52 protein-coding genes (2 of these 52 cut by a window edge) are annotated in these 57,671 nt (G+C 60.7%); 18 read left to right on the forward strand and 34 right to left on the reverse strand.

All coding sequences use genetic code 11. From position 1 onward, the window contains the following. The 16 genes from NKI49_RS01325 to tssA all read right to left on the reverse strand — a co-directional run. Positions 1–522, reverse strand: the 5' portion of a protein-coding gene (locus NKI49_RS01325; protein ID WP_352598121.1) for a DUF4150 domain-containing protein. 414 nt of this gene lie to the left of the window's left edge; 522 of the gene's 936 nt are visible here — the first part of the coding sequence; the start codon lies at positions 520–522; the stop codon falls past the left edge of the window. After that, entirely contained in the window at positions 522–1,577 is a 1,056-nt protein-coding gene (locus NKI49_RS01330) for a beta-ketoacyl synthase N-terminal-like domain-containing protein (RefSeq protein ID WP_352598120.1), read from the reverse strand. The genes NKI49_RS01325 and NKI49_RS01330 overlap by 1 nt, the downstream gene beginning before the upstream one ends. Next, the gene (locus NKI49_RS01335; RefSeq protein ID WP_352598119.1) at positions 1,574–2,632 is read right to left on the reverse strand and encodes a DUF2169 family type VI secretion system accessory protein; all 1,059 of its coding nucleotides are present in this window, start codon (positions 2,630–2,632) and stop codon (positions 1,574–1,576) included. The genes NKI49_RS01330 and NKI49_RS01335 overlap by 4 nt, the downstream gene beginning before the upstream one ends. 66 nt (positions 2,633–2,698) lie before the next feature. Further along, positions 2,699–3,241: a type VI secretion system-associated protein TagF gene (tagF, locus tag NKI49_RS01340; RefSeq protein WP_352598118.1), complete on the reverse strand. Its 543-nt coding sequence runs from the start codon at positions 3,239–3,241 to the stop codon at positions 2,699–2,701. After that, positions 3,223–6,759, reverse strand: a complete 3,537-nt coding sequence (gene tssM, locus NKI49_RS01345; protein WP_352598117.1) for a type VI secretion system membrane subunit TssM — start codon at positions 6,757–6,759, stop codon at positions 3,223–3,225. The genes tagF and tssM overlap by 19 nt, the downstream gene beginning before the upstream one ends. A gap of 1 nt (position 6,760) precedes the next feature. Further along, positions 6,761–8,083 carry a type IVB secretion system protein IcmH/DotU gene (gene icmH, locus NKI49_RS01350; protein ID WP_352598116.1) on the reverse strand — a complete coding sequence of 441 codons (1,323 nt, stop codon included), beginning with the start codon at positions 8,081–8,083 and terminating at the stop codon, positions 6,761–6,763. A gap of 4 nt (positions 8,084–8,087) precedes the next feature. Further along, positions 8,088–9,422: a type VI secretion system baseplate subunit TssK gene (gene tssK, locus NKI49_RS01355; RefSeq protein WP_352598115.1), complete on the reverse strand. Its 1,335-nt coding sequence runs from the start codon at positions 9,420–9,422 to the stop codon at positions 8,088–8,090. Positions 9,423–9,461: 39 nt separating this feature from the next. Then, complete coding sequence (gene tssJ / locus NKI49_RS01360) at positions 9,462–9,914, reverse strand: type VI secretion system lipoprotein TssJ (protein WP_352598114.1); 453 nt, start codon at positions 9,912–9,914, stop codon at positions 9,462–9,464. Between the two features lie 3 nt (positions 9,915–9,917). Continuing rightward, positions 9,918–11,390 (reverse strand): type VI secretion system-associated FHA domain protein TagH, encoded by a 1,473-nt coding sequence (tagH, locus tag NKI49_RS01365; RefSeq protein ID WP_352598113.1) that lies wholly within the window; start codon positions 11,388–11,390, stop codon positions 9,918–9,920. After that, the gene (gene tssG / locus NKI49_RS01370) at positions 11,387–12,454 is read right to left on the reverse strand and encodes a type VI secretion system baseplate subunit TssG (RefSeq protein ID WP_352598112.1); all 1,068 of its coding nucleotides are present in this window, start codon (positions 12,452–12,454) and stop codon (positions 11,387–11,389) included. The genes tagH and tssG overlap by 4 nt, the downstream gene beginning before the upstream one ends. Then, a complete protein-coding gene (tssF, locus tag NKI49_RS01375; RefSeq protein ID WP_352598111.1) occupies positions 12,418–14,292 on the reverse strand; it encodes a type VI secretion system baseplate subunit TssF in 1,875 nt (624 codons plus the stop codon). The genes tssG and tssF overlap by 37 nt, the downstream gene beginning before the upstream one ends. 1 nt (position 14,293) lies before the next feature. Beyond that, positions 14,294–15,043, reverse strand: coding sequence for a type VI secretion system baseplate subunit TssE (gene tssE, locus NKI49_RS01380; protein ID WP_352598334.1), 750 nt, complete (start codon positions 15,041–15,043; stop codon positions 14,294–14,296). Then, entirely contained in the window at positions 15,030–15,491 is a 462-nt protein-coding gene (locus NKI49_RS01385) for an Hcp family type VI secretion system effector (protein WP_352598110.1), read from the reverse strand. The genes tssE and NKI49_RS01385 overlap by 14 nt, the downstream gene beginning before the upstream one ends. Before the next feature lie 44 nt (positions 15,492–15,535). Further along, positions 15,536–17,038, reverse strand: a complete 1,503-nt coding sequence (gene tssC / locus NKI49_RS01390; RefSeq protein ID WP_352598109.1) for a type VI secretion system contractile sheath large subunit — start codon at positions 17,036–17,038, stop codon at positions 15,536–15,538. Positions 17,039–17,041: 3 nt separating this feature from the next. After that, positions 17,042–17,581, reverse strand: coding sequence for a type VI secretion system contractile sheath small subunit (tssB, locus tag NKI49_RS01395; RefSeq protein WP_352598108.1), 540 nt, complete (start codon positions 17,579–17,581; stop codon positions 17,042–17,044). Positions 17,582–17,587: 6 nt separating this feature from the next. Beyond that, positions 17,588–18,760: a type VI secretion system protein TssA gene (tssA, locus tag NKI49_RS01400; protein ID WP_352598333.1), complete on the reverse strand. Its 1,173-nt coding sequence runs from the start codon at positions 18,758–18,760 to the stop codon at positions 17,588–17,590. Positions 18,761–19,091: 331 nt separating this feature from the next. On the opposite strand from tssA, the gene tssH reads away from it, so the two are divergent. Both tssH and NKI49_RS01410 read left to right on the forward strand, forming a co-directional pair. Further along, a complete protein-coding gene (gene tssH, locus NKI49_RS01405; RefSeq protein WP_352695504.1) occupies positions 19,092–21,866 on the forward strand; it encodes a type VI secretion system ATPase TssH in 2,775 nt (924 codons plus the stop codon). Positions 21,867–21,907: 41 nt separating this feature from the next. Beyond that, positions 21,908–22,549: a hypothetical protein gene (locus NKI49_RS01410; RefSeq protein ID WP_352598106.1), complete on the forward strand. Its 642-nt coding sequence runs from the start codon at positions 21,908–21,910 to the stop codon at positions 22,547–22,549. 40 nt (positions 22,550–22,589) lie between these two features. On the opposite strand, the gene NKI49_RS01415 is transcribed toward NKI49_RS01410, so the two are convergent. From NKI49_RS01415 to NKI49_RS01460, 10 genes are all read right to left on the reverse strand, one after another. After that, positions 22,590–23,162 (reverse strand): hypothetical protein, encoded by a 573-nt coding sequence (locus NKI49_RS01415; protein ID WP_352598105.1) that lies wholly within the window; start codon positions 23,160–23,162, stop codon positions 22,590–22,592. Next, on the reverse strand, positions 23,159–23,749 hold the full coding sequence (locus NKI49_RS01420) for a L,D-transpeptidase (RefSeq protein WP_352598104.1): 591 nt from the start codon (positions 23,747–23,749) through the stop codon (positions 23,159–23,161). Before NKI49_RS01420 ends, NKI49_RS01415 begins: the two co-directional genes overlap by 4 nt. Further along, positions 23,733–24,896 (reverse strand): CpaE/TadZ family protein, encoded by a 1,164-nt coding sequence (locus NKI49_RS01425; protein ID WP_352598103.1) that lies wholly within the window; start codon positions 24,894–24,896, stop codon positions 23,733–23,735. Before NKI49_RS01425 ends, NKI49_RS01420 begins: the two co-directional genes overlap by 17 nt. Further along, the gene (locus NKI49_RS01430) at positions 24,893–25,420 is read right to left on the reverse strand and encodes a TadE/TadG family type IV pilus assembly protein (protein ID WP_352598102.1); all 528 of its coding nucleotides are present in this window, start codon (positions 25,418–25,420) and stop codon (positions 24,893–24,895) included. Before NKI49_RS01430 ends, NKI49_RS01425 begins: the two co-directional genes overlap by 4 nt. A 46-nt stretch (positions 25,421–25,466) precedes the next feature. After that, complete coding sequence (locus tag NKI49_RS01435; protein ID WP_352598101.1) at positions 25,467–25,994, reverse strand: TadE/TadG family type IV pilus assembly protein; 528 nt, start codon at positions 25,992–25,994, stop codon at positions 25,467–25,469. After that, on the reverse strand, positions 25,975–27,441 hold the full coding sequence (locus NKI49_RS01440) for a pilus assembly protein TadG-related protein (protein WP_352598100.1): 1,467 nt from the start codon (positions 27,439–27,441) through the stop codon (positions 25,975–25,977). The genes NKI49_RS01435 and NKI49_RS01440 overlap by 20 nt, the downstream gene beginning before the upstream one ends. A 71-nt stretch (positions 27,442–27,512) precedes the next feature. Further along, positions 27,513–27,785 (reverse strand): hypothetical protein, encoded by a 273-nt coding sequence (locus NKI49_RS01445; protein ID WP_352598099.1) that lies wholly within the window; start codon positions 27,783–27,785, stop codon positions 27,513–27,515. Positions 27,786–27,789: 4 nt separating this feature from the next. Beyond that, positions 27,790–29,235 (reverse strand): type II and III secretion system protein family protein, encoded by a 1,446-nt coding sequence (locus NKI49_RS01450; RefSeq protein ID WP_352598098.1) that lies wholly within the window; start codon positions 29,233–29,235, stop codon positions 27,790–27,792. A gap of 54 nt (positions 29,236–29,289) precedes the next feature. Then, on the reverse strand, positions 29,290–30,330 hold the full coding sequence (cpaB, locus tag NKI49_RS01455; protein ID WP_352598097.1) for a Flp pilus assembly protein CpaB: 1,041 nt from the start codon (positions 30,328–30,330) through the stop codon (positions 29,290–29,292). Between the two features lie 86 nt (positions 30,331–30,416). Beyond that, a complete protein-coding gene (locus tag NKI49_RS01460; protein ID WP_352598096.1) occupies positions 30,417–30,605 on the reverse strand; it encodes a Flp family type IVb pilin in 189 nt (62 codons plus the stop codon). Positions 30,606–31,194: 589 nt separating this feature from the next. Here NKI49_RS01460 and NKI49_RS01465 point away from each other — a divergent pair. The 8 genes from NKI49_RS01465 to NKI49_RS01500 all read left to right on the forward strand — a co-directional run bounded on the left by NKI49_RS01465 (position 31,195) and on the right by NKI49_RS01500 (position 39,091). Next, a complete protein-coding gene (locus NKI49_RS01465) occupies positions 31,195–32,229 on the forward strand; it encodes a phosphatase PAP2 family protein (protein ID WP_352598095.1) in 1,035 nt (344 codons plus the stop codon). A 126-nt stretch (positions 32,230–32,355) separates the two neighbouring features. Then, entirely contained in the window at positions 32,356–33,738 is a 1,383-nt protein-coding gene (locus NKI49_RS01470) for a TadA family conjugal transfer-associated ATPase (RefSeq protein ID WP_352598094.1), read from the forward strand. Further along, positions 33,738–34,709, forward strand: coding sequence for a type II secretion system F family protein (locus NKI49_RS01475; protein ID WP_352598093.1), 972 nt, complete (start codon positions 33,738–33,740; stop codon positions 34,707–34,709). The genes NKI49_RS01470 and NKI49_RS01475 overlap by 1 nt, the downstream gene beginning before the upstream one ends. Positions 34,710–34,727: 18 nt before the next feature. Then, on the forward strand, positions 34,728–35,678 hold the full coding sequence (locus tag NKI49_RS01480; RefSeq protein WP_352598092.1) for a type II secretion system F family protein: 951 nt from the start codon (positions 34,728–34,730) through the stop codon (positions 35,676–35,678). A 65-nt stretch (positions 35,679–35,743) separates the two neighbouring features. Continuing rightward, positions 35,744–36,283 carry a tetratricopeptide repeat protein gene (locus NKI49_RS01485; protein WP_352598091.1) on the forward strand — a complete coding sequence of 180 codons (540 nt, stop codon included), beginning with the start codon at positions 35,744–35,746 and terminating at the stop codon, positions 36,281–36,283. Position 36,284: 1 nt separating this feature from the next. Beyond that, a complete protein-coding gene (locus NKI49_RS01490; RefSeq protein WP_352598090.1) occupies positions 36,285–36,824 on the forward strand; it encodes a prepilin peptidase in 540 nt (179 codons plus the stop codon). 685 nt (positions 36,825–37,509) lie between these two features. Next, on the forward strand, positions 37,510–37,791 hold the full coding sequence (locus NKI49_RS01495; protein ID WP_352598089.1) for a methyltransferase family protein: 282 nt from the start codon (positions 37,510–37,512) through the stop codon (positions 37,789–37,791). A 541-nt stretch (positions 37,792–38,332) separates the two neighbouring features. After that, positions 38,333–39,091 carry a LuxR C-terminal-related transcriptional regulator gene (locus NKI49_RS01500; RefSeq protein WP_352598088.1) on the forward strand — a complete coding sequence of 253 codons (759 nt, stop codon included), beginning with the start codon at positions 38,333–38,335 and terminating at the stop codon, positions 39,089–39,091. A gap of 136 nt (positions 39,092–39,227) precedes the next feature. Here the strand turns inward: NKI49_RS01500 and NKI49_RS01505 are convergent, their stop codons facing one another. Next, on the reverse strand, positions 39,228–40,394 hold the full coding sequence (locus NKI49_RS01505; protein WP_352598087.1) for a hypothetical protein: 1,167 nt from the start codon (positions 40,392–40,394) through the stop codon (positions 39,228–39,230). Positions 40,395–40,872: 478 nt separating this feature from the next. Here NKI49_RS01505 and NKI49_RS01510 point away from each other — a divergent pair, with 478 nt between their 5' ends. Next, positions 40,873–41,460: a sugar transferase gene (locus tag NKI49_RS01510; protein ID WP_352695506.1), complete on the forward strand. Its 588-nt coding sequence runs from the start codon at positions 40,873–40,875 to the stop codon at positions 41,458–41,460. Between the two features lie 23 nt (positions 41,461–41,483). Here NKI49_RS01510 and NKI49_RS01515 read toward each other — a convergent pair whose 3' ends face one another. Next, positions 41,484–41,720 carry a hypothetical protein gene (locus NKI49_RS01515; protein ID WP_352598085.1) on the reverse strand — a complete coding sequence of 79 codons (237 nt, stop codon included), beginning with the start codon at positions 41,718–41,720 and terminating at the stop codon, positions 41,484–41,486. A 394-nt stretch (positions 41,721–42,114) separates the two neighbouring features. On the opposite strand from NKI49_RS01515, the gene NKI49_RS01520 reads away from it, so the two are divergent. From NKI49_RS01520 to NKI49_RS01550, 7 genes are all read left to right on the forward strand, one after another. Next, positions 42,115–43,395, forward strand: a complete 1,281-nt coding sequence (locus tag NKI49_RS01520; protein WP_352598084.1) for an O-antigen ligase family protein — start codon at positions 42,115–42,117, stop codon at positions 43,393–43,395. A 40-nt stretch (positions 43,396–43,435) separates the two neighbouring features. Next, positions 43,436–44,269 carry a hypothetical protein gene (locus tag NKI49_RS01525; RefSeq protein WP_352598083.1) on the forward strand — a complete coding sequence of 278 codons (834 nt, stop codon included), beginning with the start codon at positions 43,436–43,438 and terminating at the stop codon, positions 44,267–44,269. Positions 44,270–44,277: 8 nt separating this feature from the next. Then, positions 44,278–45,282, forward strand: a complete 1,005-nt coding sequence (locus NKI49_RS01530; protein WP_352598082.1) for a hypothetical protein — start codon at positions 44,278–44,280, stop codon at positions 45,280–45,282. A gap of 102 nt (positions 45,283–45,384) precedes the next feature. Then, a complete protein-coding gene (locus NKI49_RS01535) occupies positions 45,385–46,338 on the forward strand; it encodes an aldolase (protein ID WP_352695508.1) in 954 nt (317 codons plus the stop codon). Positions 46,339–46,387: 49 nt separating this feature from the next. Continuing rightward, entirely contained in the window at positions 46,388–46,546 is a 159-nt protein-coding gene (locus NKI49_RS01540) for a hypothetical protein (protein WP_352695509.1), read from the forward strand. Further along, positions 46,546–47,538, forward strand: a complete 993-nt coding sequence (locus NKI49_RS01545) for a nucleotidyltransferase family protein (RefSeq protein WP_352598080.1) — start codon at positions 46,546–46,548, stop codon at positions 47,536–47,538. Before NKI49_RS01540 ends, NKI49_RS01545 begins: the two co-directional genes overlap by 1 nt. A gap of 79 nt (positions 47,539–47,617) precedes the next feature. Then, on the forward strand, positions 47,618–47,860 hold the full coding sequence (locus NKI49_RS01550; protein ID WP_352598349.1) for a hypothetical protein: 243 nt from the start codon (positions 47,618–47,620) through the stop codon (positions 47,858–47,860). 271 nt (positions 47,861–48,131) lie between these two features. Here NKI49_RS01550 and NKI49_RS01555 read toward each other — a convergent pair whose 3' ends face one another. From NKI49_RS01555 to NKI49_RS01580, 6 genes are all read right to left on the reverse strand, one after another. Further along, entirely contained in the window at positions 48,132–50,666 is a 2,535-nt protein-coding gene (locus NKI49_RS01555) for an RTX toxin (RefSeq protein ID WP_352598079.1), read from the reverse strand. Positions 50,667–50,814: 148 nt separating this feature from the next. Continuing rightward, positions 50,815–52,320 (reverse strand): lipopolysaccharide biosynthesis protein, encoded by a 1,506-nt coding sequence (locus tag NKI49_RS01560; protein WP_352598078.1) that lies wholly within the window; start codon positions 52,318–52,320, stop codon positions 50,815–50,817. Positions 52,321–52,480: 160 nt separating this feature from the next. Further along, positions 52,481–53,359: a sulfotransferase family protein gene (locus tag NKI49_RS01565; RefSeq protein ID WP_352598077.1), complete on the reverse strand. Its 879-nt coding sequence runs from the start codon at positions 53,357–53,359 to the stop codon at positions 52,481–52,483. Positions 53,360–53,484: 125 nt separating this feature from the next. Beyond that, on the reverse strand, positions 53,485–54,927 hold the full coding sequence (locus tag NKI49_RS01570; protein ID WP_352598076.1) for a polysaccharide biosynthesis/export family protein: 1,443 nt from the start codon (positions 54,925–54,927) through the stop codon (positions 53,485–53,487). Positions 54,928–55,075: 148 nt separating this feature from the next. Further along, the gene (locus tag NKI49_RS01575) at positions 55,076–56,278 is read right to left on the reverse strand and encodes a glycosyltransferase (RefSeq protein ID WP_352598075.1); all 1,203 of its coding nucleotides are present in this window, start codon (positions 56,276–56,278) and stop codon (positions 55,076–55,078) included. A gap of 195 nt (positions 56,279–56,473) precedes the next feature. Further along, positions 56,474–57,671 carry the 3' portion of a hypothetical protein gene (locus NKI49_RS01580; RefSeq protein ID WP_352598074.1) on the reverse strand. The gene runs 437 nt beyond the window's last position, so only the last 1,198 of its 1,635 coding nucleotides appear in the window; the start codon falls outside the window, past its right edge; its stop codon occupies positions 56,474–56,476.

Here is a 57,671-nt window from a genome sequence, read left to right on the forward strand (position 1 = left end):
GTAGTTCGCGATCTTTCCGCAGATTTCTTCCTTCTGGCACTTGCTGAGTTCTTCGCCATCATAGCTTGCGTTCGCGCAATCGAGGCATAAATTGCCGTCGTCGTCAGTCCAGGTCGATGGGTCCAGATTGCCGCCCAGATCGACCGTGTTCTTGTCGTTATGAAACTTCTTATCAGTGTGGCGGCAGGCGTTCTTGCCATCCATCTTCACGTCGAAGGAATAGGTGATCCAATCCGTCGCCTTCTTGAACACGTTGGACTTCACGCCACCAACCGTGCCCGGTTCGTCGCCGGTGCTCATTCCGTATTGCGAGCCCTTGATGGCGATCATCTTGCCGCCCTTGGCAAGGACGGTCGTCGTTCCATCCTTCAGCGTTCCCTGGTTCGCGAAGTTGGGGTAAGGTAACGGCACCGGGCCACCGGGGGTCGGCGTCTTACAGACATCGGGAATCGTCGCGATCGAAATGCCGATTGTACCCTTGTAGGTCAGGCCGAGGCTGTTGACGACGATATGACTGGGCATCAGGCGGCTCTCCTTGGTCCGCCCAGCAGCACGGCGGCGCGGGAGCCTTTTTCGGAACTAGCCCAGATCAGCGACAGCGGCCCATTCTGGTAGTTGCGCGCTTCGGCCTCGGCTATCAAGCTCACGAACAGCGGACCGGACGCAGCGCCGACATCGCCCCAACAGTCGGCTGGCGTCTCGAAATCCGCTGCATCCTTGAAGTGCCCGGGGTCGCGGATAACCGCGAAACCATACTCGTTGCCGCGATAGCGTTCACCGTTCATGTCGCAGATGATGCGATCGACTGGATCGATCGGCCCATCTTGGAACAGAAAGCGGAAGGCCGCACCAAGGCCTTCGCCCAATACCACCGTCTCGGTCTTGATCCTGTTTTCCTCACTCGCAATCGAGGAGCCGACGATTTCGAGCAGCGGGTGAAGCCCAGAGGCACGCGCCGTGGCCAGCGTCGTCAGCAGGGTAAACCCCGCCGCCTCGCCTGGACAGAAGCCATAGATATTGCCCTCCGAATGAAGCTGCTCGTTTTCGTCAAGCCACTCCAATGTTTCGGGTTCGAGATATGTATCGACTCCACCAGCGAGGCAGAATTTAGCCCTGCCTTCGCGCAACGAGTTGCAAGCGTGATAGATCGCGAGCAAGCCTCCGGCATGGCCGCCCGCGGTCGAGCCCCCACCTGTTAGAGCGACATGCTGCGCCAACCGCTTACGGAGCCGCGTATCGACTTGCGCGGCGAAACCATCCGGCTGACCAGGCCGGGACTCACCTGTCGACAGGATGAGCGTAACCTCGGCACGGCCCGATCCCAGAAGCGGCCCTAGCGCTTGAATGGCCGGCGATACTGCAATCTCAACAGCCCGGTCAGGTCCGCGCAGATCGACGTCGACGCCAGTATCGCGAGTTACCTTCATCCGCTCGCCGAACCGGTCGATCATATAGGGATGGTCCTGAATGGCGGAAATTCCGGCGCGGACTGCCGCAGCACTTGAGGTCGCGTCGAAACCCAGTGGTGTACGCGCCCCCACGCCCACGACGACAATCGTGTCTCCCTTGACCATCATTCGTCTTCGTCCGCTAGCCAGATCCCGGTCGCCGCGATTGTTGGCGAAATGCCGGTACGCTCACGCACCCTGAGGGTAGTCATCTTCAGGCGCTCCTCGTCGTAAGGCACTGCCAGGGTCGACATCCACGTGATCGAGAACTGCCTGAGGTCAGGTTTGATGCGCAGCGTATGGATAGTGGCTTCACCGTTTTCGCGATCCGGACGATTGTAGAACTGCGTTGTGATTTCGAAGGTGATCCGTGGCAGAAGGAACTGCCAAAAACCATTCTCGGTGAAGTTACCTAGCCGCACATCCTCATAGCCGATGAGCGGCGTCTTGGTTTGTTGGTCCTCTGGCGCACATTGGTAATACATGCGGCTGAAATCGCGGGGCAAAAGCGGATCGCGCGTTTTCTCCCAGTCATCACCATAAGTACCGGCATACTTCATACGCGGCTGCCAGTGTCGTGCCACTGGCCCAAAACCTGCCGGTTTGCCGCTTCTGTGGTCGCGATAGGGAGCATCTGGATACTCAAAGTTGGGCCCGGTCTTGCTGATCAGCCGCTGTGGATCGACAGCAAAGCCGGCGCCGACCGGATTACGCTGATCCCAATCCGGCTTCGATGCCTCCATGTCCGTCCCGCCATAAGTTCGCCGCCAGCTGATCGGGATTTTCGTGAAAGGTTCAGGGCTGCTCATCCGCACCGAAATCGGGCCCGGCATGAAAACTCGATCGCCGATTACTTTCACCGTCTTGTCGATGTCACCGATTTTTATGCGTGCGGCACTCTCGATGCTGGGGCGCCCACCGGGCGCATGGACGTGCCCTTCGATCAGGATGTCGGCGTACTTCTTCTCCAGATTGAGGTCCGTGTCGTCGAGAAGCTCATTCGGATCCGCGCCATAGAGGGGCGCCAGGTTGACCGGCGTCTGCTCCTTCAACAGCCGCTGTTTGCCGTCGGGATCGATCTCGAACGACGCCTTGATTGCGATCAGCCAGACCTCATGTCCGCGCTCGTCACGCGTCCAGCTTTCCTGGGCGGCAAATGGCGTCTCGTTGGACAGTATCCACATTTGAAACCACGCATCCTTACGCAGTGGTGAAACAGCGGGCCTTCAACTGTCTCGGCAATATCTGCATCAACTGGTCCCCCAACTGGCCGCAAAAACCTGTTCCAGCGTCACTTGCGGCGATTGCGGATCGATGTCGAAAACATCCGACCGGGCGGTCCACATCACCATATCGATGATGACTTCTTCGCCCGCCTCGACGGTCGGCACGGGAAGGGCGCCCAGCGCGGCATCGAGTTCGTCTGGCGTTAGCTCGCCATGTTGGGCGGCGATGGCCGCCTCTTCGATGTTGGAAAACCACGCCTCGGCTTTAGTCAGCCGAACGGGAGCCTCAGCAAGCTGCGCGACGACAGTCAAAGGGAATTGCCTGCCGACCCTGTCGGCGCTCTGCACGATGATGCCCGCCGATGCGCCGAAGGAAGCCGGGCCAGCCAGGAAACGCAGCGCGGTTGTGCTTGGCCAAAATTCCGAGCCGATCAGCGGGACGAGATGCTGCGCCAGCCAGCGGTCCCAGCTGCGGACAAAGTCTCCCGGCAGTCGCCGCGCCACGAAATCCCCGGTGGCGGGCATTTTGCCGTAGAAGCCGGGCACATTCATATCTGCGGCGGGCATGAGAATTTCTTGAACATTTGCAGATTGTAGGGATTCTCGACGCTGGCGGCCTTGAGCTCGAAATCGGCGTACATGCCTTTCGTGCCCAGGCGCAGGCTGTAGACATCGGTCAGCGACGTGCCGGCGAAACGGCCGCTGCGCAGCATCCTCAGCCACGCCCAGCTGCCGGTCTCGTTGAGCATGATTTCGGGCGAACCGTCGATGGGCTGGAAGGCGAGCGAGATGACCCCGGTGCCGTCCTTGCCGGGCCAGGTCATCGGTTGCGGCCGCGTCGCGTTGTTGAAGTAGACGAGGCTCTGGCCATCGAGATTGAGCGTCACGCGCGTGACGTTCGGAGACAGGTCTTTCGGTTCGAGCGTGAAGCTCATCATCGGGCCAGTGCCACCAGGAAAGAGATCGTCGCGGATCCGCCTGGCCTGCTCGAACGCCGCCAGCGCCGACGGGTCGAGGCCGAAGTCGGCACGCCATTTCCACGGCTGGCTGGCCGTGTCCACATAGCTGATCAAATGGTCGTTGATGAAGGCATCGATCAGACCCGCCGGGCCGAACAGGCGGGCGAAATCGCGGACATTGACGTCCACCGCGCTTTCGGGGCTGAACGGATAGCGATCGTTGAGCGCCGCCTGGCAGAAAGGCAGGATGTCGGCACGCCAGATGGCGTTGAGCTCCGAGGTGACCGCCTTTTGCGTCAACCCGCTGGTGTCGCCGGCGACACCGCCGAGCCAATCGTCGATCGGATCGGGCAGGATCTGCGCTTGCCTGGCGACCGCTCCCGTCAGCTCGGCGAGGCCGCCCTGCTTCTTGATGGCGTCCTGAGGGTCGGGATTGGCCGTGACCGTCTGCAGCACGTTGGACAGCGCCGTCAGAGCCACCACCGCGGCGTCGAGTGCCGGCGGCTGGCCGTCGACCTCGGCGATTGCACCCTTGAGTGGCTTGAAGTGCTCGGCCACCAGATTGCCGGTAAGATCCACTTCATCGGCCGAGCCCGCGCGTGGAAGCAGCTTTGCCCCCGTTTTCACGATCTTGCCAAGCTTGCCGAGTTTGCCGAGCAGTTTCGAGCCGCCCTTGGCCGCGGCTTTGTCGTCGGCCGGCGCTTCATCGGACCGGGTAAGGTCGGTCTCCTGAACGACCGCGGTAAGCAGGCGTTTCAGTGCTGAATCGGCGCTGGAGAGATCCTTCAGATTTTCGCTGGCCACATTGAGATCGGTCAACGGCGCCAGCCTCATATCACGCAGGAAGCTGTCCCATTGCGCGATATAATCGTCGTAATAGAGCTTCAGGATATCCTCGGACAGCGCCGACACCGACGTTTCCGAGTTCTCGGAGCAGCCCCCGGCGAAGACCGCCCGATCGAGCGCCGCTTGTGCGGCCACATCCTCGATCCGGTCGAGAACGGCATCGTGGAAGCCCGCATAGGTGAAGGCTCCCGAAACGCCGACACGAAGCGTCTTGTCGGAGCGGCGCGCAAAAACCTTGGCACCGTTCGGGCCGGCGAAATTCGCCGGGATCCACTCCTTGAGCCCGGCCACCGCCGGATCGGCCAGCAACTGCTTGTAGGCACGTGCCGGCAACGAGATCGTGCACACCGTTTTGAGCGCTTCGGCAACCAAGGCCTGGTCGGGCTCGATATAGCTTGCGTCGACGGTCATCCGGCGGATGGCGGCAAGCTGATGCTCTTCGGCATCGGCGGTTGGAAACGGTGCCGCGACGGCGAATTCGGGCAGGCTGTTTACCCACCAGTTCTGGGCGAAATCCGTGTCCATCTGCGACAGACCCGTCATCATGCGATAGGCCTTGAGCGCGCCGAGCATGAAATCCGGATCGCGGATCTGCCGCCACATGGTGGCCTCAAGAAGCGCCACCATGTGCGGCTCAAGCACGTTGCGCAGGGCGTGGTCGTACGTGTCGGTCTGGGCCCGCACCAGTTCCGCCGAGGCTGATGGCCCGAGCAGATCCTGGACAGCGCCCGGCGGTGGTGTCCGGGCACTTGCGACAGCGTCCATCGCCTCGAGCGCGCGATCCATGGCGGGTTGCTGCACCGATGCCGGGTCCGCGGCGGCCGAGGTCAGCGGGGTTTGCAGGGCCTCGAACTGGCTGGCCTGGGCCGTAATTGCGTTGCGGTTGTCAAGATAGGACCAGGTGAAGAGGCCGCCGGCCAGCAGCGCCGCTGCCGCACAAGCAGCCGCCGCACCCCGCCAGATCCAGGTGCGTCGGCGTTGCGCAAGGGGGTCGAACGTACCGAGACCTGCTTCCTTGAAGATGACTTCGGTGAGCAGGTTCTTCAGGAAGAAGCTGCGTTTCTCGACCCTTTGCGCGGGCAGGGCCCGCCGTGGCGGAAGACCGAAGGACGACGACAGCGCCGCGGTCAGCCGATCGATCGGTGCCCCTTCCTGCGTCGCCGATGTCAGGTAGAGGCCGCGCAGCCAGGCGGCCTCTTCATACCGGCTTTCGCCGAACATCGCCTCGACCAGCACCTGGATCGGTTCGGACAGGCTTGCGAGTTGGGCGGGAAACCTGAAGATTTCGGCACGGGCGGCGAGTTTTTCCTCATCCTCCAGGCGCGGCACCAGCCGCCACTCGAGTTGTGTCGCCAGCGTCGAAATTTCGCGCTCGATGGTCTTGGCATCCACGCGCGCATCCAGCGCGAAAGTCGTTCCCCATACCTGCTCGCGTGAGGCGGTGGACAAGCCGCCGAAGAAGGCCTCGAAGCCCTTGATCAGATCGGCCTTGGTCAGCATCAGATAGACCGGAAGGCGGATTTCAAGCCGGTCGTTGAGCTCGGCCAACCGTCGGCGGATCTTGCGGCCGTGCGCCTTGATGGCTTCGTCACCCTCCGAAAGCACGTCGATCGAAAGCGCGACGATCACGCCGTTAAGGGCGCGGCGGCCGCGATGCTTCTTCAGAAGATCAAGAAAGCCCAGCCATTCCGCCGCGTCGACGTCTGGCTGGCTCTCCTGCTGCACATAGCGGCCGGCGGTGTCGATCAGAACCGCGTTCTCGGAAAAGAACCAGTCGCAGTTGCGCGTGCCGCCGACACCTTGCAGGTCGTCGGTGAGGTCGATCGGAAAGTTCAGTCCGGACTGCCGCAGGGCCGTGGTCTTGCCGGTGGCCGGCGGCCCGACGATCACATACCACGGCATCTCGCGCAGAAACTTGCGTCCGCCCAGCTTGCGACGCCTCAGTTCGGCCATGACCTCGGCGAACTTGGCCCCTACGGCAGCGACGTTCTCTTCGCCGGGGCTCAGCGGCTTTTCCACCGCAGGCGCGGCAATCTCGGCGATGAACAGGCGGTTGGCGCGGATCGCCCGGCGCTGGGCGACGATCAGCCAGATCAGCCAGAAGATGACCAGCAGCGCGACGATGACGATGCGCACATTCTCGGAGGCGAACGGTTCGTAGGGACCGACCCTGACGATCGGACCGAACACCCAGACGACCAGGGAAAGCAGCGTGATGCCGATCAAGGTCCACAGCCAGCGCGATGTCAGAACCGCCCAGAGGAAGCGCAGGATGAACATCTCACAGCCTCTTTTCGACGAGCACCTCGACGCGGCGGTTCAAGGCTCGCCCCTCGCGCGTGCTGTCGCTGGCCACTGGATCGGTTGCGGCGCGGCCCTCGGAATGGACGCGGTCCCCCGGCACCCCATTCTGGACCAGCATGTCGGCAATCGTCTGGGCGCGAGCCTCGGACAGTCGCTGGTTGGTCGACAGCGGATTGGTCTTTTGCAGAGGAACGCTGTCCGTATGACCAACCACCGTGATGTTCCCGATCAGCTCCTGATTGGCGAGGATCACCTTGGCAATCGAACCGATCAGGGGCTCGAAGCCTTCGGTCAGTTGCGGCCGCGACGACTGGAACAGTTCGGGATTGGAGGCCTGGATGATCAGCTTGGCCAACGAGACGCTCTCGGTGCCGCTGAGCGCGGATTTGAGCTCGGCCGGCGCCCCGGCTTGAAATTCAGGCAACAGCGCAAAATCCACTTTTTCCGGGGGCGGGGCATCGACCTTGGGCGACGTACGGCTGACGTCACCGCGCGCGGGCGGCGGCAGCGCCCGCACAAGGGCGGAAAGCTCGACCGCCTGGCTGCTCAGTCCCATCGAGAGCCCGATATGAATTGCCGTGGCAACAACCGCCGCACCGAGTGCCATGACCCAGATCGGAACGATGAAGCGCTGCGGCTCGTCGGATGCGATCACGCCCTTCCAGTTTGGCGACAGCGGCGCGCCTTCGGCATCGGCATCGCGCAGGAAGCGGGCTGCCGCCACGCGAACCGCATTGAGCGAGCGATCGCCTGACCGGCCAGGCACGCGATATTTGCCGCGAAAGCCGAGCGCCATGCAATCATATTGCAGCTCCAGCAGTTCCCGATCGCGGTTGGGATGGCGTTCCAGTTCGTCGAGACGCGTGAAGAACTGCGTGCCGGCATCGACATCGCCGCGCAGCATGACCACAAGCGGCTGCCGCGGCCAGGCGCTGGCGCCGCCCCATGGCGTGTTCAGGGCCAGATCGTCGAGCAAAGCCGCCACGACCCAGGCTGCCTGGTCGGCCCTCTCCATCGAGGACCCCGTCGACATTGCCGTGTCGCGTGCCCGAACCAGTTCTTCAAGCAGCCGGGTGCGCAGCGCTTCCGGGTTCTCCGGCGGCAGCGCGCTTTCAAGCTCGGGAGCGAATTCGAGCAGGGGCGCGAATGCGTTGACCAGCGCGTTCGGGTGGGTGCGAGACCGTTTTACCGCCGCGCCCGGCAACAGCGGCGCCATCGGCCGCGGCACCGGCGCTCCGGTCAATCGTATGCGAGTGCGTTCGCGATCCTCCGACAGTCCGAAAGGATCATCGCGGCTCATGATCTCACCTGTTCACCGAATAGCAGTCCACCTGCGGCTCGCTTGGCAACACGCCCGAAACCCCGATGACGAAGCCGGGAGCATCGAGCAGTGACGCCCAATGCTCGCTTTTCTGGTCCAGCTCGAGGCATAGCCGATCGCCATCGTAAGGGATCTCGCGCGGTTGGGAATGAAGCGGTTTCAGCGGAATACCGGGCAAACGGGACTTCCACAGGCCCTCGAACTGGTCGGCCGAGCCGACAGTCGCCTGATTGACGAATATCTTGCGCAGCGCGTCCTCCGACAACTCCGAACCGACCCGGATGACGATCCGGCTGGCCACCAGCAGCTTTGGATTGTCGATGCGTATTTTCCAGACATTGGTCGAATGCCGCATGACAGGCAGCGCACGCGATTTCGGTTCGATGTAACGCAGGCTGAGGATGAGCGAGCGCAGCGCATCCGCCAGCGCCGAATAGGCGGGGCCGGGCGCCATATGGTCGTAAGCGGGCAATTCGCCCAGCCGCCGCGCGCTCGATCCGTAGGTCGCCATCGAACCGGCGAGCCCGGCGAGTTCAAGGTAAAGCTCGGCCGGATGGAAGACATCCTGCGCCAGCATGTGGGCCAGCCGCGGACGCGCCGCATTGGCGAGATTGAGCATCAGCAGATCTTCGACACTGCGCCCAGGCCCACCCATGACCATCTTGCCATGCGCCTCGGCGATCTGGTCGAGGCCTGTGACGACTTCCAGAAGCAATTGCCGATACCAGGTCACCGCGCCGGTAACCAACGCGGGTGGCAGGAAGGTCTCGTCCAGAGAGACGCCGCCGTCAGCTCGAACCCCCTTGAGGTCGGCAATCGGCAAGCCTGTGTAGCCACCGACCGACTTGCCAGGCGCAAGCAGCAGCGCTTGCGGCCGGGCGATCTCGATCTCTTCAGGATCTGAACCGCCCTGGACGGCGTCACGCACCGAAACGATCCGCCCGTGATATCGCGCTCCCGAGGCGGCGGCGTGCGCTGGATCGAAACCGATGCCGCCCGGAGGCTCCAGCGGCAGGGCGACCAGCACCCGTCCGGCGGCCGTGTCCGGGGTGACCGGCAATGGTCGCGGCGCGTCCATCATGTCTGGAATGGAAAAAGGCGTCCCATCCGGAAAGATGCCTCGTGCGGACAGGATCGAGATCTGGCCGGCGTCCAGCAATGCCTGGTCCAGCGTCAGCTGCTGAAAGCCGAACGTATGCAGTTGCCCGGCCTGCAACGCGCCGCGCACCGTCGCCTCGAAAAAACGATCCTGCTGCTGGAAATGCTGGGTCCGCAGGAAAAGGCCCTCGGACCACAGCACCCTGTTTGCATCGCTCATGCCGCTACATCCTGCATTGAGCTCCCCTTGCCCTGGCCGCTAGGCGGAAATGCCGCCGCTGCCAATCGTGACGTTGACCGTAAACTGTGATCCTGCCGATACCGATTTGGTTGTTCGCCAGTTCCGGCCTCCGGGCTCGCGGATAAGCGCAACGAAGCCCAGCGCCGTCGCGTCCGGCTCGACCGTGATGGTCTTGGACGCGGTCTTCCCCGGCCCGACGGCGATCTGGTCCGATCCGATGAGGTCGCCCCCGAGCGCCGAGCCGGCATCCCCCTGCAGCGCAAAATAATCGGCTGAGTTGAATTTCCCGGTGCTGCGCAGACGCATCACGAGGACCGTCACCGGACGGTCACCGCCCCCTGGTCCCGGATTCATGCCGGCCCCGCCGGTCACGTTGACGGTGATCACCGATGGTTTCGGCGGACCGCTCTGGCAAGCGGCGAGCAGTCCGGTCGCACCTAGGGCAACGACGAATTCACGTCGATCGATCATGTCTCACTCCTCCTCATATGCATCCCGAAAATCGGCGCCGATTTCGCCAAGAAAGCTTTTTTCCGCGCTCTCGGCGATTTCACGATGGCGTTTCTGGTAAAGCTCCCACAGCTTGGCGCCGCGCCCGCCTGAAAGCAGCGTGCCGATCGCGGAATTCGATTTCAGCTCTTCCTCGATCGCTGCCGGGTCAAAACGGTCGATCATCCGCCGCAAGGCAGCCTGTACGCCACGCCAGGCGCGCACGTGATGTTGAGCGAGATCGCGAACCGCATCGGCGATTGCCGCTTCGCCGGCGAGAAATCCGGGGCTGCGCTCGGCGATAAGGGTGACGATGGCGTCGTCGACCGTCGGCAGAAACTTGAGCGGATTGACCTCAGAGGCCCCGACCACGGTCTGGGCGACGCGCGCGTTTCCCTTCTCCTCGGCCCGCTTGCGCAGAAGCTGCATCAGGCCTTCCATCATCAGCCGATATTCGCGGCCAAACTTCTCCATTTCCGCAACGGTGTCGCGCCCGGGGAAATCGGCTTCCTCGACCCCCATGCCGTGCAGGAATGCGGAGCGAAGCGTGATGTCCCCCAGCTGCGCCGCTGCCGGCAGGCGGGCGGGTTTGGCAGCGGCACCTGTCCGCGCTGGAGGCGGGACATCCGCCGCTTGCACGGGTAAATCCCAGGGGTTGGCGGATTGCGGTCGTTTGGCGATGCGCTCGCGCTGCACGGCCGAGCCCTTGCCGTTTGCCGCACCGGTCGCCGGGGCTGGTCCGAAACCAAAATCATCGCTGAAATCGGACGGCTTTCCCTGGGCAGATTGGGCTCCGCTGCCGGGGGACGGCACGGGGTCGAGGCTGAATGGGTCCGCCTGGTTCGCCGCGCCGCCCGGTTCAAGGTAAGGGGCGGCGTCTTTCGACACAGGTGTTGAAACCGGATCGAGGCTGAACGGGTCATCGAAAGCAGGCGAGTTGCGCTGGCCGGAGGCGACACGCTCGAATGCGCCCGGAACCGGCTGCTCGAACGGGTTTGGCAGATCGGCCGGACGCGGCCGTCGCGGCTCTTCTTCGACCGGGGCGGAAAAGAAGTCATCGCGGCCGATGCTCACCGGCGCCCGGGATGCCGGCGGCAGGCGTTCCGGGACCGGCTGGCCGGCCGCTTGTGCCTGGGCGGTTGGCGTCTGCAGGTCGACATGTACGACGTAGTCGCCCAGTCTCAGCCGCATGCCGCTTAGAAGGCGCGTTGACTTGCCGGCCCCGAGCGGGCTGTCGGAGTCGTTTATGAACAATCCGCTGCTTGACGTATCGGTGACGAAATATCCATCTCGCCCGCCCGAAATCTTGCAATGAGCGCGCGAAACGAACATGTCGGGATCGTCGATCTGCCAGCCTGCGTCCGCGCTGCGGCCGATCACCAGCTCGCCATCGTCCAGCCGGGTCTGCCGTACCGCCTGGGTACGCGGCCCTTGCTCCAGCGTCAGCAGCAGGCTCATGCCGCGACCCCCGCCATTTCCGGCCGCCATCCGACGATTGTCCGCAGCCGCATGTCGTCAGCATCGCCCCTTTCAGTGGGCCGCGCAAGCCAGGCGGTCCGGCCGAGCTGTACCGCTCCGATACGGGGCTGCGGCACTGCTTCACGCGCAAGCACGATGCGCAGGTCGACGTCGAGCGATTCCCCGACCATGTCGCGAACGGCTTGCTTGAAGAGTTTGAGCCGCTGGCCGCCAGGCAGGAACGCTTTGAAGGCCTCGTACCCCAGCGGGCCGACACGCAGTTCGATCCTGCTTTGGCGATTGAAAACGCGTGGGCCGATCGTCGCCCCTCGGCCGAGTCCTGCATAGGCTTTGGCAAGGCGGGTCTGGAGCCCGGTTGGTATGATTATCCAGGAGGCGATGAACTCTTTGATCTGAACCGGCACCTTGAACGCCTCCGCCAGGAACAGCGTCAGCCGTTCCGGGCCATCGACCTGGCTGGCGAGCGAAGCCGCCTGGCGAAGCTTCACCGTATCGAGATCGGTGTTCTGGGTGCCCGGGAGTCCGAGTCCCGCCATGGCTTCAAGCATGGCGCGAACGCGCCCGCCGACCGCGCGCTCGACCTGTACCGCCGGATGCGCATCCGCCCACGCCCGATAATACAGGGCGATCATGCGGTGTTGCAGCACGTTGACGAAGTCCATGAATGTCGTGTCACTGGTTTGCTGCGCGTCAGCGCCGGTGAACCAGCGCTGCGAAAGGCGATCGAGCACCCAGCGCGTCAAATGCAGCGGCATGGGACCTTCAGGTCCCATCAGGCCGAGATTTGCCACGGTGACCCTGGCGGGGGCCTTGTCGTTCGCGTCGCGGAATTCAACCACGTCCCTGGCCGAAAAACTCAGGCGCACGTGCTGTCCGAGCCTTGCCGGCTCGCGTTCCGGCGAGCCGGAATAGCCGAACAGCCCGCCCCGCCGTTCGAGCCGGCGCAACAGCTCGAAGAAGTCGAACGCTTCGGACAATCCCTCAGCCCAGTTCGGGTCGACTGCCTCTAGATCAGGTAGCGATTGCCGGGCGTCATCGGCCATGGCACATCCTCCTGCTTCTGCAGCAGCCGCGTGCGGGTCCGCACAAAGCCGTTTATTCCGGCATGACGGGCAAACAGCCGCGCCAGCAACGCCGAAAGCAGCAATGTGCTTTGCCCTGCCAGGACCGACTGGTCCACATGCAATGTCACTTCGGTGCCGCGCCCGAAGCACATCGGCCCGTCGATCTGCAGCCGTTCGATGACCGACCGCGAGTCGATACGGACGATCGAATGTACGTTGCGGGCAAGGCTCGGATCGCCGCGGTCGGCATAGAGGTCGAGCAGCGCATGCAGCGGATCGACGCCGCGGCCCTCCTTGGCAAGGCTGAGAAAGTTGAGCGCCAACTGTGCCACGAGCCGCCAGGCGAGATTGTCGGCCCGGGATTCTCCCGCCGCGCCCGCCGGCAACGCCGCGGGAATGGCCGGGCGAGGCGGACGCAGCGCGCCGAGAAGCCGCACCGTCTCGACCGGATCGCCGGCCTCCAGCGTCAAGGTAGGATTGTCGTCGAGGATCGGCAGATCGCGGTTGGTACAAAGTGCCACGACGTCGACACGCTTCAGCGGCCGGTTCGCCTGACTTTCCACCGGGCGTGAAATCGCCAGGAAAACATCGTCCCCTGTGTAAGAGGTGCGGGTCAGCCCGTCGCGCCGCTCCTCTTCCGTCGCACGGCGCGGGCGACGCTCGGTGGAATAGACCCAGCCACTGCCGCGATTCTGACCCAGGCTGAAGAGCTCTGGAATTTCGGCATCGCTGCTCCCCGTGTCGGCGTCTTCGACGCGGATGACCCGGTAGATTTCGAAGTCGCGCGCCCGCGTTCGGTCGGCATGCAGCACCTGGCGCGTCTTGCGCGGATCAAGCTCGATGACGTTGCACTCACGTTCGAAGAGATTGATGATCGGCGTTGCGAAAAGCTCGAAATCAGCCGGTGTCAGGTCGGCTAGCTCAGGTACTGGACGCCTGAACATAAAGATGATCTCCAGCCCGGCCGCGCATCGGCGCACGACGGGCAGCAGCCCGGAAATCCGCGCATAGTGAAAGCGCTCGGGCATCATGAAATATTCGCGCAGCAGACGGTACCCCTCAAATGTCGGGCGGGTACGAGGCATCAGGGCCTCTTCGTCGCTGATGCCGATCATTTCGGGTTCCGGCAAGGACGATACGGGATTGGTCTTGCCTTCCGCGCGCGCGCCAACGGCCGAGCAGGCGCCGAAAATCGCGTCGAAAAGCAGTGGCGCCTTTGTGCGCCCGGCAAAATAGAGATCAAGCCGGTCGAGCAACAGTTCGTCGAGCCTGCCCTTTCCTGTCCGAGCCAGCACGATGCGGAGTGCCGCCTCGCCACCAACACCGCCGATCGGCGCTATGCCGGCCGCCGCGAGCGCGCTGCGATCTTGAAAGTAGCTTACCGAAGTGACCGCTATCGGCCACAGGGTGATGTCCTGGGCGGTGGTGAACGTGCAGCGCGTCGAAAGGCCGGGCTGCAGGCCGGAGACCAGCCGGGTGTTGCGCTTGACGACATGGCCGGCAACCATCGACTGGACCTGCTGCCCGGGTTTGAGCACCACCATGGCCGTTGCCGGCGCCGGCGTGACCAGATCTGGATACAGGACGTCCAGCACGCTGCGTGAAAACCGCGAGCGCTCCGCATCAACCTTCAGCCGGGTGCGCGCGGCGAGGAAGGCGACGCCGTCGAGCAGCCGTTCGACGTAAGGATCCGGGCAGGGCACCGTATCGAGGGAAAGGTTGCGCGCCACCGCCGGATGCATGTCGGCAAATTCCGCCGCAAGGCCCCGGATATGGGTCAGTTCCTCCTCGTAATATTCTACGAAGACCCGATCCACCTCAGGCCTCCCTAATTTCGGTCCGCGCCAAGCCGTTATCGAGATTAATCGTCGTGCGCAGGCGCATGCGTTCCGGCGTCGGCGTCATGATCAGCACGGCGTCTATCTCGATCTTCAGGCCCACCGTCTTGTCGCCCAAGGTGACCGTCACTTTCGTCGCGCTTTCCTTGAGGCGCGGCTCGAAGGTGGCGAGCACCGAGCGGATTTCGCGCGCCAGTACGTCGCGGTCAAAGTCGCGGGACGACCGGCCCGAGAACGAAGGCACGCCGTAATTGACCACGCTTCGCCGGACCTCCGGAAAATCGGCGAGCGACGGTGGATTATCCGCCACCTGCTCGTTTTCCAGGTCGGAAAGCAGCGGCGTAGCCTCGAAGCGCTCGGTGTTGAACAGAGCCTCGATGTCGCGCCGCACCGCTTCCCTGAGCACGCGGGCCGATACCACCACGCCACGGCTTTCGATCTCGACGCGATGCTGGGTCTGAAAGACCAATCGATGCAGACGCCGTTTCTGATCGGGCGTCAGCTCCGCATCGGCGTCTATGGTCCGCGCACTGCCGGCAGTTAAAGTGTCGAGACGGTCCGCGCCAAGCTCGTCTAGCAAGACATGGCGCAGCCTGTCTATCTCCGAGGTCAGGCCCGGCAGGTCATTGACGAGGCGATCCCAAAGCGACGGCTGCACCGCCTCGCTTTTTGCCCGCAAGCTGCCCGCGATCTGCTGCTTGTCCGGCCGCCGAACCTCACTTGCCGACATAGACATCCATTTCGGCTTCATCATTGCCGTCATAGGCGAACTTGATCTTCTTGTAGGCGAAGCTCACCGCTTCCTCGATCAGGTCTGGCTCATCCTCGGCCTGCGACATGTCGTATTCCATGACGAAGGCGTCAGTCAGGGTAACGACTAGGTAGTCCTTGCTTTCGCCATCGATGGTCCGGCGTGCCGAAAACACCACTTCATCAAGAGCCTTGTTGTCGAACAAGGCCTTTTTCAAATAGGGCGAGGATTTGTCGTAGTGTTTGGTGAACTTTATCATGCCCATGGACACGCGGCCACGGCGCGAGATCGAATTCGGATCATAAGGTGCGACCATCTTATAGTCGACACCATGGATTTCGATCTCGTCCTCATGGCCATCGCGGGTGCTGGGGCCTTTGATGTCAGGAACCTTTAGAAAGCCATCAATCTTCGTAGTTGTGGGCATTGTAACTTCTCCACCGCTTTAAGAAATCAGGATGTTGCTGCAAATCAAGTCTTCACTGACGGCAGTTCCGATACCAGCCGGAGCGAGGCGTTGATGCCTTCCAACTGGTAATGCGGGCGCAGGTAGAAGCGGGCGTTGTAGTAGCCCGGCCGTCCTTCCACGCTGTCCACCTGGACTTCGGCCGCCGCGAGCGGGCGCTTGGCGCGCGCCTTGTCGTCGGCAAAGGCCGGGTTGGCCAGCACGTAACGGTTGATCCATTCGGTCAGCCAGATCTGCATGTCGGACCGCTCCTTGAACGAGCCGACCTTGTCGCGCGCGATCGCCTTGAGGTAGTGGGCGAAGCGCGAGACCGGGAACAGGTACGGCAGGTTGGCGCTCAGCCGCTCGTTCGACTGTGCATCGGGATCGACCAGGCGGCCGGCGCGCGTTTCGTCGTCCTGTAGCGAATGGGCGCCGATGAAGGCCGCCAGATCGGTGTTTTTCCGGTGCAGGATCGGCATCAGGCCAAGCTTGGCCAGTTCGGCCTCGCGCCGGTCGTCGATGGCGACTTCGGTCGGACATTTCATCGCGATCGAGCCGTCGTCGGTCGGGAAGCTGTGCACGGGCAGATTGAGCACCGTGCCCCCATTCTCGACGCCGCGGATCTGCGTGCCCCAGCCAAAGAGCTTGTGGCTGCGGTTGATGTTGACGCCCATCGGGAAGGCAGCGTTCATCCAGACATATTTATTGTGATCGCCCTGCACCTCTTCCTCGAAGGTGAAGCCCTTCACCGGGACGGTGTCGGTGCCATAGGGCAGCCGGGCCAGGACGCGAGGCATGGTCAGGCCGATGTAGCGAGCGTCCTCGCTCTCGCGCAGCGATTGCCACGAGGCATAGGCCGGATTGGAGACGATCTGCTGCAGGTCTTGCGGGTTCGGCAGTTCCTGCCAGCTATCCATGCGGAACAGCCGCGGCGAGGCAGCTGCGATAAACGGCGTGTGCGCCGAGGCACAGATTCCGGAGATATTGCGCAGCAGACCGACGTCGCGCGGATGGTTCGAGAATTCGTAGGCGCCGATGACACAGCCGATCGGCTCGCCGCCAAGCATGGAATACTCGTCCGTATAGACTTTCTTGAAGATCGGGCTCTGGTCCCACATCTGGCCTTCATAGTCCTCGAGCGTGTCGGCCAATTGCTCCTTGGAGATGTTCATCACCCGGATCTTCAGCTTCTGATCCGTCTCGGTATTGTTGACGAGATACCAGAGGCCGCGCCATGTGCCTTCCATTTCGCGCACTTCCGGCGCATGCAGGATTTCGTTGACCTGTGTCGTCAACATCTTGTCGATGCCCGCGATCAGCGACTTGATCGACTTGATCGCATTGGACGAGATGGTCGTGGTATCGGAACGGGACTGTGCCGCGAGCGCGAGATTGCGGACGAGTTGCTGCAGCTTCTCGCTATCGTCCTTCTTGACCTTGAAATCCTTCTCGAGCAGCCCGCTGAATTCTCCGAGGTCGATAGTTTCGGCCTCGGCGACGACGGCAGTCTTTTGCTGTTCAGCCATGACTTACTCCCCTGTCTTGTCGTCGTCGGCGAGTGCCTGGCTGGCGATCTTGCCAAGCAGCGGCTCGTTGTTCAGTAGCTGCGCAATGCGCTTTTCGGCGTCGACACGGCCATCCATGAAGCCGAGCAACTCCTCGAGCTGACGACGCATCTTGAGGATTTCGGCCAGTTGCGGCACCTGCTCGGCGATCTTGTCCGGAGCGAAATCGCCCATTCTGGAAAATGTAAGATCGAGCGCCAGTTCCTCGTCGCGCTCCTGACCTTCGGCCTGCGGCAGCGTATTCTTCACCCGGGCTTTGACGCGGGGCCCGAGCGCCTCCATGAACTTGGGGAAGCGGTTCGCGTCGGTCTCGACAAAGGAGCGGTCCAGCACCGACTTCGACGCTTCCTTGGTTTGCGAAGCACCGGAAAGGTCGGCCATCACACCCATGACGAACGGCAGTTCGATCGTCGTCGGGCTACCGTAGGTTTCCACGTCGTAGGCGATCTGCACCCGCGGCGCGCGATTTCGTTCGATAACCTTCGCTTTGCTTTCGGCTGGCATGTGCTGTTACCTTTCATCCTTCTGAGCCGTCTTCTTGGCATCGGGAACGCCGGCAAGGAGCCGGAATTCCTTCAGCCCCGACGGCGCGAGATCTTCCATCAGTTCAACGAAATCCATATGCACCATCCGGCGCACACGCCGCGCCAGATGCGGGATAGGGCTGGACGGTTCGGTGCGGTCATAGAAGGCGACGACGAGGTCGAGGCATTTCACCACGTCGTCGCGCGAGGAGATGCGGTCGGGAAGCCCCGTGCTCGGTTCTGCGTAGCTTGCCACACTTGCCATAGTATCGGCTCCATGACCGTTTCGAGCAGTCGCTGCCGGTTCCGCCGGCGTCGGCGGCTTGGCCGTGCCATTCGCGCCGGCGCCGGCTGCCGAATTCCGTTCGAGGGTCGTCAGCAAACGCTGCAGAAATCGTTTTAATTCCGGAACAGGAGGGCCGCCGCCCTCAAGGCGAGCGTTGAGGTTGGTTTCGACCGCATCGAGAGCCGCGATCGCCGCCCGGGCGTCGGCGACGAGCGAGACCATCTCCGCCTTGGCTTGATCCATCTGTGCCGCACATCCGGCACGCACCCTGTTCAAGAGTTGCCCGTGCGCACTGACCAGTGTGGCTTTTTCTGCCGCATTCAATCCCGAGGCGGCTTCCTGGAGCATGACGCGGTCGTCGAGCGCGCCTTGTTCCAGATCGCGTCCGCTGATTGGCCCGATCGAGCGTGGCGCAAAGAACGTCATCTGCCGCAGGTTCGCCAACAACCCGTCCTGACCATTCTGGAGGTCGAGCAGTGCGTTGATGCGGCGCAAGGCGGCATCGCGTGGCGAAGCGTTGGGCCGCAGTGCCGGATGCATGGTCGCCCAATGTTGGTCGAAGGTCTGCGCAATGAGGGTCAGACCCTGCGCGAGCCCGGCCAGTCCTTCTTCATTGGCCAGAGCGCGCGCGACGATGACGAGCAGGCGCAGGTCCCGGCCATGGGCGCGCAGTTCCTCTGCCTTTGCGAGCACCGCAGGCCAGTCGACCGGAATGGTGCTTTGCGAGTTGGGCTTGTTGTTGCCGTCGTGGACGACCTTGACCTGGGGTTCCGTCAGGCGCTCCAGCTCATGAAAAGCCGGATCGTTGCGCAAATCCTCCCCTGACGGATTTTCACCGTCGAGCGAAGTAAGCCAGAGTGCGATATCAATCACACCAACCCCCCAGCATCCGGCCTCAAGCCGTATGTGACCTAACGTTATCACACCGTCGCACTTTACCACAATTGAAGGACTGCTCAAAAATTAACAGAAGCTAAATGCAACCGGCTTGAGGCCGAAATCCATGGCGTGATTGCGAAATCCCGCTGCGAAACGCATCGCACGGGGGCGCTCAATTCCGTGGTTGTTTGCAGCCGGTGGTGCGGGACCTTTCGAAAGCGGACGAAGCCGATTGAACCCGCGTCAAGCCCTCGCCATCACACGCTTTGTCAAGTGACCGCTTATGTGGCAGGTTATCGGCTGGCAGATTGCAGGAGCACGTTCGATGGAACAGCGCCGGTCATCGCAGACCTTCAAACGCAAGGAACTGGTCGGCAAGCTCAATCCTGTCGGTGTGCGCGCCTTCAAGGCTGCCGCCGACACCGCCAAGCTGCGCGGCAATCCCTACGTCGAACTCGTCCACTTCATCGAGCAACTGGTGCTTTCCGACCGCTCCGACGTGCAAATGATAATCGCCGATGCGGGGTTGGATGCGAGCCGGCTCACGGCCGATATGACCCGCGCCGTCGACAAGCTGCCCTATGGCGCGACATCGATCGAGGAATTCTCCGACCACATCTTTCATGCCATCCAGGAAGCCTGGAACCTGGCAACGCTTGAGTTCAGCGTCGAAGAAGTCCGCAGCGCGCATATTCTCCTTGCTTGCCTTAAGACGCCGGTGCTGGAAGGCCTGTTGTCGAAGATCAGCGGCGAGTTCGACAAGGTCGACGCGGACGCGGTCATCGCGCGGTTCGCCGATGTCACGGAGGGCTCGCTCGAAGCCGGCGCCTCGACCGCGGTCTCCGCCGCAGAGGCGCCGAGGCGGCTTTCGGGCGGGGATTCGGCGCTGGCGAAATACGCCACCGACCTGACCCAGCGCGCTCGCGACGGCAAAATCGATCCGGTCGTCGGCCGCGATCCGGAGATCAGGCAGATCGTCGATATCCTGATGCGGCGCCGGCAGAACAATCCGATCCTGACCGGCGAGGCTGGGGTCGGCAAGACCGCGGTCGTCGAGGGTTTTGCCTTGCGTATCGCCGAGGGCGACGTGCCGCCCAGCCTGCGGAACGTCAGTGTACGCATGCTCGATGTCGGACTGATGCAGGCGGGGGCAAGCGTGAAGGGTGAGTTCGAAAAACGGCTCAAGGCTGTCATCGACGAGGTTCAATCGTCCGAAACGCCGGTCATCCTGTTCATCGATGAGGCCCACACCTTGATCGGCGCCGGCGGCGCGGCTGGAACGGGCGACGCGGCCAATCTGCTGAAGCCGGCGCTGGCGCGGGGCGAATTGCGCACAATCGCGGCAACGACCTGGGCGGAATACAAGCAGCACATCGAGAAGGACCCGGCCCTGACCCGCCGTTTCCAGGTGGTAAAGATCGACGAGCCTTCGGAGGTGGTGGCCGTTCTCATGTTGCGCGGTGTGGCCGGCGTTCTGGAGCAGCACCACAAGGTACAGATACTGGATGAGGCGATCGAGGCGGCGGTCGGCCTCTCGCATCGCTACATCCCGGCGCGGCAATTGCCGGATAAAGCGGTGAGCCTTCTCGACACCGCTTGTGCCCGTGTCGCCATATCGCAGCATGCCACGCCGGCGGAGGTCGAGGATATCATGCGCCGCCGCCAGGCGCTGGAGGTCGAGCGCGGTATTATCGGCCGCGAGGCTGCGATCGGCATCGAGGTGGCTGAGCGGCAGGCCCGGGTCGAGACTGGTTTAGCCGAAAGCGAGGCCACGCTGGCCGCAGCGCAGCAACGTTGGGATCGCGAAAAGGCCCTTGTCGCCGAGATACTCGAATTGCGCGCCAGGCTGCGCGGCGAAGGTGTGCCGCTGGATGAGACGCCGGAGATCACCGTCGAAACAGCAGGTCCGGACGCAGTTGAGACCGAGCTGCCTAAGACCGAAACGCCCAAAATCAAAACGGCCAAGATCGACGCGGCGACACCGGCGGCTGCCGATGTCTCTCCGCCCGATCCGGCCGCCGATCTCGCCCGGCTGCGCGAACTGATGGCAGAACTGGCCGAGGCGCAAGGCGAGACGCCGCTCATCCTGCCGTCGGTCGACCGCAACGCCGTGGCGGCGGTCGTTCAGGACTGGACGGGAATCCCGACGGGGCGGATGCTGTCGAGCCAGACCGAAAAGGCGCTGCGGCTCGCCGTGACCCTGTCCGAACGCGTCGTCGGCCAGGACCACGCCATGGAGATGATCGCCAAGCGCGTACAGACCAGCCGCGCCGGGCTCGGCCCGCCCGAAAAGCCGGTGGGTGTGTTCCTGCTCTGCGGCCCCTCGGGCGTCGGCAAGACCGAGACCGCCTTGGCGCTGGCCGAGACACTTTATGGCGGCGAGCAGAACCTCATCTCGATCAACATGTCCGAATTCCAGGAGGCGCATACGGTTTCCACCTTGAAGGGGGCGCCGCCCGGTTATGTCGGCTACGGCAAGGGCGGCATCCTGACCGAGGCGGTCCGCCGCAAGCCCTATTCGGTGATCCTGCTCGACGAGGTCGAGAAGGCGCATCCGGACGTGCACGAAATCTTCTTCCAGGTCTTCGACAAGGGAATGATGGACGACAGCGAGGGCCGGCGCATCGATTTCAAGAATACGCTGATCCTGCTCACTTCGAATGTCGGCTCCGATGTCATCATGGATCGCACCAGGAATGGCACGCTGCGGGTAGGGCTCGACGATCTGGACGCTGCCTTGCGCGGCCCGCTGCTGAAGGTCTTTCCCGCGGCCTTTCTCGGCCGGGTGGTGACCATTCCCTATTATCCGCTCTCGGATTCGATGATCGAGGCGATCACCCGCCACCAGTTCGCCAAGATCGCTCGTAGGCTGCGTGCGAGCCGCGACGCGGAATTGGTGATCGGCGACGGCGTCATCGACCTGGTCAAGGCTCGCTGCACCGAGATCGAATCCGGCGGGCGGATGATCGACGCCATTTTGACCAATACGCTTCTGCCTGAATTGAGCCGCGGCGTGCTGAACCGCTCGCTCGAGGGCGAAAAGATAACGAAGGTGACCGTCGGCGCCTCCAAGGAGGGCTTCACCTACGCCTTCGAGTAGCTTCGTCGGTCAAACGCCTGTCGGATGCAGATAAGTATTCGATGAAGGGCGATCCTCGAACGTCCACCTTGGGACGTTTCGGCCATTCAGCCGTTAAGCTTCGCGTAATCTCCCCAATCTATCATGGCGCCAGATTGGGGAGGAACATGAAACGCAACCCTATTCTGCTTTTTGCCTTTCCGGCTCTCATCATCGCGCTTCTGGCAGGTGAGCGCGTAGCGACCGTCTCGCTCGGAACTTATCCGGCCAGCCCCATCGCATGGAGGATCTGGCTTGAACTGCGTCCGTTGGCGACGATGTTCTGGCAACAGGTCGATCTTTATCTGGGTGGCTCGATGGCCATCGATGCCGCCATCCTGATCGCTGCGTGTGTTGTCTTGTGGGTGGCGCACCGCACGAGAAAATCGGCTGCGTTCTTCCTTGCCAACCACCTGGCGCTGCTTTTCGCGGGGCTGATGATCGCGGTCGCCGGTCATGCGCAAACAGCGAGCGCGATCGCCACATTCGCCGAGCCGAGCGTGTTCCCGTTCTCGCTGATGCTCGACGTCAGCTGGGAGAACAGCCTCGTGCTCGTCATGGGCCTCGCGGCCTGCGCCTACTGCCATGTCGCGTTCCTGCGCGAGGCCCGGCAGCGTGCGGAGGCCTTGGCCGTGCGCCTCATGGTTTTGAAGCGGGATTTCTAATCTAGCCGGCGCGGCAGGCGCCGGGTCTTCGCACCCGTCTCTAATTGATCTTGCGATAGTAGACCTTGCCATCCGGCGTTTCGGTTCGCTGGTAGCCGGGGTTGGGTGGCGGCGGCGAGGCGGCGATCCTCCTCTTGGGCGGCCGCGGCGCATCGGCAGCGGCGGGTTCGGCCGCGACTTCGGTGTCGGAGGACGCCTCCGCCACCGTGCTGGTGGTGAAGACGGGTTCCGGCGCGGCGGCGAGACCGGCATCGCCAGCCGGGGGAAGGTTCTGTTCCACCTTGGCTATGTTGCCGTTGATCTCGTTGAACCTGCCTTGCAGCTGGCTGTCGAGCTTTTCAAACCGGCTTTGAAAGCCGTTGTTGACGCTGTCGAGCCGGGCACCGATGCGCTGCTCGAAGCTTCCGAGTTGTTCGAGATGCGCTTCCACGACGCGCAGGTCGGTGATGCCCCGGTAAAGATAGACGGCGGCCGTGGCGTTCAGCACCGCAAACAGCGTCAGTCCGACGCCGATCGCGACGGCCAGGCGGGACCGGCTGGTGGCGCGGTCGAGCAGTTGCGGTTCGAGCTGCTGTTCTATCGTCGGCACACGCGGATCGCTGATCGTCGTCATTGAACCACCACCTTGGTGCCGATCGGCACGCGCTTGAAAAGATCGATCACATCCGTGTTGGTAAGGCGAAAACAGCCGGATGTGCCGTCGAACCCGACGCCCGACGGGTCGTTGGTGCCATGGATGCGATAGAGCGTGTCGCGCCCGTCCCGAAGCAGATAGAGCGCCCTGGCGCCGAGCGGATTGTAGGGGCCCGAGGGCACCAGCTCCGGCAGTTCCGGCTGGCGGGCGCGCATTTCGCGCGGCGGGCGCCATTGGGGCCATTCCGTTTTGGCGCCGACTTTCACAGTCCCGGTCCAGCCGAAGCCGTCGCGCCCGACGCTGATCTGGTAGCGAAGCGCCTGGCCCTGCCGGGTGACCAGGTAGAGCGCCTTCTCGTTCTTGCGGATGATGATGGTTCCGGGCTGCTCGCCGGTCGCGAAGGCAACGGCCTTGCGCAGGCTGGGGCCCATCGCCGGCAGCGGCGGCCGGTCCGAAAGCCCCGACCGCGCCGCGGCGACGGTCTGGACGGACATCGCCAGCACCACGCCGAGGGCGCAGGCGCCGGCGAACCTTGGCGCGATGCGATGTCTATCGGGCAGCGTCATCGAGCCGCTCCTTGAACATCTTCTTCAGATCCTTGTTGAAGCGCGCGCGCCCATCCACTTCGGAAGGCAGGATGGCGCGGTTCAAGGCATCGGTCAGCAGGGCGTTGTCCAGCGCGACCGACTTGATGTGCGGCGCCTTGAATATCTTCTCGAGCTCGCTGCGCGAGAAATGGTTCCCGAACCATTTGCGCTTGTGCTTGTTGGCGACCAGCGTGATGCTGACCGCATTGCCGCGCAGCTCGCGGATCTTCTTGTAGAGCCGCTTGCCTTGCCGCAGCGAGGCGACGTTGAGTTCGAAGACGATGAAGATCTCGTCGCTCGTCGAGAGCACGGAATTGTGCCACGGCGTTTCGATGTTGGGCAGGTCGATGACGATGTCGTCGAAGCGGTAGGCGACGAGATCCAGCAGCCGGAACACGAAATCGCTGCCTTGCGGCTCGAACGGCAGCTGCGGCCGCTCGAACGCGTAGAGGGTGAGACCGGATGGCCGCGAAAGCTTGATGACGTCCATCAACTCGACATCGAGCCGTTCCGGCTGGCCGATGATGCCGGCAAGATCGAACTGGTTGAACAGATTGAGGTAGGCGCCGCAATTGGCGCTCTGGAAATCGAGATCGACCAGGCAGGTCGAGGCCGCGCGTTCCTTCGATTTCGAGGCGAGGAACTCGGCCGCCGAGAGCGCCAGCGTCGTCGCGCCGGCGCCGCCGCTGGCACTGATGAAGGTGATGATGCGGCTTTTCGTTCCCTGGTTGCCGGTGTCGTGGAAGGTCACCGCGTTGAGCAGTTCCTTGCCGTCGAGCGGCTTGTGCAGCCAGTCCGAGGCATTCATGCGCACCAGAACGCGCGTCTGTTCGGAGGTCAATTCGTCGGAAACGGCGATCAGCGGCACGCTCGCCCACAGCGCGCGCGCCTCGACGATGCCTGGCCTGCCGAGCAGCTCGCCATTGCCGAGGTCGAGGATGACGATGCCCGGGCGCGTATCGGCGGGTGGCCCCTTGAGAAAGTCGCCCGTCTCGGAAATCCGGACATCGTAGATCGCCAGCGCATCGAGCCGCGTCGCCACATCGCGCTTGAAATTCGCATCCGAAGAAAACAGCGCCACCTGCTTGCGCTTGGTCGGCAGAACCTTGGTGTTGATGGCGTTCATGGAAAGGTGCTCTTCATGTCTTCACCCGTGACCGTGCTCAGCATCGAGGGCATGGTGATGTCTGCGAATCCGAGCAGTCCGCCCAGAAAGAAGAACTGGAACGTAAGACCCTCCAGGCTGACCGTGACTGTCGGGACCGGTCCACCCGGGCGGCCCCAATAGCCGAGGCCGGTCGCGGAGTAGGTGATCCTGACATTCGCCGGCTGGAGCCTGGGGAAGAACACGACCATGCGATTGTAGATCGCGTCGAAATTCGCCTGGTTGAATCCAGTACATCCGCCTGCACCGGTACAGGAATAGGTGGGGAAGCTGCCAGGCGCCATAGCCGTGCCCACCAGCGGCACGTTCGTGGTGACCGCGGCGCTGGCAAGCACGGTACTCACTGGATTGGAAATGGAGGCTGCCCTCGCGCCGACTTGGACCGCCTTGTTCGCTGCATTCCACTGGTAGAGGGCATAGCCAAAATCGACGAAGCCAAGCGTCAGCGTAAGAAGCAGCGTCATGGCAATTGCAGCCTCAACCATGGCTGCTCCGCACTCCTCTTGTCTGAAATCACTCAATGGTCGCATGCTAATACCCAATAAATCGCTCCTCATGTGAAGCGGTGATGGTGATGGGACCGATACCGATATAGGAGAGCAGCGACGTAGCCCCATATGCGTAGCTGGTGGTCACGCGGACCGTGCGGACAGTCGCACCGCTCCCTCGATAGTCCTGCAGCCCCGTGTCGGGATCGACCGCATTAGTGGTGTCATAGGTTGATATGATGACCGGCTCGTCGGTGCCCCAGTCGGCCACTCTCAAGGTCCCGGCCGTCGGCGTCCCATATTTGGCGATGTTCTGCGCCGTGGTCGTGCAATTCACGGTGGCGAAGCCGGTCGTGCAACGTGCCATGTACCGTGCTGCGTCCTGCAGGCCCACTTCTATCAGCAGCTTCCGGTGGATGACTGTGCCGAACTCGAATACACCCGCCGATAGCGCGATCATCAGCGGCGTGATCAACGTCATCTCGACCAGGATCGCGCCGCGCTCCTCGCGGCCGAATTTCCGGGCGAGTCGGCGAAGGATCCCGGTGCGCTTAGCGGTAAAGTTGGACATTGTCCTTCGCGAAGCCGACCATGGTTCCACGCCCTGCGTTGCCGTCGATGTCAACGATTTCGGCGAACACGTCGTCGCCAATAACCGGCTCGGTGAGGAAGAAACTCGCAAATCCGATCGCGGTCATTGAGCCACTCTGCCCGTTCAATTCGCCCGCGTACTGGTCGCAGTCGACAATGGCGGCATAGACTAGCCGACGATTAGGGTCGGTCGATGGAGTTGCGTGACACATTGCTTGGCCGGTTTCACCACCGACGGAGTGAGTGTTCACCAGTCCGGGGGTGTTTAGCTCGTATTTGTAGAGGTCGTATCGAGATGGCGGGTTGGTGTTGGAGTAGGCGTTTCCGCTCGCGTCTCTGAAGCCTGCCAGTTCACCATTGGGATAGTTGGCGGCCACGTAGCCGTCGTAGTCCCAAAGGCCATTGCCGATGCGCCCGTCAAAGAGCGGGTAAGCGGTGTCCTGCGTCAGTCCATGGAATTTCGTGAGATCGGTCGCGGGGATCATATCGCACGGGTCTGTGCCTGGGTTTTTTCCCTTCGGCTTGAAATCGAAGCCCTTCCGAATATTCGGTGCGGGAGGAACAGAGGCATCGTTCTTTCCAAAGTGAGGCCCGTACATGTCGAAGCGGGTATTGAACGCCGCCTTGGCCTTTTCGGTCAGACTGCCGGTCTGGGTGTAGATACCTCGGCTGTTCACGCACTCCGGGAAATCGACATGGGCGATGTCGTCGGCAAGGTCGCCCTCACCATAGCCATGGGAATCGGCGGGTCTAAGGAAGCCCATGTTGCCAGGCCCCCACGACGTCGAGCCCATCACAAGCTTGATGCCCTTTCGGAAGAAGTTCTGATTGTTGACCACATCCTGCAGGTTCTGACCGGGGAACGGGTTACAGATGAAAAGGGGGGTCATGTCGCAGACTACGACTCCGGCAAAGCCTGCGACCGCGGTCGCTCCGATGTTGAAGGCATTATCCCCGGTATTGCCAGTCAGAAACGAGGCGGGGAAGATCGCCGAGAAGCCAGTCGGGTTGACCGTCACCTCGACAAATTCGGCTTCGGCAGCTCCCGCAACCTCGTCCGTGATGACGTCCTGCACCCTGATTGCGTCAGTGTCATTTGGCGGAAGCGACCGCAGGTAGCGGCGGGTTATCCCGGCACTTGTCAGCGTCTGTATCGGCCCCGCGCTAGAGAATTTATACGTGTTGTCGACGAGATTGGCGATCGCCCTATCGGACCGAGTGATCGAATCCGCCTTGCCGTCCAGTTCCGCCGCACCGGCCAGAGCAAACGCGTCCGACCCTTTCTGCAAATCGTTGTGCAGATTGTTCGCACGGGACATATCGATGACCAGCAGCGCGAAGCCGATAATCACCGGCAACATAATCGCCACCAGGATCATCGCTATACCGCGTTGATCGTTCCAGAAGGCGCGAATGGTCCCCAACATGACCTTACTCTCTGCTTTCCTGCGCCAGGGCCCCTCGCATGCCCGGCGCCCTCCGCATCCTTCCGTTCAGTTCACGGTGTCACGCCGGACCCACCGACATTGACCGTGATCGCCGGCGGCGGTGGCGGCGGCGGCGGAAATTTGTAGTTGTGCGCAACAAGCGCGGCGCGCGTGCCGTCGCCTTCGATATGTGTGTTCCGGGAGGCCGGATTGAGCGGGTCGACCGTCTGCAGCATCGAATTGTATTTCTGCGTGTCGCCGGCGGCCAAAGTCACCGAGTCGTAGTGGTTCAGATAGTCGGCGGCGCAGCCCGTCAGCAAGCCGGTGCACACAATGAGGACCAAGGCGCTATTTCTTGACATAGAGCATCTTGTCCTTCGATTTGAAGTCCAGCATGTGGCCATAGGGGCCGGTGACGCCTTCGCCGTGTTCATATTTGCGGATCATGTCCTTGTTCACCTCGAGCTGGCCGAGCAGGAACAATTCGGGATCGTTGGCCGGCCGCGTCTTGTCGAATGGTGTCGCCAGTTGTTCGCCGGGCTTCACCGGCCGCACGAGGTGCGGGGTGACGATGACCACCAGCTCGGTTTCTTCCTTCTGGTTGCTCGAATTGCGAAACAGCGAGCCGATGACCGGCACCTGGCCGAGCCACGGCACCTGGTTCTGGAGCTTTGTCGTCTTGCTGGACAAAAGCCCGCCCACCGCAAAGCTCTGCCCGTCGCGCAGTTCGACGACGGTATCCAGTTTGCGGTTGGTGAAGATCGGGTCGCCGGCGGTGGTGAAGCCGGTCAGGTCGCTCACTTCGGGCGCCAGCTTCATATGGATCTTGTCGTCGGCGAGCACGACCGGGGTGAACTGAAGATTGACGCCGAACTGCTTGTATTCGATCTGGATCAGGCCATCGGCGGTGACGCTGCGGATAGGCACCTGGCCGCCGGCATTGAAGCTGGCCGGTTCGCCGGAAAGCGTGGTCAGGTTGGGCTCGGCCAGCGTGCGCACCACGCCCTTGGCTTCGAGTGCTTCGATGATCAAATCGACCTTGATGTTGCTGTCGATGACGCGGGTGATCAGAGCCGCGAACGGATTGGAGTTCGACAGGAGGCCACTAACAAGGTCTCCCGCGCCGAGCACCGCTCCGTCCGCGTCGACAGTGCCAATGCCTGTTCCGCTCCGGGTTGTGCCGCTCTTGTTGGTGCTCCTGATCGACACGCCCAGATCACGGCCGGCGTTGCGCTTGGCTTCCAGCACGCGAACTTCGAGATTGACCTGCTGGCTGTCGTCGACGATGACGGAGTTGATGATGGCGTCAGGACCGTATTGCTGCGCCACTTCCATGATTGCGGCGAGCGTGGCGCCGTCCTTGACATGGCCGCCGAGCCTGACCTTGCCGTTGATCGAGCCGATTTCGATGCGCGACCTCGGTGCCACCTGGCGGATCGCCTGCGCCATGTCGCTGACGTCGACGCCGACCTCGATCTGGATGACGCCGAGCGAGCGCTTGTCGGTGGAAAACAGATTGACCGTGGTGGTGCCGGCGCCCTTGCCGATGACATAAAGCGTGCGGTCGGTCATAGGCTGCGCATCGGCGATTTTCTCGTCGCCGACGACGATATCGCCCAGATTGGCATTTACCTGCACGGTCACCGATTGCGACATCGGCAGGAAGATGCGATGGACGCTGGGGTTCGACACGTCGATGAAACGGTCGGCTGCATCGGCCGCCAGACTCGACAGCAACAGCACTGCCAGACAAGGCAATGCCGCCGCCGCCAACCTCAACCAAGCCCCCTGCATCCCCGTCTCCCCAATCGCTGCCGGTGGCAGCCTCGTTTTATTAGCCGCACTCTATCATGGTTGCCGCGGCACGTCATATGTCTCGAGCTTCACGCCTCGGAAAACGCCCACTGACACATTCTTCGGCGGTTCCGGCTGCACATATTTGACCACTTCCTTGACGACCGGCTGCGGCGCTGGTGCCGTCACCACGACCGGAGCGGGCTTTACCTTGCCCAGTTCGTCAAGGCGGCTTCCCACCCGCTCAACGGCCTGGGTCAACCCGGCAATCTTGTCCGCGGCGCGCTTGCGCTCGGCTGCTGCCTCCGCTTCGGCTGCTGCCTTCTTGTCGAGCTCCGCCTGCCTGGCGGCGACATCGGCCGGCGTTTCGCCGATCAAATCGGAAAGCGTTACTCGTTCGGTGGTCTCGCCCTTGCTGGCCGCGGCCTGGCGAAGCGCCAGCGACAATTGGCCGGCGCCCGCTGCCAGGGTCAGCTTCTGGGCATCCTTGGTGCTGGCCTCGAGCGTCACCGACTTCACCACCGTCGGGCTTTCCTTGCTCTCGTCGGCCAGCTGGTCGATGGCGAGCACCTTCATGCTCTGCAACAGCACGTCGACAAAACTCTTGTCCGCGCCATCGTCGCCGCGCACGGTTCGCGTCAGCAGCACGTCGACGCGGTCGCCCGGGAAGACGAAGCCGGCGACACCGAGCACGTCATTGACGCGGATCGATACTGCTTTCATCCCTTCGCCCAGCACAGCCGAAAGCGTGGCGCGCTGGCCGGGGCCGGTGATCTTGTTGGCGAGAACAGGTTCGTTGACGCCGATTGCCTGCAACGCCTGCTTTGTGCCTTCGCCGGCCAGCGCCTCTTTCGTTGTCTTGAAGGCGCCCGTTGGAACCGCACCCGCCGGCCACGCGACTTCGCGCAATTTGTCGGCGCTCAGTGCGTCGCCAAACTTCAGAGGCATTGCCGCTACGACGACAGTGCTGCCTTGGACGATCCCCGTTTGCGCCATGGCGCTTCGCTGTCCGGCCAGCCAGATGTTGGCCAGAACCACCGCCAGGACGCCGAACACGCCGGCGAGAACGATCATGATAAGCGTATTGGCGCGCATGGCTTTGCTCCCGTCAGACACTTGTCGGTTCCATCGACGTCAATGATTCCGTTGACGTCGATGGAAGCTAATGTCGACAACCGGTGTTAGCCGCCGACGCCAGCGGTAAGGACCGTAGTCAAAGCCTGCCATTGGGTGCTAACCCAGGCCCCGACCGCGATAATCGACACGATGACTGCCGCGGTAATGATACCGAGCAGGATTGTGTATTCGACCATGGCAGCGCCGTCACTATCGTCGCGGAACTGCCGGGCCATCGTCATGAGCTTCTTCATGCGAATTTCTCCCTTGAGATTGAACCCGACGAGACAGAGCAAAGGATGAAATCCATACCCAAGCATCCCCCGTCATCCCAATCCTTGACCTGGGAAAAAACAGAGTCAAACGGGATTAACAGTTCCTTAACCTTCCAATACCTGTTTCTCAGGGATCTTGCGAGATCGATTCTTAGCAAGATATTGATTCGACTAATTTTTCAAGCTCCTTAACCATTCGTTCACAATTTTGCCTCACTCACGGCAGTCATTGGTTTACATTAGCTGTTATGCATATTCCTTTATATCTAATGGGTTAGCGATCGCTTAGAAGACAGGATGGCCTGTCGTGGTCATAAGGTTCGTGAGCGTCGCGAGGGCGGTGCGTCACGAACAAAATAAAACGTATTTGACGGGGGAGGCTGGTTAACTATGCTGTAAGTATTGGCTGGCAGTCGCCCTTCGAACGCTTGCCCCGCCCCGTGGTTAATGATTAGTTTAGGCATCTCAAATTTAGCGGGGCTAAATTGACGTGACGCGTTGTTCGCAGCCAAGCCAGGGGAGCTATCGAGAGCAGAGTTTCATGCGGCTGTCTTGTCCTGCATCCAAGATGACCGCCGATTCTCCAGGTGCCGTGCCAATCGGTCGCTCGGCATGGCTTCGGAACATAGCGGCCAACCTCCGACATGATAGGCTCCTTGGTCTTGTTTTGGTGCTCATCATTGGCCTTACGGTGGTGAATTTGGTTTGGTTGCCGTTTTCAACCGTCAACGCAAACCCTCTCCTTTTCTTCTATCAAGCGCTGGCAAGCCTTCCGTTTCTGGTTCTGTGGCTGTTGTTAGGCGCCATGCGGTACCAGTTGCGGAAGACTCCATTTCTCTACCGTGAGGCCGTGGCGCAGTTTTCTGTTAGAGCGCAGGGACTGCTTGTCGCTTTGGGTCAAATAATTTTACTCTCGGCCGGGCTACTATTGTTATCCTATCTGGCTAGTGCGACGGGGCGCCCATTAATGGATCGGTATCTCGCGGCGGCCGATGGAGCTTTGGGATTTGATTGGGTTGACTACGTTACTGGCCTGAACGCTCATCCGATTTTTGCGCACGCAATAACATACGCATATGGCAGTTTGAAAATTCAGATGCTGGTTTTGCCGGCTATCCTTGCGTTCACTTCCAGATTGGATCGACTGGCAGAGTTCTCTGCGCACTTTGGGTTAGCTGGGTGCCTGACGTGCGTGGTGCTTGTCGGGATCCCGGCGGCAGGAGCTTCTGATTTCTTTCATCCTTCGCCAGAAGTCTTGAGTTCTTTTGGGGCCGGTGCTTCGACGCGCCACCTAGATCAACTCCACACGCTTCGCACGTTAAAACCGTTTCTGATCGAACACCCTGAAGGGCTAGTGACTTTCCCGTCTTTTCATTCAGCGCTAGCGGCGATTTTCGTCTATTCGATGCGTGATGTCCGCTACATTGCGCCGCCCGTCTTCCTATTGAACGTGATGCTTATACTTGCCACTCCGCCGCAGGGTGGTCACTACCTAGTCGATGTTCTGGCGGGGTTGGCGATTGCTATCGTTGCTATTCAATCCGTTCGCTGGATTGCACGCGGGCGTGGGGCGGTTCGTAGCTCTGGCGGTCGTCTGTGTTAGGACGTCCAATCCCGCGCGTTCCTTAACTGTGTTCGGCGGATTAGTATATTAGAATGCCCTAAAGCTTGTGCGTTCGATGGTTAACGAATAGATTCTTGACCAGAGAATGTGGGGAGGTTGGCCAATATGCTAGGTCGGTTCATTAATAAGGCAGCGAATGAGGCTCGGGTTGAGCCGTCGATCATACCTACGCCGACAAACCTGTTATCCGGCCCTGTCGACGATTTCAGACCTCAGGGTGACGATTTCCTGACGCTCAAGGTAGAGCTCCATCGCCACCTTATTGATCGGTTCAATCTGACCGCTCTTGAAAGCGCCTCCAAGGATGAAATCTTGAACGAGATCCGGCCCATCGTTCGCGAGTTCGTTCGAAATCGAAACGTGCCGCTGAATGCGCGAGAGCTCGATCAATTGACCAGCGACACCGCCGACGAGATGCTGGGTCTTGGGCCGATCGAACCGCTGCTCAAGGACGACTCGATTACCGACATCATGATCAACACGCACAAGCGTGTCTTCATCGAGCGGCGTGGCGTGATCGAGGAGACGGCGATCCGCTTTAGAGACGAGGCGCACCTGCTTCGCGTCATCAACAAGATTGTCTCGGCGATCGGCAGGCGTGTCGACGAATCGTCGCCCATGGTCGATGCCCGGCTGGAGGACGGTTCGCGCGTCAATATTGCCGTGCGGCCGATCTCGGTCGACGGCCCGCTGGTATCGATCCGTAAATTCTCGAAGAATCCGTACTCCCTCGAGCGTTTGATGGCATTCAATTCGATCCGGCCGCCCATGATCGAGCTGCTGCGGATCGCAGTGCAGGCGCGCAAATCGATCCTGGTTTCGGGCGGGACCGGCAGCGGCAAGACGACCCTGCTCAACGCGTTGTCGAGCTACATCCCCTCGAAAGAGCGACTGGTCACCATCGAGGATGCGGCCGAACTGCAATTGCAGCAGCCGCATGTCGGCCGGCTGGAGACGCGCCCGCCCAATGTCGAGGGCAAGGGCGAGGTTCGCCAGCGTGAATTGCTGAAGAACGCACTTCGCATGCGGCCGGATCGCATCATCGTCGGCGAGGTTCGCGGCGAGGAAGCCTTCGACATGCTGCAGGCGATGAACACCGGCCATGAAGGCTCGATGACCACCATCCATGCCAACACGCCACGCGATGCGATCTCGCGGCTGGAGCAGATGGTCGGCATGGCCGGCATGCCGATGACGCACGACTCCATCCGGGCGCAGATTGCCTCCGCGATTGACATCATCGTCCAGACCCAGCGCCTGTCGGATGGCGGTCGCCGTGTCACCTCCATCTCCGAACTGACCGGCATGGAAGGCAATGTCGTCCAGCTGCAGGAAATCTATCACTTCGTCCGTTGCGAGGTCACAGCCGAGGGCAAGGTCATAGGAGACTTTCGCGCCACCGGTGTCCGTCCGCGCTTCGCTCCGGAAGCGGCGACGCTTGGCCACCATTTTGCCAAGGACGCTTTCAACCCGCAGGTTGCCCTCTGATGCCGACCGGCCAAGCTCTATTGTACTTCATCTACATGCTGGCGGCGGCCTCGGTCATTCTCGCCGGCGAAGCTCTCTATCTTTCCTTTGCCGGCCGCCGCTCCCGGTCCATGGCAGTGAATCGCCGGCTGAACCGGCTTGCCGGCGAGGTTCCGGCGGAACAAACGTTACAGGGGTTGCTGCGAGAGCGCGGCCTCACTGACTCCGGCGACTTTCTTTTTGGAATGGTCTGGTTGAACAGGCTCTATACCCAATCCGGCATTACTGGAAATCCCCTGACCTTCGCCGCGGCGTTCCTGCTTGCTGGGCTGGCGATGGCCTTGCTGCTGGCGATCCTCCTCAATTTCTCTGCCTTGGCGTCGCTCCTTATCTTTCTGGTCGTAGGGCTTGTCCTGCCGCTTCTCGTCCTTCGGCGTGCCCGCAACAAGCGTATTCGGAAGTTCGCCAAACAGTTGCCGGACGCGCTCGACATGATCGTTCGTTCGCTGCGCGCCGGACACCCCGCTTCGGTCGCGATCGGTCTGGTCGCGCGCGAGATGCCGGATCCGCTCGGCACCGAGTTCGGCATCGTCGCCGATGAAATCACATTCGGTCTCAGCATAGAGCAGGCCGTGCGAAAGCTTTCGCAGCGTGTCGGCTTCGAGGGCCTTCAGCTGCTGTCGGTATCGCTGTCGATCCAGGCCAAGACGGGCGGCAATCTCACCGAGATCCTGGCTAATCTTTCCTCGGTACTGCGTGAGCGGCAGAAGTTGAGAATGAAAATCAGGGCGCTTTCGGCCGAGGGCCGCGTCTCCGCGTGGATCATCTCCTTGTTTCCTGTCGCGATGTTCCTGATCCTTCAACTCATTGCTCCGGCCTATTACGGCGCCGTCTGGGGTAACCCAATGATCTTTCCAGTGTTCCTGATCTTTGGGCTTTGGGCGCTGCTTGGCGACTTCATCATGTACCGGATGGTCACTTTCGATTTTTGACTGGAGCGACGGATAAAATTGTTTTCGAATATTCAGGACCTGGGCTTCTTGGTTTCCATTGCCGTCTTCGTGGCGGCGGTGTCCCTTTTCCTGTTCGGTGCGCTTGTCTTCTTGCCGGCTCTGCAAACCCGAAAGCTTGTCGCGCAGAGCCTGATGGGCGAAGGAATTACAGACCGCCGATCGATGCTCGGACAAGACCAGCTTGCCAAGCTTGCGGCGCAGCGTCCGGTCGACGCATACTTCAAGTCGATCGAGAAGGAGCGCGATGAGCCAAACGCCCTGGAGGCGAAACTGTTTCGCGCCGGCTTTTATCAATCAAGCGCGCCCTTGCTTTATACGCTGTCCCGCCTGGTTGCGGTCTGCCTCGGGTTTTTGGCCATTTATGCACTGTTGTCGCGGGTCCTGCCGCCACAACTGCCCGGTTTCATCACTTTTGCTGGTTCTGCCTTGTTCGGCTTATCCTGCATCGTGATTCCAGCCATTCTGCTCGACCGTTTCGAGAACAGCCAAAAACAGATCTATCGTCGGGCGTTCCCCGACTTCATGGACATGATGATCACCTGCGCGGATGCCGGAATGAGCCTGGAGGCGGCAGTCGAACGTGTCAGCCATGAAATGGCTGCCACCCACAAATGGCTGGGAATACAGCTGTCGATCATGAACCTGCAATTGCGCGCCGGCAAACCATTGCGAGAGGCGCTACGCGAACTCTCGGATCGCATCGGGCTTGACGAGGCGAGGGCACTGGCCGTGCTGTTTCGGCAATCGGAAGAATTGGGCACCAGCCTCACCGACGCCTTGCGTGTCTATAGCGCCGAAATGCGTGGACAAAGAATTCTAAGTGCCGAGGAACGCGCCAATTCTCTGCCGGTCAAAATGATGATCCCGCTGGGGCTATGCATTTTTCCGGTGGTTATGATGGTCATCATGTTGCCGGTGATCATCCGCATGAGGGGCATTTTCTTCTAAATGGTATATGCTTTGATTCTAAAAATGGAGTCGGACGGCTCTTGGGGGATAGAATGACAGCGCCAATGCGCCTCTCAGTCGCAGCCGCAGCCAGTCTGTTGATGATGGTGCTTGCCGGCTGCCAGACGGACGCCACCGACGGTGTCGTCCGCACCAACGAGCCGTCGAAAGGCGACGTAACCTCCTTTGGCGATGCCTTTGACGGGTTGAAGACCGTCAGCGACGTCGAATATTACGCCTCGGACCAGGCCGTCGGGGAGGCCAAGAACCAGTTTCGCGCGGAAAATTACGGCAATGCCGGCGCCCTGTTCTTCAAGGCGACGCAGCTTGCCCCGAACGACGGTGGCGCCTGGATGGGGCTGGCTGCCTCCTGCGACCGCATCCACCGCTTCGATCTCTCCGACCGGGCCTATACCAGGGCCTTCAAGCTGATGGGCGCATCGCCCGAGTACTACAACAATGTCGGCTATTCCTATTTGCTGCGCGGCAAGCTGCAGGACGCGCGCGCGAATTTCCTCAAGGCCTATGAGCTGGCGCCGAACGATCCGACCGTAGCCAACAATCTGAAGCTTTTGTCCTCAAGCGTGCAGAATATCGAGCGCTAGCATGTTGCTCGTCGAAGCGCTGCTGCTGAAGGCGCTCGCCATCCCTCTGCTCGCAAGGATCGCGTGGCTCGACTTCACGACGCAGAAGATAGCCAATCGCGATGTGCTGCTGCTGCTCTGCCTGGGGGCAGGAGGCCTGCTGCTGCTGTCGCTCCAATCCGGATCGTGGTGGGATTTGGGGCTGAGCGCCATGGCCGGACTTCTGTTGTTCGTCGCGCTCTTCCCTTTCTGGGCGCTGCGCAAGATCGGCGCCGGCGATGTCAAGCTGCTGGCGGTCACGCCGTTCCTGATCGGCGAAAGCGATCTCATCGTGTTTTCGGGACTGCTGCTGGTTTTTGCTCTCGTCACGGCGCTGGTCGTTAAAAACCCGCTGCTGCTGCCCCAAGGCGCATTTCGCCTCTACACCCAGCATCTCGACCGCAAAGGCGTCGTGCCCTTCGGCGTGCCGATTTCGATGGCCGCGATCTTCACGATAGGCTTCCAGATCTACAGGAGCTTGGAGCTGGCGAGCAGCTCTGGAATCCTAGATCAGCTTAACTGAAGCTCGGCAGGCCCGCTCTGCTGTTGGCCGAAGTGTGGGCCATCCAGCGGCATTCAAAGGCAACGCAGCACAAAGCGCGAAAGTCGCGCTGTGGGGGTTGAGGGCGACCACAATGATTGCCGAAATAATAAAGGAGATAGGGGCCACGACGCGAAGCGTTGGGAGCAGGTTCGGCATCTGGTCATGGTACGCCGGTCAGTTTAATCGAACGTTAAGATAGAAATGGGCGTTAACCTTTCGGAAACCATTTTCTTGTGCAGACGTAAGAGGAGTGCTTGAATGCTTCTTTGGGAGGCTAACAGATGTTAACGGAGGATTTTTTCGGCCGCGTCGCCATCGTCTTTATAATGACGGTCTTGGCGATCCTTAGTGGGATACCTTTGTTCTCCTATTTGCATCAGGACGTCTCGGCAAATTTGTTGGCCGTCGTCACTCAAGCCGCAGCGACTTTGTTTTCGTTGTTGCAGGTTCTCATGACTGTGAGCCGCCTCCCGCCAAAAGGGACGGCCGTGGGCATTGGACCTAGGGTCACGTCGGTGGCCGGAACGTTCATGATAGTCGTCACGATGTTTTTGACGCCTGCGGTGAGAAATGAGGCCGCTCAAATGATTGCGCTCTGCTTGACTTTTATTGGCATGGTCAGTTCGATTTTTTGCCTCTATTGGCTTGGCCCTCTTTCTCCATCATGGCTACGGCCCGACAACTGGTTACCTCCGGTCCATATTCCATCATACGCCATCCGCTCTACATCTGTGAGGCGGCATTCGTCCTCGGGATGATTCTTTCGCATTTTTCAGTGATAATGATTGCCTTAGGCGGTCTCCAATTTCTTTTACAGTTTCGCCGCGCCAAGAATGAAGAGGCGATCCTGCGGCAAACTTTCCCCGAATACGAGGAATATGCCCGGCGCGTCCCCATGCTTCTGCCGCGTTTTCGTCGCGTAAAGCTGGTGGTTTCCGGGGGGTAGTACCTCAGACGTCAGGGCAACGAATCCGGGTTAACGGGTTCCTCCGGAGCGCTCGCCGGCGCGTTGGTCGTGAAGCGTCAAACGAAAAACCCGCCTGTGCGGCGGGTCCTTGGCGCAAATCTGCACCATAGGTAGATATCTATCATAGCTGCACTCACCCTGTCAAGAAAAAATTCCTACCAGGACAAAGCCGCCATCGAATTCGCCTTATTGGCGTAGTCCAGTTTCACACAACTTTAAGTTGTAACACTATATTAGCTAGCTAAGATATAATTACCAAATTGTTAACCAGGATTAATGCGTGTTTTCCACAGCATCGTAGTATGCCCTCTGGGTTGGGTTACCACCATAGGTCGGGGAAGCCATACGTCCGTGCGTTGGGGCGGCGTATGCCATACTCCTTGAATCCAATCCTCAGTTACATCTAGGCAGCCTGACATGTGATCAAGCGTATCAGTTGTCGCCTCTGACAAGCTTTGAGAGGGTACCAACCCAAGAGGGAGAAAAGCAAAGTCAGCGGCAAAAAGGAGTAGGTGAGGCTATGGGACATCCCCAAACTTCCGATTTTTGGAATGACGCAACAAGACCGATACACAACGGACATCTGCCGGACGCGAATGGTCTTGGCAGCCCCGAGGTCGAAGAAGGACATCGAAACGAAGGCCTTGTCATGATTGTCGACAAGCGAGCACTCGAACGTGAATGCCTTGCTCGTGGCCTTATCGAACACACTCCCACTTTGCGCGTTAGCGCGGTGGGATCGCTCGACGAAATCCATCACATTGCGGGGGAAGCGGACCCATCCGCGATCCTTGTGATTCTTGGCGCCAAAAAGGTCACGGACCCGAGCGTTCGGGCGGAACTTGCGCACTTCATTTCCGAGATTGGCGCCGTACCCGTAATCGTCGTGGTGGATTCCGACGAGCCGGGAGAGGTCCTCGCGGCTCTCGAATGCGGCGCCCGAGGCTACATTCCTACGAGCGTGAAGGTGAAGGTCGCTGCCGAGGCCATCGGTCTTGCTCGTGCCGGAGGGATCTTTGTACCCGCCAGCTGCGTGCTGGCGCTTCGAGAGATCATCCACTCGACCGCAAACGGTGCCCGCCCGCTCTCCGGCATGTTCACCACACGCGAGGCCGCGGTTGTGGAGGCGCTCAGGACAGGCAAGGCGAACAAGATAATCGCCTACGAGCTCAACCTTTGCGAGAGCACCGTCAAGGTCCACATCCGAAATATCATGAAGAAGCTCAAGGCTACGAACCGCACCGAGGTGGCGTACAAGCTCAGACAAATGTTGCTTTGAAGGCTGCCTCGATCGGGTTTTGCCTAGCCGGCCCTGGCATGCTGGCGGGTGCGTCAAGGGCGGGACCTCGCGGTCCTGATCCAAGGTTCGGAAATTCGATGTCTCGTTTCGCGAAACGGGCACGCTCGGCGTGTGTCTAGACACGTTCCCAGCCAACCGTCGCGGACCTTGCCGTCACGAGAAATCCAACGCTGTCTCCTCCGAGCTCCACGCCCCGATATGCGGCTTCTGCCGCCTTCAGCCCTCCCGTCAGTCTGCGGACCATTGGAGCCGATCCGAGTACGTCAAGTGGAAGGCCTAGCTGACCACGGTTGGGCCGCTTCTGTGGCCAGATCCTTAGGCCGAAATAGTTGGCGGCCGAGCGATCAATCCCGCCGCTGAACTGCACCAGCAGGGCTTGGCGAGAGTTCCGGGCAATGCGTCCCAGGCTGTTGATGTCCATTGATGGTTTGTCGGACGGCCTCATCGCGACGACGATCACATCCCATGCATCGTTGGTCATGAGCATGGGGTGCGAAAAGACAGTTACTCTCGCCCCACTCTCGCGTAGCGTATGCTCGAGCGACGGCGCAAAGGGCGTGTCGCAGACGATGGCGAGCCTCGCGGCACGTTGATCGACACCGGCATCGCGCAGCAGGATGCAGCATAACCGCGCGAGTTCCGGCAGCAGGTCTATGGCTGGGTGGCTGAGGTTGGGAGCCGCAACTTTGATGCCGGCTTCGTCACAGGCGTCGAAGTCCACAACGCCCGGCCGAAGCTCCCATGGTTCAGCCATCAGCGAAACAACCGCATGCGAGGGCAAGAGTTCGATGAGCGATCTCGTAATCGGCCCGACCTGGAGGCAATTCGTGACGAGGTCGACGTCCTGCCATTTGCGGCCATCGATGCGGTTCGTCACTTCGACGCGTTCGGAGACCTTGGCAAGGTTGGCAAATGCCGACGTTGCATCCGCGGATGCCGCCAGGCTCGGATGTCTGGAGGATATGCGGGTCAGCGCGACGACACGGTTGGCGTTGGCGAGCGCCGCCGCCGTGGCAGTCACCGCTTGATGTCCTGTCGTGGCGCCAACGACCACGGTGAGGCCGGAGAGATCGAGATCGAGCAAGGCTATTTGCTTGCGCACGACGGCAAGTACTCCGGCAAAGTCGATCTCGAGAACATCACGAGCGGACGGCCTTGCGGCCAGATCACTTGGTAAGAGCATCAAGCTGGACACCACGTTGCGCCCTCCACTATCCGATAGCCTGCAATGTCCTTTAAGCGGATCAACTGCCCTCCGGGATATCGTCTCGGCGCGATGCACGTGCATTTCCTGCCGCGATGCATTTGCAGTCCTGCATTGCGTTGAGGGACGCCTTCGCGGTCTTGCGCATTTGGCAAACATGGTTCCTGTATCGCCACGAGCGTGACGGCCTGGATTTGGTTGGCACTCCGACCTCGTGTTGACTGACCAGTTCCAATTCAGGCTCTACAGCCGAACCCGCCCGAACTGCTACCGCAGCAAACGGATGCCGGGTTATACGCCGTTTGATCAGAAGGCTTACAGACACTACGCCAGCGCCGTGCGGATCAGGCTAAGGGGTAACGAGCGCCGGGTATGCCGCTACCTCCTTTGATTCTCTTGCCAACAATCACAAGCCGCTGTGAAGTTGGGCAGCAACACCAACAGCGTTTCTTGGTGAAAACCCGTGACAATCAGCGCTTTTGACACGAAGGGCCACAGGCCCGGCATCCGCATCGGCCAAAACCTCCGTCCGCTTGGAGGCCGGCGCAAAAGGATGATGGACATGGCTGTCGCATTGATCGCGCTGGTCCTTGCTGCTCCGGTCATGCTGGTGGTTGCCCTTTTGATATTGCTGACCGACGGCGGACCGGCGGTGTTCTCCCACACCCGGGTCGGGTTCAACGGCAAGCGTTTCGCCTGCTACAAGTTCAGAACCATGGTGGCGGACTCGGAGCGGGTCCTGGCCGATTATCTGGCGAGCAATCCCGAAGCCGCCAAGGAGTGGGAGCAGAATTGGAAATTCAAGAAGGATCCGCGCATTACATTCCTGGGCCACATTCTCAGGAAGTCCAGCCTGGACGAGTTGCCTCAACTCATCAATGTGCTGCGCGGCGAGATGAGTTGCGTCGGTCCTCGTCCGGTCGTTCCCGACGAACTGCAACGTTACGGCTCCTGTGCGATGGACTATCTAAAAACCCGGCCGGGGCTGACTGGCCTGTGGCAGGTGACAGGCAGAGACGCAATGGATTATCCCAGTCGTGTCTCTCTCGACAGCCGCTACGTGCGGGAATGGTCGCTGCGGGCCGATGTCGTTATTCTCGTCCGGACCGTCTTCGCCGTGATGAAATTCGACCAGGCGTCTTGAGCAGAGCGCACGGCAGCGGACCGTCATGGCTCACGTGACATGCCACGGCGCCATATGACGCCAAGCAAGTAGGCACACTGCAGAACGACAACCAGAAGCAGGATTGAAAGCAGGCGGTGCCAATCGAACACATTGCCGATGCCGCCCGCAACGACGCCGCCCACGACAGTCGCCGCGGTCACGACGATGAGCGCAGCTGCTCGAAAACGAAATCCCAGCAAAACGCCGATCACACCGACTGTGACAAGGTACCAAAGCACGGCGATCTCCTATGGTGTGGAAGACTCGGTCTGCCGTCCATAAGCTTCCCATATCCGCGAATCCGTACCAACACCCAATCCGGCTGCACTGCCTGCTCGATTCTCGATCAAGTGGCGGGAAATCGGCAGTCCCGCGCCGCTTTGCACAAAAGGCTTAGGGCATCCCGTCCCAATACCCCCTTTTCGTTCATTTCCTTATCCACCCGTCGAGCCTAGGCTGCTTGTGAAATAGGTATGCGGAGAATTTCACCCGCCATGCGGCAGCATGCCATGAATCACGATCCGGAAAGGAACGCTGAGCCTCTGTTTCTCAGTGTTGCTGTTCAGGACGACAAACCGCGGGACGTTGCGCATCGGGCGCGAAGTCTCTGTGCAACGCACTGACATCCCATCTATGCTGCAGGCATCCGTCCTTTTGCTGATCGTGTCCATCTGGTTCCCTGGCGCCACGCGTATCGCCGGAACAGATGGCTCGCTTTCCTTTTTGCTGGCTCTGTTCTGCGCCCTGGTAAGCATCGTTGCCTATGCCGAAACAGCAAGACGCCTCCATCGGGCCGAGGCGGCCTTGGCGACTGCGGTGCTGACGATATCCGCCTTCATCATCGTTCTGTCCCTGCTGTCGATGCTCTACGCAGACAATCCGATGAGAACGATGCGCGCAGTTTTCGCCCAGGTGTTCGGTTTTGCGATCATTCCAGCCGTCGCAGCGATCTCCACAAGGCCAAATGGTCTGGTGGCAATCGATAGGATCGTGATGACAATGATCATCATGAGTGCTGCAACATCCTGTCTTGTCGCAATTGGGCTGGGCGACGCCAGATTCGCCGATCGGGCGGAAGGCTATTTCAAGCACTCGAACCAACTCGGGATCGCCCTGTCGGCTGTTCTGCCGCTCATCGCCGCGAAGCTGGTCTCATCTCGTAGGCATCGAATTTTCCTCTTGATCTGCCTCCTTGCGGTGCTCCTGGGTTTGGTGAAATCGGGCTCAAAGACAAACTTCATTCTCGGCGTTGCAGGGCTTGGAACTTTCTTTGGACTATATAGTATATATCTGGTGAGAAGAAAGCAGAGATCTGTAACAGTGATCGTGGGTACTGTTACGGCTCCGGTTTTGCTCCAAGCGAGTCTGGTTACATTGCAGTTCCTAAATCCACGGGCTTACAATCTGCTGGCCCTTCAACTTTCCGGAGGGGAGGCGCATTCGGTGGTCTCGCGGCAGCGACTGTGGTCTATATCGATAGATCTCGGCCTGTCGCATCCGTTTGTGGGAGTGGGAGCAGGGCAGCCGGTGGGCGATATCGCTCCCCATAGCCATAACCTGTTCATCGACTCCTTTAGAACACTGGGAGTGCCCGGCATCGCGTTGGTGTCGGTGATGGTTCTCGTGGTCGTTGCATATCTGGTCAGCGCGGTCTTCTCCACATTGCTCGGCAACGACAAGGGTGACTACGCGACGGAAGTGAATGTGATGGTGCTCGGAACATCGGTTTCCGTGTGGAACTACATCGTCGCAAACCAAATGAGCGATTCCTTCGGTCCGTCAACAGCGGCTTTCTTCTGGCTCCCGCTGGCTTTGCTCGTCTTCTACCGCGGCACGCAACGATCACTGCAGAGCGGTCTTGATGAGAATCCAAAGTTGTATGCCGGGACCGGGTCCCAGCTGTTTCAACGTTGAGCTTCCGCCACGTTTCTTGGATCTTCCGAAAACCAATCCGATGACCACCCACACAGTTCCTGGTCTGGCGGCAGGCCTGCCGCCAAGCCTCGAAGCGCGCGCGCTTCAAAGAGACATTCGATTCGTGGAATTTTTTGGTCTCCCTGGGATTGGAAAGACAACCGCCTCCAGCCTGTTGGCGAACGGCTTGCGAGAGTGCGGCCCGCTAGTAGGCGATGTGCGAATAGCGTGGGAGGCAAGAACGTTCATCGACCGCCAGATCCACAGGATCGGTATTGTTGCCCCAAGATTCAAGGATCGTCAGTTTCGTTCGTTGCTCGCCCGAATTGCACGTTTTGTCATCGAAGGTGGGCAATCATCGGTTGTAGATGTAATCAGGGTCGTCTGGAATCTTTCGGTCTTGGTTGCTTATGTTCAGACCGAGAGGCAAGGAAAGAATACCATAATTATTATGGATCAGGGTCTGTTGCAGGGGTTTTTGTCCATATTGCTTAAGAGTAAGCATCGGGCAACTTCGGAGAAGTGGCTGGACATCCTGTTCGCCATTGGCGTGCATGACATGGTTTTTGTGCATCTGCGCGGCGAGATCGGCGTGGCACGAAATCGACTTCAAAAAAGGGGCGATCGATCCTCGCGGATGCAAAGGGCATCTCCTGACTGCGACCTCCATCTCTGGTCGGCGGCGGATTGTGCTTGCCGTCAGATCGTGGCCGATCTTGAGGGGGGCATGGGAACGGAAGATCACGTCGGCGTGCTGACGGCAGTCGACGTGGAAAGGTTGGCGTCGCCCGAAAACGTCGCCGAAAAGGTTTTGGAGGCCGTGCTTCTGGCCTGCCTCGAACGGCCTCGGCTGGGCGATTCGGCAGGTCGATGAGCACTACAATGGACCGCCGTTCATTCATGGGCGTCGCCGGCTTGTATCCTCTGATCGCTCTGTTGCCGGGTTCGTGCCAAGCGCAAGGCGGACAGACGCCGAAAGACAACGAGTTCGTTCTGGCAGGTGAGTATGGCTTCGAACAGCAATCGATCAGGAATCTCCAGCCGGGAGCAACAATCGATGCTCGGAATGCGTCCTTCACAGTTGCCAACAGCAGAAACAGCAATCCCAGCGCGACGATGGGCTGCGACGAGGGGCCGTTGCCCATCAATCGCTATCCGCTCGTCATCCGCAACTGCCCCGGCGTTCGCCTTATCGGAGGTCGTTTTGACGGCCAGGTGCCGCTGACGTCTGATTGGCGTGACACCTACTGCAACAGCGCCGCTCTGCTTGTCAGGGATGGAACCACCGACGCCACGATAGAGGGTGTCCGTGGGCGTCGTTGCTGGGACGGCGTTCGTTTCGCCGAGCACGCCGACGGCTTTCGCCTAAAAGGGTGCTGGCTGAGCGAAATCAGGGATGATGCGGTGGAGAACGACTATCTCCTCAGCGGCACCATTGAAGACTGCCTGTTCGACGGATGTTTCTCGGGGATCAGCCTGGATCCTGCGTCAAACGATCGGGACGGAACACGGGAAACCGTGCGCATCGATGGATCCTTCATCCGCATGCACGCCTTTCTCTCCAAGGGCGAAATCACGCATCAAGCGCCGATCAAGGCTGTCGATCGATCACCCAGGTTGAGGATCACCAGATCGGTTTTTGCGTTGGCTGCGGCAAACATGCGTGGTTTCCATCGCCTGGAAAGAACATGGCGGCTGACGGTTGAAAGTCGGGACAACGTGTTGCTCTGGCTGCCCGACGAGCCAATCCCCGCCGCGTTGCCGTTACCGCCGTCTGGTTTCAGATTGCTGATGGGCGCCAACGCCCGCGCCTATTGGAACAAGGCGCATTCCCAGTGGACCGCGGCGCATCAGGACGTGGTCCGGTTCTCCGACGAAGTGCTGTGAGAAGTCGCGGTCCTCGGTGGAGATTATCCGGACTGCGAAGGCATGTGGCGCTAGCCCATTGAACGCACCCGCTTTGCAACAACAGCTTGGACCGTTACCGCGATGAATCAGCACGAGGCGATTGACAGAACCGTGGCACCAGGTCTCGCCGATGACGGTGCAGCGACGTTTGTGCTCCAAGGGCAGTTGGCATGCGTCAGGGGACAGAACATGCTGTTCAGCCCATCCCAGAAGGCCATTTTCGCCGTCAACGATACTGCTGCCGACATATGGCGCTCTCTGGAAGAAGGCATGCAACCGCTAGCCATCTCGGTCGAGATGGCGCGTGGTGGTGTTGATAGGCTTGAGGCAAGCAGGCATGTCGCGGCAGCGCTCGCGGATTGGCTGCGGCTTAGCCTGATACGGCCCTGCGCGCCTTTGCCGTCGTCATCAGGTCGAGAACTCGTGAGCCAGGTAGTCGCCGTTGCGGGCCTCAATATTCGCATCGTCTATCCGGCGGCCTGTGCCTTTCCCGCGATCACCGTATTTCGGCATCTCGAGGTCCGAAGAGAGACCGCCGACGTTCTGTTCGAGATGGTCGAGTATAAGGGACGGGTGCATCTGTTCCGGGATGGTGATTGGATTCTGTGCTGCTCCCGCGACGAACTGGCGGTCACGCTGAAAGGGCAATTGCTGATCGAGGTCCTCGATCACGGTGTCTATGAACTCGCCCTCCATGCGGCAGCGCTGATCGACAATGAACGTCTCGTCCTTCTTTGCGGCAATCCGGGCGCGGGCAAGACGACGCTGACCTTGGCCTTGGTCCATGCAGGATTCGGCTTTGCCGCTGATGATGTTACGCTGCTGGACTCCGGCGGGCATGGCGTCGGCCTTCCGTTTGCCCCTGCGGTCAAGGCGGGAGCATGGTCGCTGCTGGCCGAATACTGCCCCGATCTCAATGCCGTTCCAGTCTGCCGCCGCCCTGACCGCAGGCGCGTACGGTTTGGCCGTGCCCAAGGCGTTCGTGCCCTTGCCTCCTTCTCCCCTGCCCATCGGCTGTGTGGTCCTGCTCCGTAGAGATCGCGACTCGAAAGCTTGCCTGGAGCCGCTCGATCCAGCCGACGCATTGCGCGGCCTGCTCAACGGCGCGCTTGCACCCGGCGGAGACCTGAGTGGCGCCGCGTTCGAAGTCCTGACTCAACTCATCGGATCGGCAAAAACCTATCGCCTGACCTATTCGGGGCTCGATGAGGCAGTACAGCTCATCACGAAAGCGTGCCGGTGATGAGCAGGGGCAACGCGCTTGAGGCGTTGATCGCCGGACTTCACGGCAATCCGACTGACAAGGCCGACTGGCAGGCCGTGATTGCTCTGGCAAATCACACTCTGCTTACGCCCGATTTGTTCTCGTCCCTCGCTCGCGCCGGACAAATCCACCAGCTCCCCCATGACGTGCGTGAGTACCTTCGGTTCGTCCACGACTGCAATCGGGAACGGAACCTGCGCTTGCGTGCCCAATTGCGTGAAGCCGTTGCAGTCCTCAACAGCAGCGGTATCGTTCCGCTCCTGCTCAAGGGGGCCGTTCCCCTGTTCCTTTCGTCGGACGGCCGGGTTCCCAGCAGGATGATGAGTGACCTCGATCTGGCCGTGGACCCGGGCGAAGAGACGGTCGCCACAGCGTGTCTTGAAGGGCTTGGCTACCTCGACGTGGCGGGCGCTCGAGGCATGGCCCGCCAAAAGGACGCCGGAATGCTGGAGCTCCGATCGAGCCGAGCGAACTGCTTTGCCCCCCCCAAGCTCGTCCGGCGAGACGGCCTTCGGGTGAAAATTCCTCCCGCTCAGTCTCGCGCCATGCACTGGATGGTGCACGACCTTCTCAAGGAGGGAGACTACTGGCGCGGAAGGATAGATCTCAGGCACCTTCATGATCTGGCACGATTGGCGGAAAGCGACGACCTGGATTGGACGTCTCTGCGGCGATCCATGTCGGATCGAACCGCCCGCAACGCGCTCGACACCCAGCTCCTGGCCTTGCACCACTTCTTTGGAACCAGAATCCCGGCAAAAAGTGCACAACGCCGGATAGTCCGTTTCCAGCACTGGAGGCGCATCTTCACGGCGACCCACCCCATCATCGGTGCCCCGCTGCGCCTGGCCGGCAATTTGGCATGGGGCACATGGCGTTTTTCACGAGCCTACGGTTTGGCGCGATGTCGGCCGTCGGACCTCTTGCGTCGCGTCGCTCGCACGCTTTTCAACCCTCGCGCCAAAATCTAAGCCTTTTGGAGAACTAGTTCGCTCGTATGGAAGGCATAAGGTAAATCCGTGAATTTCAGAAAACCTATGGGAGTTTGACATGTCGACCGAAGGCACAAAACGCTCGGAACGGACGCAGGAGACCCTCGTCTCGGAGGCTCAAGCGCGGCGTGACTTTCTCAAAAAGGCGGGACGTTTTGCGGCGGTTACACCGCCGGCTGTGACGCTTTTGCTCGGCACGAGCTTGAACTCCAAGGCGATTGCCAAATCGGGCGGATCACGCCCGGGCAATGGCTGGGGTGACACGAACCATATTCACGTCGGCCCTCCCGGCCAAGGTTGAATTCTTCGGTCATCGTGGTCGCTGAAAACAGCGTTTCGAGAACATAGGGCTCCAGCCCGACACTAAAAACCCGGACCGCTCACGGCACGTAAAAGTGCCGCGAGCGGTCCGGGTTTTTCTTTGCCGGGACGACCGGGCTCGCATTTGTGGGACACCCGACGGGCCGCATTGACGGTAGCGAAAGTCAGCAAGCCCGGAGGCCGATTGCGCGGAGCCAATCGCTTTCGGCCGGCGCGGCGCGCTCCGGGTCTTGAAACATCGCTCTGGGGGATCAGGCGAGCAGCCAATCGTTCAGATGGAATTCATAGATCATGCCGTCGTTCTCGGTCGGATTGGAGTCATTGTCCGTGCCGCGATCGGTGATGTACAGGCTCATACTATGGCTTGGATCGTCGCTGCTCGGCGCCAGCGCCATTCCCGACGGCTTGTGCGCATGGGCGGCGGAGATATCAAGCGTGCCCAATAGCTGTCCAGTAGGCGTTATCATTGCTACCGAGTTCTTCGACGTAATGACATAAAGGAGGTCGTGGACCGAGTCGTACGCAATGCTTTCGTCGGAAGGGGTCCCTAGCGAACGCGCAGAAAAACTCGAGACGATGTCGTCGCCGCCCGTGCTCGGGACACCATCGAATTTGCCGTTCGGACCCGCAGCGATGGTGTAAATCGTCTGGGTCGTGCCGTCGGCCACGTAAAGGACTCCACGTTTTGTATCATACGCAATCCCCTCCGGGTCCGTGCTGCCGAATGCGGCCGTCTTGAATGAGGTCACGAGGTCATCGGAAGTGTTGTAAAGTCCGTCCCGTCCGGGGTTGAGTTCGTATACGCTCTTTGTGCCGGTGTCGTCCGTGAAGAAGAGATGGTGGTTAGCGGGGTTGTAGGCGATCCCAGACGGTTCATCGGAAAAGTTGATCGTCGTGAGCGTGCCCAACAGGGCGCCGCTCAGGTTCATTTGGTAGACATTTTTGCCGGTAAAAATGGACATCTCGTCGACTTCGCTGTCGGCAACCAGCAGCGTGCCGAGGTGAGAGATATAGACGATATCCGTGGGGTCGGGGCTCGGTGGCGACCACTGCGAAGTGAGGATGGTATGCGCCAGGGTCACTGATGTCGGGAGCTGGTTAGCACCGGTGATGCTGACGCTGAAGGCGTGGGTATCGGTGCTGCCGTCGGATGAAGTTGCGGTCACGTTCAAGTTGACCGACGGCTCCGACGTTGCGTTGAGCGTGCCGGTGCTCGAGCGCGTGATGACACCGGTGCTGGCATTGATGGCAAAGCGCGAGTCGTTGATGCTGTAGGTGACCGTCGATCCGGCATCGGGATCATTGGCCGATGCGGTGATGCCGATCGTTGTGCCGGCGGCGGCGTTCTGGGCAATCTGGTTGGCCGTGCTGTCGGCATCCGGCTGGGTGTTGAACACGACCGGCTCCGGGCTATTGAGCACGGCGAGGGTGAAGGCCTGGTTGGCGGTGGTGCCGTCGGAAGACTTTGCCGTCACCGTCAGGTTGATCGACGACTGCGTCTCGAAGTCGAGCGTGCCGGTGGCCGAGCGCGTGATGACGCCGGTGCTGGCATTAATGGCGAAGCGGGAGTCATCGATGCTGTAGGTGACGGTCGAGCCAGCGTCGGGATCCGTGGCAGAGGCGGTGATCCCGGTGGATGCACCTACCGCGGCGAGTTCGGCGATCTGGTTGGTGGCGTTGTTGGCATCGGGTGGTGCGTTGAAGGCCACCGGATCACCGGATCCTGGCAGAATATATTCGATGTGCAGCAGCGGCGCGCTGGCCGGCGAGTATTCATAGGAATCTGCTGTCCGCGTCCCGGTGCCGGTGACCAGGAATGCCATGTCGTTGAGCGCAGCCCAGCCCGAACGGTTGACGATCTCCTGCACGACCGCCGACAGGTCCGGCGTGCGCTCGGCCAAGCCGTGGTCGCCCACCGTGGTCCAAGGGTCCGGCGCCCAAGCGATGGATGCGGCCGTCCTGGGAAGCGAGGACACGTTGTTGTTGGCGGTAGTGAAGGGACTGGCGTCGTCGACATTATCGCCCTGAATGAGAAGCGACGTCGCGCCGGTCTTCACCTCGTTAGCCTGGAACTGGATATAAGCGCTGGTGATGATGGCGCCTTGCGGGATGTCGATGCCGGTGAAGCGGATGCCTACCGTCTGGCGAGTGCTGCTGTCGTAGCCCAGCTCCAGGTCGTTGATGTTGGTCGAGATCGAGCCCGAACCCTTCTCCTCGACGTCGTCGCCGGCGGCCGCCACCCTTGTCTCGAAGACCGGGTCGATCGCCGTTGAACTCGCGGCAAGCAGACTGCTGGTGACGACCCCGGCGCCCGTTGTGCTTGTGCCGATGTCAGCAGCAACTGCCTCAGGGGTGTTGGCGGTGTAGGTGGCATGGCTGTTGGCATGACCCCTTTCCGCATCGTGCCGCAAGCCGGCGACCTTCGCCATCAGCGTTTCGAGGAAGGTGCTGTCGAGATGAGTCCCAGGTCCGGCCGTTGTCTCGGCGATGGTGGTGAGTTTCAATCCACCATCGCTCCCCCATGTCGGAGTGAAGCCATACGCCGAGATAGGATCGATGCTGCTCGCGGCCGGATCCAGGCCAGGATTGCTACTGCCCTTGCCGGTTCCAGCAGCGAGTCCTTCGCTAAGATCGGAGATCTCGCGGGTCGTCTCGTTGTCGCTCACGCTTTCGATCGGCGGGGTCCAATTGTCAATGTTCAGCCAGTCGCCTTTGAAGCCGGAGTCAATGCCGAGATCCGTCAAGAATTTCGGATCATTCCAGGGAAGCCCAGTCAGCCCGGCCATATCGAATTTCCTCTCCTCATTTCTCGACTAAATCGGAATCTCGACATGCCCGATCGGGGGCGGTTCCCGACCCCGGATCGAGCATGGCGATGGGGGGCTGGATCGCCGCCCGAAATCCATGGCCGGGCGGTCAAGCGTTGATCTTCAATCAGTCAATCGCCTTCCTCATCCTTGGCCAGGCGGGCGCCACGGCCGCGACCAGGCGCAGCAGTGCCAGTCCGTCCCGTCCAAGGAACAGCGACGGCAGGATCCAGCACAGCATCAAACCCCCGGCGGATGCCAGCAACGCCGTGTCGATGAGCAGGGAAATAGGTGGCAGCCGGAGTTCGCGCAGCCATTCCACGAGTGCCCAGACGCCGGTTCCGACAACGCCCGCCAGCGCGAGGCCGGGCAGGTGCGCCACGAAGAAGTCCGCCCAGGTCATCTCGGTCACGCGGAGACTCAACTGTGCCATGAGCAAGAAGTTGATCCCGAACGCCCCGCCGACGCCGAATGCCACGCCTTCTATGCCCCAGAGTTGGCCTATGAAAGACCCGACCAAGACACCGACGGTGAAAATGGCCTGGCGCCAGGCGCGTGCGTAGACCGTCCCGGTTGCGCGCGAAACGGAATCGCTCAGCTTGTAGCTCGTGCGGAACAGCATGCTGAACGCCAGGATCTGGAGCGGGGCGACAACCCCTTCCCATCCCCGCCCGAGAATGACCGCAACCAGCTCCGGCGCGACGATCGCCACGACCACACTGGCCGGCAGGACAAGCAGGGCGCAACCCGCGACTGCGCTGCGATAGGCACGAGCAAGCCGCGCGGGCTGCTCCTGGACCAGCGCCATGGTCGGGAACAGCACCCGATCGAGAACCTGACCCACGATGACCGCAGGCGTCGTCATCAGTTGTGACGACAGACCATACAGGCCAAGCGCATCTGCGCCAAGCCAGCGGCCGACGACAACCCTGTCCGCCTGAGTAGCGAGGTAATTGCACACCCGGGCAATGGTGAAACCACTTCCGAAATACAGCAGTTCGAGGATGGCGCGCCGCTCCAGCAAAGGCCGCATCGGGTGCGGCTGGCCAGCGACCAGCACGACCATGCGGATGAATTGCTGGATCAGGAGGGCGCCGACAAGGGCCCAGATACCGAAGCCGAGCCAAGCCAGTACCGGACCGGCAACGACGTAGCCCATGGCGAAGGCGCAGGCATCGACGAGCGCCAGCCAGCGGAATCGCAGCGCGCGTTGGGCCGCGGCCAATGCCACCATGGAAGCGCCTTGGAAAAAGAACACAAAGCAGATGGCACGAACGACCGGAGCGAGGTCGGCCAGTCGAAGCAGGCCGGCGATTGCCGGCGCCATCGCCCAGACCAACGCGGACACAACGACGCCGAGGAGGCACGACAAGGTGAACCCGACCCGAAGATGTCGCTCTTCCAGTACAGGTCGCTGGACGATCGCGGGGGTGATGCCCAGTCCCTGGAAGATCGCCGAAAACTTGATGACGATCAGCGCTGCGGAGTAAAGGCCGAACTCATTGGGCGAGAGCAGCCGTGCCAGGATGAGAAGTGCGACAAGCTCAGCGACCGCGAGGGCGCCCATCGACAGGGCCGTCCACAACATGCCCACGACACTTTGTTTTGCCAGCCCGCGCCGGTTGCTGCTCACGTCTCTCTCCACTCCTCGGCCGACCGAAACAGGCGGCCATTGCGTGCTTCCTGGATCCGCCGAGCGACGGGTGATGCTCGGCGACGCGCCTGTGACCTCACGGTCGCATTGATCATGAAGGGGCCGCGGCCGCGGTGCCGCCCGCCCTGGCGCACTTTACCTATCGAAGAAGCGAGGGGATCTCGTAGCGATAGAACTGCATCTCATCCCGGACCTCCGGTATGATCGCCGTCAGATCCTTCCTTTCGAGGCGGAGCCATTTCTGCTGGCGGCCGGGATCGATCATCTCCTTGGCCCTGCAGACGATATCGTCGGTGCAGTTCAGCCCGCAATGTTCATAGATTCGCCGCAAGACCAACTCGGGATCCTGTATCAAATCCTCGTAGCGAAAAGACAGCACGCGGCCGTTGCCCAGCTTGGCGAGATCCTCTCGAGCCTTTCGATTGCCGCGCGCCCACTGGCGCGCGATCACCGTCAGTTTTTCATTCTCCTTCAAATCTCGATCTATTCCATTATAACGCGGCCCATAGATCGATGTGTATTTCTTCCCCAATACCCTTTTTGTAACTATCTGTTTTATAACGTCTTTCGCATAATAATGAATTTGAGTAACGGGCGTAATCTTCAGAAGGCGGATTAAGCCTTTGAAAGATTTTGCTCGCTGCCACTTAAGCTCCATCGAGCTTATGTACGAAAATGGATTCCTCGTAATATAGAGAAATATGGCCTCCGGAAAAATCTCGTGGACAAACGGCACGCGCAAAACATTGGCAGGCGTATTTTCCATGATCTGCCGGCCGCCGTTCCGCGACTGATATTCGAGGAACCTGCCGCGAATGTAACGGGCGACCTTTTCGGTAGCATCGGTTTCGGCGAATTCGTCATGACGTCGCGCCGGATCGGCATATAACCACAATGTCTTTGGCTCGTACCAGGTGACGATGTCGGGATGCAGCCCTATCAATTTTTGTGCAATCGTGGTCCCCGACCGATAGTTGCCGATTAGAAAAATCGGAGGTTTCAGCTCTGTTGCTGTCATGACAAGTCTCCGTCGCTAAAGATTGGCCGGGATCGCCCATCCGCACGACAGGCGCCGCAGCGCGGTGATTGGTGTCTGGACGCACGAATCTTGGTCCGTCGAAGGCTTCATCAGCTCGTGCGCAATCATGGACCTATACCTTCCGTTTCGGCGTAGTGCCGACCGAAAGCGGTGAAGCGCAGGTTCGAGCTATTGGCCGATGGTGCTTGGCTGGAGGGCCGTGCCTTCTGCATTTGGCACCCCGATCGTTCCAGCATGTCGGTCTCGGGTGCGTAGAACCCTTTGTTGGCCACAATCGAAACCTCGATGACATCGCCAGCTCGGACTTCCGTATTTTCATCGGCGATGATGTCGTGGGCGACTTTCTGGTCGCGCCTGAAGATGGAAATCTTCACAGAGCCCTGCAGGTCGTCGAACGTCCTCTGTTCGCCATATGTAAAGATGAAGAGAAGCTTGTCGGCGACGTACCTTATTTGACTTTGAATTTTTCCCAGCTCGACCTGCGTGTCCTGGGTTTGCGCGATCAAATCCATTTCATAACTCTGCTTCTTTTTTCGCAGCTCACTCTGCGAATTCAGCATCGTCTGTTGCGCCTGCTCCTGCTGCAGCTCGGTCTGTGCAAGTTCGGCGCGATAGCTGGTATGTGCTCGTTCCGCCGTCATGACGTTCGAATTGGTTATCAGGCCTTTTTCACGCAGTGAGCGGGCAGACTGAAGTTCCTCGAGTTGAATGTTCGCGGTCTTTTCCCGTTCTTTCCGCGCGGCAGCGACCATATCCGCTTCCTTCCTGGCCCGATCCAACGAGACCTCAAGGTAGGAAATGTCGTCCCGATATGCGGCAAGGCGGGCATCCAACTGCGCCTGTTCGGACGCAATGATCTCGGCGGTCAAGTGGCCGCCAAACTCAACTGGCGGATCCGGCGGAGCAACGAAGGACTTGTCCTGCCGGCTTTCCGCCTGGAGCCGGGCGAGCCGAACCTTCAGACGATATTCTTCGATCGCCAGACCTGCGCGCGCGCTGCGCAGATCAGCTATCTGCAGGGCCGGCTCCATATTTCCTACCGCGGTAGCCCGAAAGCCACCGGCTATGGCGAGTGCATGGCGAACCGTTATTCCGGGTTGAAACGGGTACGATCCGGGATGAGCCACCGTTCCGGAGATAAAGAATGGTCGGTACTGACCGATCTCCACTTTCACGAACGGCTCGAGGATGAGCTTCTGCTGCTGGAATGCACGCTGGATGGCCTGCGAAAGGGCGACGGTGGTGAGGCCGCGCGCCTGGACATCACCCAACATGGGAAGTGATATCGAGCCCCGATCATCGACCACGACTTCCAGCGGATAGGATGCCTCGCCAATCACGGATACCCGCAGGACGTCACCGGTGTCGAATATATATCCGTCGGCGCGGGATGCGTCCGCGGTGAGCAGAACAAAGGCAATGGCGAGACCGCCAATCATTGCGAGCATGCGGCCGGCCACAGATTCGGATCTGGGAAGTAGCCGTCTGAGCCAATCCTTCATTCGAAAAGGCTTGGAAGTAAATTGCTGGTCGCCACGCACACGCATCGTCGTACTCCGGTTGTCTTGCCTGTCGTCACGACCAGTCGGCATTCGTCGGCTGGAGGGTGACGGCAGGGTGTTCATTGGGTTCGAGCGGTAAGCCTTGGAAATCCGCGCTCCGTCGAAGGAGCAAAAGGGACAAGATCCGTCCAGTCTAAGGTTTGGTTGGCGAGGCCATCGCGAATTCGCGCGTCGTTTGGCCTTGCGGCTGAAAGCGTGACTCAAGAACGGATTGATAAATCAGCTCGACTCTATCGCACATGGCGCCCAGCCCCCAAGACGACAGGTCGGTCAGTCTCGCGCTGTCAGCTAGCCGAGCGCGGTAGTGCTCATTTTCGAGAAGGTCGGCGATCGCCGCCGCTGCGGCGCCGACGTCTTCCGCTGACGTCACAATTCCATTCACGCCGTGCTTCACGACCTCTTCCACTCCCGGCAGATGCGAGACCACACTGGCTCGACCACCCGCCAGATACTGCATGACGACCCGAGGCAATCCTTCTCGCATTGACGTCAGCACACATACATCCGCCAGGCTGATCAGTTGTTCCGGCTTGCTGTGGTAGCCGATCAAACGAACGTTTTTTGCGAACGGGGATCGTTCAATCGCCGATTCGACGGTGGACCGCGCCGGCCCTTCGCCGGCCAGGAGCAGTCGCACGTTCGGAATTCGGTCGACGACTTGCCCAAATGCTTCAATGAATTCCACGTGGCGTTTTCTCGGTTCCAGTGCAGCCAGCATCAGGATCACCGGTGGCTTAGGCTCGCCGATAGCCGTCCCCAGGAGCAGATGCGGTTCTTGCGGCCATTGCGCGTTCGCGAAGCGTGTCAGATCGAAGCCGGAGTGGACGACGTGGTGCTGATCGGGACTGCCCAAATGATTGGCGATGCAAATGTCGCGCATAGCCTGGCTGACATCGATGAAAGCGCGGGTGAACTTCGCGGCGAGGCGTTCGGCAGCCAGGAACATCAGCCTCTGCGCGGTGCCTACATGCACGAAAGGCAAGATGTGGACGCCATGAATGATGCAAGGGACATTGGCTTCCTTTGCGGCGAGGCGGCCCACGATGCCGGCTTTGCTTTGATGTGTGTGCACGATGTCGGGCTGCCAGTCGCGTATAAGGCGAGTGAGTTGCCCAAATGCAGAAATGTCGCGGGATGGCGAAATCGAGTTGATGAGCTTTTCCAGGGTCACAACCCGAACGGATTCGCCAACGGAGGCCCGTAAACTCGCGTCGTACTCCTCGCCATGAACCAAGATCACTTCGTGGCCGTGCTGCGCCTGAGCGAGACAGCAGGCCAATGTGTTCTCTTCGGAACCTGCCCGAAGCAGTCGGGTGAGCACATGGACGATCTTCATTTGCTTATGTCCTCTGGGGACAGGAAATCGGGGGGCGGTGCATCCCATGTGGAAGCTCGAGCGCATCGAGCGGGAGCGTTCCACAACTCCTTCGGCGGCTTTTCCCGCGCATGGCCGGGATGGCTGTCGCCGGCGATCGTGGCAAAGGCTGCCCGTTCGCGTCTGCTATGGTGGTGAATGTCGCTAGCGCTGGTCTTACAGGGACAGCCAGATATGCCTGAACAGGTCCCGACCGACCGCCTCTATGCCGGCGCTCGCATCAACGGTTCGGATGTTCTTGTCCTTGGCTCGCAGCTGCGCCATCAGCAACAGCCGTGCATCGAACGCTTCTTTCTTGATTTCTCCGGGCTTCCGCTGCTCGGAGACGGCAAAATCTGAAACGAGGTGCAAAGTGAGGTGTGGTCGGCATTCCGCCATTTTCTGATACAGACTTTGCTCGAGGCGGGCGAGGGCAGACAGGCCCCGGATGGAGAACAGGTGCGGGGGGATGGTTGGTCCGTCCAGATATCCGCTGCAGAGCGCCTGAGGCCACCTGTCACAAAAGACGATCAGGCCGCGCGTCGCCCATCGATGTGCGCGTTTCACGACAGCGTATCGCTCGAACGCGATCAAAACTGCCCACAAGGCCAGCCCGGCGGCGACAACTCCTCCCTTCGACCAATTCATGCTGGAGGAATTTTTGCTATCGTGCTGGACCAAGGACTTCAGGCGGCGTCTATGGGGAAAAACCAGAGCCTGCAACGCCTTGCGAAGCCACCACCCGTTGCCGTCTCCGGTTCCGACATATGCTTGCGCGCACCCGAACTTCCATCGAAATATCTGTGTTAGCCGCTCAACCTGTGTGCTCTTCCCCATGCCATCAGGACCTACTAGCGCCACTACAAGGCCACCAGCCGCAGGCCGTCTCTTTGGTGGAAATCTGCCGGGCATCAGGTGCTGAAGGGACCTCAAGGCGAGATACGAGGTCTTGCGGGCCAGATGGACGCCAGCATCGACGATCCCGTAACGACCTGTGAAACCACACATTTCTCGGATTGAACGCCGTAGCCTGGCCAGATCTCCGCGGTGGATGCCCAAACTGTCCGCGCTTTGCAAAAATCTGCAGCTTACCGTTCTCGCGCCGCCAAATGTGTATTCCAAAACCTGCAGACCTTGCTCGCCTGACTGAAATGGCAGGCGTGCAAATTGGTCCCTCCAACCATCACCGACGGTGATCCATTGTCTCCAAGGCAGTGCCCAGGCCCGAAAGGCGAAGCGAGCAGTTGCTATTCGCATCTCGTCTTCGAGAGAGACGATCGGCACCGATACGCCGTCCACACAAATCGGCTCCCATCGTGTGATCGCCTCATAGTCGAATACCGGATATCGCTTACGAAACTCCCAGCCGACCCGG

It is taken from the genome of Mesorhizobium sp. M0587 (assembly GCF_040320945.1).
Classification (GTDB): Bacteria; Pseudomonadota; Alphaproteobacteria; order Rhizobiales; family Rhizobiaceae; genus Mesorhizobium.

What these genes read in the sequence shown, in the direction of transcription:
- NKI49_RS01330 (WP_352598120.1), bottom strand. Translation starts at nt 1,577, where the DNA reads ATGATGGTCAAGGGAGACACGATTGTCGTCGTGGGCGTGGGGGCGCGT.
- NKI49_RS01335 (WP_352598119.1), bottom strand. Translation starts at nt 2,632, where the DNA reads ATGTGGATACTGTCCAACGAGACGCCATTTGCCGCCCAGGAAAGCTGG.
- tagF (WP_352598118.1), bottom strand. Translation starts at nt 3,241, where the DNA reads ATGCCCGCCGCAGATATGAATGTGCCCGGCTTCTACGGCAAAATGCCC.
- tssM (WP_352598117.1), bottom strand. Translation starts at nt 6,759, where the DNA reads ATGTTCATCCTGCGCTTCCTCTGGGCGGTTCTGACATCGCGCTGGCTG.
- icmH (WP_352598116.1), bottom strand. Translation starts at nt 8,083, where the DNA reads ATGAGCCGCGATGATCCTTTCGGACTGTCGGAGGATCGCGAACGCACT.
- tssK (WP_352598115.1), bottom strand. Translation starts at nt 9,422, where the DNA reads ATGAGCGATGCAAACAGGGTGCTGTGGTCCGAGGGCCTTTTCCTGCGG.
- tssJ (WP_352598114.1), bottom strand. Translation starts at nt 9,914, where the DNA reads ATGATCGATCGACGTGAATTCGTCGTTGCCCTAGGTGCGACCGGACTG.
- tagH (WP_352598113.1), bottom strand. Translation starts at nt 11,390, where the DNA reads ATGAGCCTGCTGCTGACGCTGGAGCAAGGGCCGCGTACCCAGGCGGTA.
- tssG (WP_352598112.1), bottom strand. Translation starts at nt 12,454, where the DNA reads ATGGCCGATGACGCCCGGCAATCGCTACCTGATCTAGAGGCAGTCGAC.
- tssE (WP_352598334.1), bottom strand. Translation starts at nt 15,043, where the DNA reads ATGTCGGCAAGTGAGGTTCGGCGGCCGGACAAGCAGCAGATCGCGGGC.
- NKI49_RS01385 (WP_352598110.1), bottom strand. Translation starts at nt 15,491, where the DNA reads ATGCCCACAACTACGAAGATTGATGGCTTTCTAAAGGTTCCTGACATC.
- tssC (WP_352598109.1), bottom strand. Translation starts at nt 17,038, where the DNA reads ATGGCTGAACAGCAAAAGACTGCCGTCGTCGCCGAGGCCGAAACTATC.
- tssB (WP_352598108.1), bottom strand. Translation starts at nt 17,581, where the DNA reads ATGCCAGCCGAAAGCAAAGCGAAGGTTATCGAACGAAATCGCGCGCCG.
- tssH (WP_352695504.1), top strand. Translation starts at nt 19,092, where the DNA reads ATGGAACAGCGCCGGTCATCGCAGACCTTCAAACGCAAGGAACTGGTC.
- NKI49_RS01410 (WP_352598106.1), top strand. Translation starts at nt 21,908, where the DNA reads ATGAAGGGCGATCCTCGAACGTCCACCTTGGGACGTTTCGGCCATTCA.
- NKI49_RS01415 (WP_352598105.1), bottom strand. Translation starts at nt 23,162, where the DNA reads ATGACGACGATCAGCGATCCGCGTGTGCCGACGATAGAACAGCAGCTC.
- NKI49_RS01420 (WP_352598104.1), bottom strand. Translation starts at nt 23,749, where the DNA reads ATGACGCTGCCCGATAGACATCGCATCGCGCCAAGGTTCGCCGGCGCC.
- NKI49_RS01425 (WP_352598103.1), bottom strand. Translation starts at nt 24,896, where the DNA reads ATGAACGCCATCAACACCAAGGTTCTGCCGACCAAGCGCAAGCAGGTG.
- NKI49_RS01430 (WP_352598102.1), bottom strand. Translation starts at nt 25,420, where the DNA reads ATGGTTGAGGCTGCAATTGCCATGACGCTGCTTCTTACGCTGACGCTT.
- NKI49_RS01435 (WP_352598101.1), bottom strand. Translation starts at nt 25,994, where the DNA reads ATGTCCAACTTTACCGCTAAGCGCACCGGGATCCTTCGCCGACTCGCC.
- NKI49_RS01440 (WP_352598100.1), bottom strand. Translation starts at nt 27,441, where the DNA reads ATGTTGGGGACCATTCGCGCCTTCTGGAACGATCAACGCGGTATAGCG.
- NKI49_RS01450 (WP_352598098.1), bottom strand. Translation starts at nt 29,235, where the DNA reads ATGCAGGGGGCTTGGTTGAGGTTGGCGGCGGCGGCATTGCCTTGTCTG.
- cpaB (WP_352598097.1), bottom strand. Translation starts at nt 30,330, where the DNA reads ATGCGCGCCAATACGCTTATCATGATCGTTCTCGCCGGCGTGTTCGGC.
- NKI49_RS01460 (WP_352598096.1), bottom strand. Translation starts at nt 30,605, where the DNA reads ATGAAGAAGCTCATGACGATGGCCCGGCAGTTCCGCGACGATAGTGAC.
- NKI49_RS01465 (WP_352598095.1), top strand. Translation starts at nt 31,195, where the DNA reads ATGACCGCCGATTCTCCAGGTGCCGTGCCAATCGGTCGCTCGGCATGG.
- NKI49_RS01470 (WP_352598094.1), top strand. Translation starts at nt 32,356, where the DNA reads ATGCTAGGTCGGTTCATTAATAAGGCAGCGAATGAGGCTCGGGTTGAG.
- NKI49_RS01475 (WP_352598093.1), top strand. Translation starts at nt 33,738, where the DNA reads ATGCCGACCGGCCAAGCTCTATTGTACTTCATCTACATGCTGGCGGCG.
- NKI49_RS01485 (WP_352598091.1), top strand. Translation starts at nt 35,744, where the DNA reads ATGCGCCTCTCAGTCGCAGCCGCAGCCAGTCTGTTGATGATGGTGCTT.
- NKI49_RS01490 (WP_352598090.1), top strand. Translation starts at nt 36,285, where the DNA reads ATGTTGCTCGTCGAAGCGCTGCTGCTGAAGGCGCTCGCCATCCCTCTG.
- NKI49_RS01495 (WP_352598089.1), top strand. Translation starts at nt 37,510, where the DNA reads ATGGCTACGGCCCGACAACTGGTTACCTCCGGTCCATATTCCATCATA.
- NKI49_RS01500 (WP_352598088.1), top strand. Translation starts at nt 38,333, where the DNA reads ATGGGACATCCCCAAACTTCCGATTTTTGGAATGACGCAACAAGACCG.
- NKI49_RS01510 (WP_352695506.1), top strand. Translation starts at nt 40,873, where the DNA reads ATGGACATGGCTGTCGCATTGATCGCGCTGGTCCTTGCTGCTCCGGTC.
- NKI49_RS01520 (WP_352598084.1), top strand. Translation starts at nt 42,115, where the DNA reads ATGCTGCAGGCATCCGTCCTTTTGCTGATCGTGTCCATCTGGTTCCCT.
- NKI49_RS01525 (WP_352598083.1), top strand. Translation starts at nt 43,436, where the DNA reads ATGACCACCCACACAGTTCCTGGTCTGGCGGCAGGCCTGCCGCCAAGC.
- NKI49_RS01530 (WP_352598082.1), top strand. Translation starts at nt 44,278, where the DNA reads ATGGACCGCCGTTCATTCATGGGCGTCGCCGGCTTGTATCCTCTGATC.
- NKI49_RS01535 (WP_352695508.1), top strand. Translation starts at nt 45,385, where the DNA reads ATGAATCAGCACGAGGCGATTGACAGAACCGTGGCACCAGGTCTCGCC.
- NKI49_RS01545 (WP_352598080.1), top strand. Translation starts at nt 46,546, where the DNA reads ATGAGCAGGGGCAACGCGCTTGAGGCGTTGATCGCCGGACTTCACGGC.
- NKI49_RS01550 (WP_352598349.1), top strand. Translation starts at nt 47,618, where the DNA reads ATGTCGACCGAAGGCACAAAACGCTCGGAACGGACGCAGGAGACCCTC.
- NKI49_RS01555 (WP_352598079.1), bottom strand. Translation starts at nt 50,666, where the DNA reads ATGGCCGGGCTGACTGGGCTTCCCTGGAATGATCCGAAATTCTTGACG.
- NKI49_RS01565 (WP_352598077.1), bottom strand. Translation starts at nt 53,359, where the DNA reads ATGACAGCAACAGAGCTGAAACCTCCGATTTTTCTAATCGGCAACTAT.
- NKI49_RS01570 (WP_352598076.1), bottom strand. Translation starts at nt 54,927, where the DNA reads ATGCGTGTGCGTGGCGACCAGCAATTTACTTCCAAGCCTTTTCGAATG.
- NKI49_RS01575 (WP_352598075.1), bottom strand. Translation starts at nt 56,278, where the DNA reads ATGAAGATCGTCCATGTGCTCACCCGACTGCTTCGGGCAGGTTCCGAA.